This is a genomic window from Pseudoduganella rhizocola (assembly GCF_045984285.3).
GTDB lineage: Bacteria > Pseudomonadota > Gammaproteobacteria > Burkholderiales > Burkholderiaceae_D > Rugamonas.
In genome coordinates this window covers 561,403-617,112 of the sequence record NZ_JBJQIK030000003.1, presented here as the reverse complement: position 1 = coordinate 617,112, position 55,710 = coordinate 561,403, and the positions used below count along the sequence as shown (strand labels likewise).

Below are 55,710 nucleotides of genomic sequence, written 5' to 3'. Positions count from 1 at the left end.
GGCGAAGTGGCCGTGCTGGCGCCGCCCGTGGAAGAATACTATGGCGGGGTGCTGGCCTTCCTTGCCGATGGCGAGGCCTGGTCGAGCTCCTCGCTTGCCATCGCGCTGGACAGCAGCCCGCGCACGGTGCAGCGCGCGCTCGATGCGCTGGCGGAGGCAGGCAAGGTCCATTCCTTCGGCCGGGGACCGGCGCGGCGCTGGACCATACCGTCGCTGCCCGGATTCCCGTCAACTTTGTTACTCCCCGCTGCGCTGCCGGCAGCTTAGGATGAAGCCATGAAAACTTCCAAAGCCCAGATCCTCCGTGAATACGGACCTTTCCCCGGTGTCGAACAGGTTGGCGGCGTCACTTACGACGGCAACAACGTCTGGTTCGCATCCGGCGACAAAATCAACGCCATGGACCCGGCCGGGGGCGAACTCGTTCGCTCGCTGCCGGTCGCGGCCCACGCAGGGACGGCCTTCGATGGCCGCCACCTCTACCAGATTGCGGAAGACCGCATCCTCAAGCTCGATCCGCAAAGCGGGGCCGTGCTGTCTTCAATTCCGGCGCCCGGCAACGGCACGGACTCCGGCCTCGCCTGGGGCGAGGGAACGCTATGGGTTGGCCAGCACCGCGACCGCAAGATCCGCCAGATCGATCCCGAAACCGGCGCCGTGCTGCGCACGATCGAGTCCAACCGCTTCGTTACCGGCGTGAGCTGGGTGGACGGTGAGCTCTGGCACGGCACCTGGGAGGGCGACGACAGCGATGTGCGGCGCATCGATCCGCAAACCGGCGAGGTGATTCAGCGCCTCGAAATGCCGAAAGGTGTCGGCGTATCGGGGCTCGAATCCGACGGCGGCGACCGGTTCTTCTGCGGGAATGGCGGCAGCGGCAAGGTGTTCGCCATCAAGCGCGGCGCCTGAAGGCCGTACCAAGCAGCGCCAGGCCTGCCGCCAGAAGCGCCCAGCGCGATGGCTCAGGCACCGGCGCTGCCGAAAACGCCCTGAATGAACTGGACAGGTAGGCGTAGCCATAGCCCGCGGCAGCGCCATGATTTTCGTACCTGCCGGTCAGGGTGGCGCTGATGTCGATGGAAGGCCTGGCCCACGGCGTTGCTTCGATCGACTGCATGCCGCCCGCGACACTGTCCGGGTCATACGGCATGGAGCCGATGGCGAGATAGGCAGCGCCCTGAATCCATTCATTCGTGCCTGGGGGACTGCTGACACTCGCCTGTATCGTGCTGTCGCTGCTGAATTCGATCGCGGTATTGGCCGCCAGTTCGAAGTAGATATGGGACGACGACGCGTCGATGCTGGCTCCGCCCACATTCCCCGAATATGAGGTGCGCGCATCGATCGCCAGGGTTTCACTCCATGGCGATTCGCGGTGCGCGATGGTGACTTCCGCCGCGCTCTGCACACCGGCATCGCCCCTGATCGTCAGCGTTTCCTTGCCCTGGCCGGCCGCAGCGTAGTATTCCGACGCGCCGCCGCGCAACAGCATCATGTCGATGGCGCCTGCCGGATCCTGCAAATGGTCTGGCGGCACCGGCAGGGTGGGAAGAAAGGTGACGCCGGCAGCGATGCCATCTTCCGGCGTAAGGTCGATGATGCGGTAGCTCAGCGGGCCTTGCCGCACATGCAGCGCGGTGTCGGCCGTGGCGGGCAGGGCTGCCACAGTTGTCAGAACGGTCAGGAAGGTTGCAGCGAGGCGGGGCATCAGGAATCCATGGAAGAACGGGTATGCCTCATTCTTCGCGCCCTGGCAATGTGCGTCAAGCGTGCGCGTATGCTTGTGCAGGGAAGCGACAATGCAGCCGGTACTGCCGGGTCAGGCCGGACAGTGCCTACACGGCTGCTGCCGCAACGCCGATACGCAAGGCGGTGCGGGCGGCATAGCATGACACCTCCCAACGAAATCAACGTTCAGGAGGAATCAATATGGCAAGGCTACTTAAACTGGCGGCGCTCGCGATAGGCGGCGTCCTGATTGCGAAGAAACTCAAGCAGAACAAGGCTGGCGGCAAAAACTCATCTGTCAGCGAAAGCATCACGGTGAATGTGCCCGTGCGCACCGCCTACGACCAGTGGACCCAGTTCGAGGAATTCCCCTCCTTCATGGACAGCGTGCACGAAATCCGCCAGCTCGACGATAAGCGCCTGCACTGGAGAGCCGATGTCTTCGGCAAAACGGTGGAGTGGGACGCGGAAATCGTTGAGCAGATTCCCGACCGCCGCATCGCCTGGCGCAGCACGACCGGGAAACCCAACAGCGGGGCGGTGCGCTTCGAACCGCTGTCGGCTTCCCGCACCCGCATCGTGCTGGAGATGAGCTACACGCCGGAAGGCGCGATCGAGACCGTGGGCGACATGCTGGGCGCCGTCTGCATGGAAGCGCGCGGCAACCTGAAGCGCTTCAAGGAAATGATCGAAGCGCGCGGCCACGAAACGGGCGCGTGGCGCGGTTCGATCCAGGACAGCGGCAAGCCCGTTACGACGCACTGAGGGCGGCCAGCGCCACGGCATCGGCTCCTGCAGGCCAGCGCAGGCGGCCGGTGCCGTCGTTCGCCGCCTGCCATACCGTTTCCGCCACATCGGTTTCGCGCGTGAACGCGGGCATCTCCGACAGCGAGGCGAACATGCGCTGCGCCAGCGGCGCATAAGGCTCTGTCACCAGTCCTTCCAGGCGGTGCCCGGAATTGCTCGCGAAGCGAGTGGTCGGCCCGTAGCCCGGCTGTACCAGCTTCACGCGGATATTGAATGCTTCCAGCTCCAGCGCGAGGGAGGCCGTGTAGCCTTCGATTGCAGTCTTGCTGGCCGTGTAGGGCGCCACCAGCGGCATCGGCATGAGCACCGCGCTGGACGTCACGTTCACAATCAGGCCCGAGCCGCGCTCGCGGAATCCGGGCAGCACCGCCTGCGTCATGGCCATCACGCCGAAGGTGTTCGTTTCGAAGACTTCGCGGATGGTGGCCATCGGTGTGGCTTCGCTGGCGCCGAACAGGCCGATGCCCGCATTATTCACCAGTACGTCGATTGGCCCGGATTGGGCCAGCGCGGCCGCAATACTGCCGGCACTGGTCACGTCCAGCGCCACCACCTGCATGCGCGGCGACTCGGGCAGCACGTCCTTGCGCGGCGTGCGCATGGTGGCGATGACATGCCAGCCCTGTGCGTGGAAGTGGCGGGCGGTTTCGAGTCCATAGCCTGAGGATGCGCCGGTAATCAGTACGGTTTTCATTGCGGTGTTCCTTGTGGGGGTTGGGATGGACGCAACGATAGCGCCTACGGGCCGAACGTTCTACAATAGAACGTCCACATTTTATTTGCGATCGTCCGGCATGCAGGATCCTCTCTCGGAAGTCATCTCCTTGCTCCAGCCGCGCACCGTCCTGTCGAAAGGCATCAGCGGCGCCGGCCGCTGGAGCGTACGCTATAGCGATTTCGGCCAGCCCAGTTTCGGCGCGGTGCTGGAAGGAAGCTGCCTGTTCGCGCTGGACGGGCAGCCGGCCGTGCAACTGGAGGCGGGTGATTTCGTGCTGCTGCCTGCCACGCCGGGCTTCACCATGTGCGGCCATGAAGATGCGGCGCCCGTGCACATCGATGCGCAGCAGGCTGCCGGGCAAACCGGCGAGGTACGGCATGGCCGGCAGGGTGGAGCGCCGGATGTGCGGCTGCTCGGCGGCTGGTTCGAATTCGATTCGCCGGATGCCGCCCTGCTGGTGTCGCTGCTGCCCTCAATGATGCACATACGGGGCGCGCCGCGCCTCGCGACGCTGGTGCGGCTGGTGGCGGAGGAAGCGGATGCGGAAGCGCCGGGGCGCGACCTCGTGCTGGCAAGGCTGGTAGAGGTGCTGCTGATTGAAGCCCTGCGTGCCGGGAGCACAAACGGCGCGCCGCCGGGCATGCTGCGCGGCCTGTCCGATGCGCGGCTTGCCAGCGCCATGCGACAGATCCATGGCGATCCCGCGCGGCAGTGGACGGTGGAACAGCTGGCCAGGGAATCGGCGCTGTCGCGGTCCAGTTTCTTTGAACGCTTCACGCAGGCGGTAGGACTGCCGCCGATGGAATACCTGCTCGCGTGGCGCATGGCGCTGGCCAAGAAGCTGCTGCGCCAGCAGGGTCTTGCGCTGGCCGAGGTGGCTGAACGGGTGGGCTACAGCTCGTCCAGCACCTTCAGTACGGCTTTCAGCCGCTACGTCGGCCAGCCGCCGGGCCGCTACGCCCGGCATGGCGAAGCTTAGGGCTGCATCATCTCGTCGAGGCGCTTCTGCATCGCATCGGCCCACAGCTGGTAGCCGGCGGCGGTGGGGTGCAGCTGGTCCGGCATGATGGAGTAGGGGATTTTGCCGTCCTGGCCGAGGAAGACGTTACCGATGTTCAGGTAGCGCACGTTGCGGCCATCTTCCATCTGCATCAGTTCCTTGTTGACGGCGTCGATGACTTCCATGCGCTTGTTCGCTTCGGCTTCGGCTTTCGCGACCGGCACCTCCTGCGGAGGACGCGGGCCGCGCGGGAAAATGGCAAGCAGCAGCACCTTGGTATTGGGCAGCTTGGCACGGATCGCCGCCACGATCTTGCGGTTGGCGGCGGCAATGTCCGCTGCGCTGTCATCCAGGCTGTTGTTGGTGCCGATCATCAGCACCACCACCTTTGGCGCAATGCCATCCAGTTCCCCGTGCTGGATCTGCCACAGCACGTTCTGCGTGCGGTTGCCGCTGATGCCGAAGCTGGCGGCGTTGTACTTCGCATAGTAGGCGTCCCACACATGCGGCGCCCTGTGCCAGCCTTCGGTAATGGAGTCGCCCATGAAGAGCAGGCCAATCGGGCCGCTCTTGCCGCGCGCGAGATAGCGCTCGTGCTTGGGAATAAAGGTGGTGTCGGCATGCTTCGGCGCCGGCGTGCCCGGATCCTGTCTGGGCGTCTGTGCGAAGGCGGCCAGGCTGACGATACTCAGTGCCAGCAGCAGGCGGGTGATCAGTGCTTTCATTCTTGTCCTTTGGAAGATGGTTTAACCTGTTCTACCGTGCCGCCCAGCCAGAGTGAGATGAACACCAGCGGCACCAGCACGGCTCCGAGCACGAAGAAGGGCGTGTAGTCACCGCCCGCCGTCAGCACCGGCACCAGCTGCATGCAGATAATAACGCCCAGCACGGCCGATGTGCCGCTGATGCCGGCCAGAGAACCGACCGTTTTCCCCGAAAAGAAATCGCTGGGAAGGGTCTGGATATTCGTGATGGCGGCCTGGAAACCGAACAGGATCACGGCAATCGAGGTGACGGCCAGCAGCGGCGTGTGCGCAACGGCGGTGAACAGCAGCGCCGGGAACATCAGCACGAGGCCCAAAATAATCACCAACTTGCGCGCGCGGTTGACGGAAATACCACGCTGCAGCAGCTGTCCACACAGCCAGCCGCCGGAAAGTGCGCCCAGTCCGGCGCCCACATAGGGCACCCAGGCGAACATGCCGATCTGCTTCACGTCGAAATGGAACTTCTCGTTCAGGTAGAGCGGCAGCCAGCCCACGAACAGCCACCACACCGGGTCGATGAAGAAGCGTGCGGCAATCACGCCCCAGCTCTGGCGGTGGCGCAGCAGCTGGCCCCAGGTCGGCACATATTCCGGCCGGCCTGCTTCCGTACTGCGGCGCTGGCCGCTGAGGATGTAGTCGCGTTCTTCCTGCGTGATCCACGGGTGCTGGTCGGGACCGGCGAGGTAGACGATCATCCAGGGCACGATCCAGATGAAACCGAGCGCGCCGATCAGGATGAAAGTGGTTTTCCAGCCGACATATGCATACAGTACCGCGACCAGTGGCGGCGCGATGATGGAGCCGACCGATGCGCCCGCGCCGAATATGCCCTGGCCCAAAGCGCGCTCCCTGACCGGAAACCATTCGGCGATGGCCTTGGTGGCGCCGGGCCAGTTACCGGCCTCGCCGACGCCGAGCAGGGCGCGGAACAGGCTGAATGACAGGGCGGAGCGCGCCACGAAGTGCAGGGCGATTGCCACGGACCACAGCAGGATGGACAGGATAAACGCGACCCGCGTGCCCAGCGCATCGAACAGTTTGCCGAACAGGGACTGGCCGATGGCATAGCCGACCAGGAACACGGTAATGATGTTGGCATAGTCCTGCTTGTCCAGCCCCAGGTCTTCCGCAATGCCCGGCCACATCACGGCGAGCGCGGAGCGGTCGATGTAGTTGATGATGGTGGCGATGGCCACCAGTGTGATGACCAGCCATCGCAGGCCGCTGATCGTTTTCATTGTCGTCTCCGTTATTTTTGTCTGCGGGGCTGTCAGCCGCGCTCACCGGCCAATGCTTGTTCGAGCTGTGCGCGGTTGGGCAGTCCTTCGCAATCGCCGCGGAACTGCACCACGCGCGCACCGACGGCGTTGCCGCGCAATGCAGCGTCCTGCAGGCTGAGGCCTTCCAGGAGGGCGCTGATGACGCCGACCGCGAAGCCGTCGCCCGCGCCCACGGTATCGACCACGCGCGGCACCCTGAAGCCGGAAACCGTGCCGCTGCCTGCTTCGCTCGCGTAGTAAGCGCCTTGCGCGCCAAGCTTGATGACCACTTTGCGCGCACCACGTTCGAGGTAGAACCCGGCGATGGCGGCCGGCTCCTCACGGCCTGTGAGCAGGCGGCCTTCGGCGATGCCGGGCATGACCACATCCGCACGGCTGGCCAGGTCGTTGATGGTGTCGATCATGGCGTCCTGCGAAGGCCACAGGCGCGGCCTCAGGTTCGGATCGAAGGTGACGATGCGGCCCGCAGCGCGCGCCGCATCCGCCATGGCGAAGGCCAGCTCGCGGCAGCTGTGGGACAGCGCGGGCAGGATGCCGGTGATGTGCCACAGCCGCGCCGCGCCGAATGCGCCGCCCGGCATGTCGGCCAGCGACATATGGCTGGCAGCGGAACCGCGCCGGAAGTATTCCACTTCCGGATCGCTGCCGTCATCGGTGCTGGACTTGAGCATGAAACCGGTGGGATAGCGCGCGTCGATGCGCAACTGGCGCCGGTCTATGCCTTCGGCCTCCATGAATTCCGCCAGGTTGCGGCCAAGGCTGTCCGCACCGAGGCTGCTGATATAGCCAACGTTGAAGCCCAGGCGGCGCAGGCCGACGGCGACATTCAGTTCGGCGCCCGCCGTAGCGCGTTCGAATTCGCTCACGCGCGACAGGGCGCCCGGCTGGCGGGCGATCAGCAGGGCCATCGCTTCGCCCGCCGTGATGACGTCTGGTACTTGCAGCTGATCGTTCAATCCCGCCTCCTTCTAGAAACGCATGATGGTGGTCAGCACCGCCTGCTTTGCCGCAGGCAGGGACATGCGCAGGACGGTACCGCGCTGCTCCTTCGGTCCTTTGTCCACGTTGCCCGGCGGCCCGGCGGCGGTGACGATGCCGGGTTCGATGATAGCCTTTGCGCCCGCGCCGCTGGTGACTTGCAGCGCCGCCGGCTGGCCTTCAACAATGAAGCGCCGTTCTCCCACCTGTTTGATCGCATTGTCGCCATGCACCTGCGCCGTCATCACCACCGGTTTGCTTGCCCGCAGCGTATCCGTGGTGGTCCAGGCGCCGCGCGCCCAGGTGAAGCGGCGTTCCAGCTTCTCCACGCCCAGTTCGGGGCGGTAGGCGCCGGTGAGGTCGGCCACGATCTCGGCATGATCGCGGCCCAGCGTGACCTTGCTCATGCGGATGCGGTCCAGCCGCTCGTATGGATAGTCGGCGAAGGCGTCGTGGCCGCGGCCATCGAGGGCCTGTCCGGTGCCGTCGATCAGCAGCGTGTTGCTCAGGGTGCTGCTCGGCAGGCCGGCATAGCCCATCGGGCCGCTCAGGTAGCTGCCGCCGCCGAACAGGATGAAGCTGCCCGCATCCGGATGGGAGTGGCCCATGGAGAGGTGCCAGTCCGGCATTTTCGGAATCAGGGCCGTGATATGGTGGCCTTCCGGCGGACCTGCGCGGAAGGCGAAGGCCGTGGCTTTCGGCGTCCAGTCGCTGCGCCAGTAGACCGTGCCTAGGTCTTCGAAGTGATGGTAGGGTTTGATGGCCGCCATCGGTTTGGCCTGTACCTTCGGGTCATACCAGAAGATGTTCCAGAATTCCTCTGCGCAGATATGGCCCAGCGATGCCATCCACGCGGCTACGCCCTGTGCTTCCGCATCCTTGTAGCGCGAGGCGAAGCGGTACAGCAGGTTGTAGTTCGAGTGCAGCTTGCCGCCCGGATGGGTGCGCGCCGCATCATGGCCGTGGCGGGCGCGCGTCAGCGGGCCTTCGAATGCATCGCCGAAATCGAAGATGTCCTGGCCGTTCGGCGTGATGGAATGTGCCATGTAGAGATGGGCCTTGCGCAGGGCAGGGTGGTCGTACATATCGTCGCCTGCGGCGTGGGCGAAGGCATCCAGCGCGTGCACGATCCACGGCATGGAAAACACCCAGTATTCCACGCCTTCGTAGAAGTAGCCGTCCGGTGACGCCACTTCCAGTACGCGTGTGAAGATCGCGCGCGACAGAGCCGCCCAGTTGGCAGCTTCGGGCACTTCGTCCCACAGCGCATAGGCGGTGACCACCAGGCCGGAGATGGGGATGAAGCAGTGGTTCTGGCTGTAGGAGTAGGACTTGCCGGGTTTTGGCGAGAAGTGCGCCGCCAGGATGCGCGCCTGGCGCACCAGTTTGTCGCGGTAGCGCTTGCGCTCTTCTTCGCTCAGCACGTCGTACAGCAGGTCGTAACCGGCGCCGAGGCCGTACAGCAGGTGGCCTGCCGCGAGATCGATATCCGGCTTGCTGTAGGTGTAGCCCCAGACCGGGTAGCTGACAGCGGCATCCATATACTTCTTCGCTACTTCCAGGTAGCGCGCGTCGCCCTCGATCTTGTAGGCCAGTGCCGCAGCGACGATGCCGATGCCGGTAGCGTTCTGCGCGCGGCGCGTCTGCGCCGGCGATTCTGCAGGCTCGTTTTTCATGGCGGCCATATTGGCCAGCGCCGCCTGCCAGAGTTCGCGGTGGCTGCCGCGTGCACGTTCGCGCAGTTCATCCAGCCCCCTGGCCGTGGTGAACACCCTCGGGTGCACGCCCTGCAGTTCCTTGCGCAGCGGCGCCGGGTGCTGCTTCATGATGGTTGCGAGCGGATGTTCGCCTGCCGTGGCAGCGCCCTGTTTGGTGCCCAGCGCCTCGCGCGCATCCTGGCCGAGCGCCAGCGCAGGCAAAGCGAGTCCCGCGGCGCCGAGGAAACGGCGCCGTGTGAAGAATTGGTTCATGCAATGTCTCCGGAAGAGGGTCAGTAGAGGCCAAGGCCGCCGTTGACCTGGATGATCTCGCCGGCGAGGAAGGCGGCGCGCTCCGACGCGAGGAAGACCACGACGTTTGCCACGTCTTCCGGCTCGCCTTCGCGCTTGGCCGGGGTGCGGTCGGCAATCGCCTGGCGGTTGGCCGGGGTATTGAAGGTATCGTGGAAGCGGGTGGCGATCAGGCCCGGTGCGATGCCGTTGACGCGGATGCCCAGCGGTCCCACTTCCTTAGCCAGCGCGCGGGTGAAGGTGGCCACGGCTGCCTTGGCCGAGGCGTAGTGCGAAGAGCCCGGGCCGCCGCCGTCAAAGGCCGCCAGCGAGGACATGGTGATGATGGTGCCGCGCTTGCGCGCTTCCATGCGCTTGAGCGCCGCCTGGCACACGAGGAAGGTGCTGGTGAGGTTCAGGTTCATGCCTTGCTGCCACAGCTCGAGCGGCATATCCACCACGCGGCAGCGCTGGATCAGGCCGCCGGCGTTGGCGAACACGGTGTCGATGTCGCCGATGGCCTGTTCCGCTTCCGCGAACACCTGTTCGGCCACTGCGCTGTCCGTGAGGTCGGCCTTGATGGCCTGCGCCTTGCGGCCCATGGCGCGGATCTGCGCCACCACTTCTTCCGCTTCCGTGCTGCTGCTCCAGTAAGTCAGCACCACGTCCGCACCTTCCTTCGCAAGCGCCAGCGAGCTTGCCTTGCCGATGCCCGATGCGCCGCCCATCACCAGGGCGCGTTTTCCGATAAGTTCCATAAGCCTGCTGTCTCCAGAGTGAGAGTTGATTTATTTCGGCGGCGCCGCAGTGGACGCCCGCACCACCAGTTCCGGCGCGAACAGTTCATCGCCGGGTGCGGAGGCCGGCGCGAGAATGCGCTGGACTGCGGCATCGGCCATGGCCTGGATCGGCTGGCGCAGGGTGGTGAGCGGAGGGTCGTGCGCCGCCGAGAAGAAAATGTCGTCGATGCCGAGCAGGGAGCAATCGCGCGGGATCTGCCGGCCAAGCTGCTTCAGGCCCACGCCGATACCGATGGCCATCATGTCGTTGATGGCGATTGCCGCCGTCGGTTTGGTGCGCGCCTCGACGATGCGCGAGGCCGCGCTGCGGCCCAGTTCAAACAGGCGGGTGTCACCGTGCGGATCGCTCGGCGCATCCGTGGAATCGGCGATCACCAGTTCGCCGATGATGCCCGCCGCCGCCACTGCCTGCTGGAAGCCGCGCACACGTTCCTGCCGGTTCAGCGTGTAGGGCGGAGGCGTGACCAGCGCAAGGGACTTGTGGCCGAGCGAAACCAGGTGCTGTACCGCCATCGCCGTTGCGGCGGCATTGTCCACCGAGATGGTAGCGATGCGGTTGTGGCCTTCGTCAGTGCGCTTGATGTCGAACGCCACCACCGGGCAACGCGAGGTCATCGCCACCAGGTGGTCGGTATCGCTCAGGGCCGAACCGGTGATGATGCCCTTGACCCCATAGGCCAGCAGGTCGGCCATCACGGCCCGTTCGCGGTCCGGGTCGCGGAAGGTACTGAAGGTCATCACATGGCAGTGGTGCCTTGCCGCTGCCGCTTCCACCGCGCAGGCCAGCGACCCGAAGAACTGGTTCGCCAGCGAGGGAACGAGCAAGCCGACCATCGACGCCACCCCCGTTTTAAGCTGACGCGCCGCATTGTTCGGGCGGTAGCCGAGCTGCTCGATCGCCTGCTGGATCTTGAGCTGGGTGTCAGGGCGCATCTGTCCCGCCCTGTTGTTGAGGAAGTTGGAGATCGTGGACGTCGATACGCCTGCGAGGCGGGCGACGTCCTGGATTTTCGGCTCGCTCATGTGTTCCTTGATAGCGTCAGAAAGTTACGTCCAGACGGGCCGTGTAGTAACGGAAGGCATCGCGTGCTGGCTGCCATCCGTACGACTTGATGTCCGGTCCGGAAGTCTGTTTAAAGTTGAGGAAGGAGCCCACGTTGCCAACGGCGTAGTGCTTGTCGCCGACGTTTTTCACGCCGACCGTGAACTTGTACTTGCCCTTGTTGTCCTTGATGGAGGCGCCGAGATCGACGATACCATAGCCCGGACGGCGCAGGCTCGGGTCCTGGCTGATGGCGCCCATCACGCGCGACTGGGTGCGCGCCTGCGCCTGGATCGCGGCCGTGTAAGGGATGGCGCTCAGCGGGATCGTATATTCGCCGCCCACGCTGAATTTCCACTTCGGCGCATTCGGCATGGTGCCGCCGCTCGCATCACGCAGGAAGGCGCCCGGCACCAGCTGGTTCGGCACCTTGCAGTCGGTGGCGCCGCTGTAGCATGGGCCTTGCGTCCACTCGCGGATGGTGGCGCGGGTGAAGGCGAGGTTGGCGTTCAGCAGCAGGTTGCGCGTGACGAGCACGGCGCCATCGGCTTCGAAGCCGCGCGTCTGGATCGAAGGAATGCTGTACAAGACGCTGGCCTGGCTGCCGTCCGAGAAGCGCTCGGTAGCCGAGGTCTGGTAATCGGTGAAGCGCGTGTTGAATACGGCGGCGTTGAAGGTGGCGCGTCCACCCCACAGGTTCGCTTTCAGGCCGGCCTCGAAGCTGGTGGCTTCTTCCGATGCCAGCGGCAGGCGCTTGAACACGTTGACGTTATTGGCGCCGCTGGTCATGTCGTAGGCCACGCCTTTGTGGCCGGTGGAGGCGGTGCCGTACACCGTTACTTCTTCCGTCCAGTGGAAGGAGTAGCCAAGCTTGCCGGTCACGGAGTTCTCGTCGTGCTGCGGCGCCACGTACAGGTTCTCGCCGGTGTGCACATTGTTCGGGGCCGACGATGAGAGGCTGTCGATGGTGTGGAACATGTAGTCGTTCGACTCGCGGTTCGCGCGCATGCCCGCGGTCAGGGTGTGGCGCGGCGCGAAGTCCCAGCTGCCGTTGGCGTAGATCGAGCGGTTCAGTGCGGAGGAACTGGTTTCATAGTTCGTGTAGTTGGTCTCTTTCACGAACTGGTTGCCGCGCAGGTAGGTGCGGTCATGGCTGGTGCGGGCCAGCCACAGGCCGACCAGGTAGCGCACAGCGCCGGCATCGGGTGAAGTCAGGCGCAGCTCCTGGGTGGAGGTCTTGCTGTCCAGCGTGCCGTTGATCATGGGCGGCTCGGCGATGCCGGAAGGCTTGCCGCTGTGGTTCACCTGGTAGAAGGTGGAGATCAGGTCGATATTGTCGTTGTCGCGGAAGTCGTTCGACTTGTTCTTGTCCACCGAGGAGATGGAGGTCAGCGAGTGGCCCGCCAGTGCCGTATTGTCCGGGAACAGGTAGTTGATGCGCAGGCCCAGGCTGCGGTCCGTCGATTCCAGGCCGGTCGGCGAGTCGTTGCGGATGGTGCGGTTGAAGGGCGTGATGTTGATGCCGCGCAGGACGGCCGTGTTGGACAGGGCAGTGTAGTTCTTGTTGTACAGGTAGCCCACGCCCGGATCGATGGAGGTGATGGCGGCGGTATTCCCGGTAGACAGCGAATGGTCGTAGTGGCCGTTCAGCTGCACATCCAGGTCCGGCGTGACCTGCCACTGCACCTTGGCGTTGAAGGTGCGGCCGCCCGAGCCGTTCTGGCGCGAGTCGTTCGTCAGGTTATACAGCATGCCGGGGAAGTTGGTCTTCGATGCGAACACGCGCACGCCCACATCATCCGACACGCGGCCGCTGACGGCGGCGCTGGCGCGGTATTCCTGGTCGCTGGTGCGGAACAGGCTTACCTTGCCGCTCAATGGGCCGCTGCCGATCGGCTTGCTGGTGACGACCACTGCGCCTGCAATGGCGCTCTTGCCGAACATGGTGCTCTGCGGGCCTTTCAGCACTTCCACGCGCTGCACGTCGGCCAGGTCCTTGAAGGCCTGCTGCGGCTGGGAGTAGGGCAGGTCGTCCACGATGATGGCCACGTCGCCCTCGATGCCGATATTGTTCGAGGTGGTGCCGATGCCGCGCATATTGATGCTGTTGGTGCCGACCTGGGTGCCGACCGACACCGACAGGGCGGGGGCGAGGTTCACAATATCGACGAACTCGCGCACATTATTGCGGTTCAGCGTTTCCTCGGTCAGCACCGAGATGGACATCGGCACATCTTCCAGCTTCTCGATGCGCCGGTTGGCGGACACCACCACGGCTTCCAGTTTCAGCGGCTCATCGGCCGCGGGCTGCACCGGGGCCGCCTGCTGCGCCTGGGCGCTGCCGCCAAACATTGCCACCGCCAGGGCGGCGGCAATCGGGGTAAGTCGAAGCGGCGCGGGGCCGGGCCTTCCGTAAACAACTGCCATATCTGTCTCCATTATTTTTTATCTGTAGAGCTGGCTTTATGCTGTAACGATTTACTGTAACGTTACAGTAAAAGTGCGAAAAAAGTAAAGCAACATCAGTGATCCAGAACCGGGAAATGCGAGCAGGCGCCGCCCCGGAAAGTACAGAAAGGGCGGTCTTGTCATCCGAACACGTCACTGTAACGATTTAGTGTATCGGTTTAGTGAAGGATATAGCAATTTTTCGCGATGTCAACCAATTTCTACACCAGCCGCCGCACGATTGAAAAATCATTGCCGTACGGCAATTATGCGTTATGATGGGTGCTCAATATTCAGACGGAGGCGTCATGGAGTTGATCAAGAAAGCAGCACAACTACGTTGCGAGGAGCGTTACAGCGAAGCGATCAGCCTGATCGAAGAGCACGCGGACAGCCTCGCCATTCCCGAGCGCATTCCCGCCTTGCTGCAGGCCCTGTACGCGGCCGAGGAAGCGAAGCAGGAAGTGCACGCCGAACAGTTCGCCGCCCGCCTGTTCGCCCTCGAACCGACCCTGCGCTCCATCCAGCGCTACAGCCACGGCTGAGCTCCTGTCCACCCTGGGGTCAGGCACCAAAGTGGACACAAGCTCATCGCTATCTCGCGCTCTACGCGTGGGGCCGTGTCCACCTTGGTGCCTGACCCCAAGGTGGACGGGACGGCCATCCGGCGGGCTGGGCAGTAGGTCAGATGGCCTGGCCGCCGGAGACTTCGATGCGCTGGGCGTTGATCCAGCGGTTGCTGTCGGAGAGCAGGCTGGCGATCATGGGGCCGATGTCGTCGGGGACGCCGACGCGGCCCAATGCCGTCATGGCGGCGAAAGCACGGTTCAGGTCCGGGTTGTCGCGTACGGCGCCGCCGCCGAAGTCCGTTTCGATGGCGCCCGGCGCAACGGTGTTGACCGCAATGCCGCGCGCGCCCAGCTCCTTCGCCATGTACACCGACAGCACTTCCACCGCCGCCTTCGCCGCCGCGTAGGCGCCATAGCCGGGATACGATACCCGCGTCAGCCCACTCGATATGTTCACGATGCGGCCGCCGTCCGCCAGCAGCGGCAGCAGCGCCTGCGTGAGGAAGTACACGCCCTTGAAGTGCACATTCACCAGGCTATCGAACTGCGCTTCCGTGGTGTCCTCGATCAGCGCGTAGTCGCCATGCCCGGCATTGTTGACCAGGTGGTCGAAGCTGGCGCGCTGCCAGTGCTGCTGCAGCAGGCCTTTCAGCTCAGCCGCGAAGGGCTTGAAAGCCGCGGTGTCGCCGGTGTCGAGCTGCAGGGCCGCCGCCTTGCGCCCCATCGCGGCAATCTCCGCGACCACGGCTTCCGCTTCCTCGCGGCGGCTGTGGTAGGTGACGATGACGTCGCCGCCCGCGCGGGCGATGTTCAGTGCCGTGTTTTTACCGAGGCCGCGGCTGCCGCCGGTGACGATTGCGATCTTGCTCATGTTGAACTCCTGTGTGGTTATCTGGAGTTGTCATGGTAGGTTTTCAGGCCTGTCCAGGTCTTGCCGGAACTGCCCCTTTTCTTGCCTGATCTGCCAAATCGACTTCCCGGCATGGCCGCCAATGCGGTAGGATGCGGCCATGCTCAATCCTTTGCTCACTGCCGTCAGCCGCTACCTGGACCAGCATGCCGGGCAGGCCGGCATCGCGCAGACGCCCGTGCCCGGCCTTACCACCATTCGCTCACTGGCTCCCAGCGGGCTGCAGCACGCCATCTCGCGCCCCCTGGTCTGCCTTGTGCTGCAGGGGACCAAGGAAGTCACCATCGGCACCGAAACGCTGGAATTCAACGCCGGCGATTCCTTGCTCATTACGGCAGACGTGCCGACCGTGAGCCAGATCACGCGCGCCAGCAGGACGGCGCCATACCTGTCGCTGGTGCTGGACCTGGATCTCGCCATCGTCTCCGAACTGGCGCTGCAGATGGGCGAGGGCAGCGGCGCCGATGGCCTGCCGGTGCGCTCGGCGCCCACCGATGCCGAAGTGGCCGATGCCGCGCTGCGCCTCATGCGGCTGCTGGACCGCCCGGAAGCGGTGCCCGTGCTGCACACGCAGCTGGTGCGCGAACTGCATTACTGGCTGCTGGCCGGGCGCCATGGCGCGGCAATCCGGCGCCTCGGCTGGCCGGACGGGCATGCCGAGCGTGTAACGCGCGCCGTGGCGGCGATCCGGGAGGGCTATGCAGGCCCGTTGCGGGTGGATGAACTGGCGTCGATTGCAGGCATGAGTTCTTCCTCCTTCCGCCATTACTTCCGCGAGGTCACATCCCTGTCGCCGCTGCAGTTCCAGAAGCAGCTGCGCCTGATCGAAGCGCGGCGCATGATGATGTCGGAAGGCGCCACGGCCAGCACGGCCGCCTTTGCGGTCGGCTACGAAAGCGTGTCGCAGTTCACCCGCGAGTATGGCCGCATGTTCGGCCAGCCGCCCGCACGGGATTCGCGTGCTCTCAAGGCCCGTGCGGGAGAACCGGCATGACCGCGGAACTGCGTGCAGGCGCCCTGCAATGCCTGCTGGAGACCAGCCCCGAAGCAAAGACGCGGGCCGTGGCGGCGCTGGCGGAGGCCTGCGCCGCCGGCCGCTGCGCCGTGGACTGCGATGTCCTGATCGCGGAGCCGGATGGGGTGCCGGGCCGCCCCGCGCGCCCGGAACTGGTGGCGCCAAAGCTGGTGGGGCGCCGTTCCATGGTGACGGTAGAGGGCCGCGCCATGCTGGTTCACGCACTGGCGCATATCGAATTCAATGCCGTGAACCTGGCGCTCGATGCGGTCTGGCGCTTTCCCGGCATGCCGCTTGCGTACTACACGGACTGGCTGCGCGTGGCAAAAGAGGAGGCCTATCACTTCGGCATGCTGGCCGCGCACCTGCAAACGCTGGGCTACGAGTATGGCGCCTTCCCGGCGCATAACAGCCTGTGGGAGATGGTGGAGAAAACCCGCGCCGATATCACGGCGCGCATGGCGTTGGTGCCGCGCACGCTGGAGGCGCGCGGCCTGGATGCGATTCCGCCGCTGCGCGCCAAGATCGCTCAGGCCGGCGACGAGGCGGCAGCCGCCATTCTCGATATCATCCTGCGCGACGAGATCGGCCATGTGGAAATCGGCAACCGCTGGTATGGCTATATGTGCGCCCAGCTCGGCCTCGATCCGGAAAGCACTTACGACGAACTGGCCGCGCGCTATGAAGCGCCGCCGCTGCGCGGCCCCTTCAATGTGGAAGCGCGCCGCAAGGCGGGCTTCAGCGAGCCGGAACTCAGGCGATTCGCCTGAGCGCCGCCACCAGCTTGTCCAGGTCCGCAGGCCGCGTGAACAATGCGGGGGTAACGCGCACGCAGCTGCCGCCAACCGGTCCATGGCGCACGACCGTAAAGATGCCGAATTCGTCGATCAGGCGCTGCGCCAATGCCGCATTCCCGGCGGGCGTGGCCTGGCCCTTGACGCGGAAGGAGGTCACAGCGCCGCTGGCATCGTCCGGGGCGAGTATCTCGATGCGGTCGTGCCCGCGCAGCTGGCTTACCCAATGGTCGCGCAGGTAGCGCAGGCGCGCGCCCTTTGCTGATGCGCCGATCTGTTCATGCAGCTGCAGCGCCGCCGGAATCGTCATCAGCGCGGCGGCGTTCACGGTGCCCGTGTAGACGCGTGAGCGCACATCGGTCGCCGGATAAAGCCCATTGCCCATATGGACGCGGATATCGGCCAGCCGCGCCTTGCGGATGTAGAGGAAGCCGATGCCCAGCGGCGCGCCGATCCACTTGTGCAGGTTGCCGCCGATGAAATCGGCCTGCATGCCGTCCAGCCGGAAATCGATCTGGCCCCAGGACTGCGCCACGTCGAGAATCACGTCCACACCGCGCTGCTTTGCCATGCGCGTCAGTTCTTCCACAGGCATCAGCAGGCCGGTGCGGTGGCTGATGTGCGTGAGCAGCAGCAGGCGCAGGCCGGGATTGGCGCGCATGGCCTTGTCGTAGGTGTCGAGCACTGCTTCCTTCGTTGCCGGTTCGGGAATCCGCAGCACTACCACGCGCGCATCGCTGCGCTGCGCCAGGTCTTCCATCGCGAACTGCATCGCGTCGTAGTCGAGGTCTGCGTACATGATGGTGTCGCCCTTGCGCAGCCGAGAGTAGTTCACGATCAGGTTCTGCAGCGATTCGGTGGCGGAGCGCGTCAGCGCGATTTCGTCTTCCGCCGCGCCCAGGTGGCGCGCCAGCTGGCTGCGGATGGCATCCATGCCGTCGCGGTCGAATTCGCGCCGCAGGAAGCGGGAGCTGTCGCGGTTCAGCTTGTCGATATTGCGCTTGAAATCGGCCATCACCGGCTTGGCCATGATGCCGTAATAGGCGTTTTCCAGATTGACGTAGTCCGGGCTGACCTCGTACTGCGCCGCCAGCGCCGCCCAGTATTCTTCGTCGCTGCTGCGTGGCGCCGCGGGGGCGGGCAGGGAAGCGATGGTGGCGACAGCGCCGCCGAGGAAGGTGCGGCGGGAGAAAGCGTTCGGCATGGCGGCTCCGTTGATTGGCGATGCATCCATTGTAAGCATGGATGGCGCGCGTGCTTGCGGCGCCGCTTTTCAAGCTATAAACTTAACTTATATGCTACGCGAAATCGAAATCTTCCGGGCAGTGATGACGGCCGGCTCGGCCAGCAAGGCGGCACGCCTGCTGAATATCTCCCAGCCCGCCGTCAGCCTCTCGCTGCGCAAGCTGGAAACGCATGCGGGCCTTGCGCTGTTCGAACGCGTGCGGGGAAAGCTGGTACCCACCCAGGAGGCGCAAGCCTTGCTGTCGGAAGTGCACCGGGCCTTTGTGGGGATGGATGCGATCGAGCACCGGCTGCGCAGCCTGCGCCAGTTCGGTGTGAACCGCCTGCGCATCGCCAGCCTGCCGGGACTGGGCGCCGGTTTCCTGCCGCGGGTGCTGGGCGAAATGAATCTTGGCGCGCGCAAGGTGACGGTGTCGCTGCAGATCATGTCCTCGCGCGAAGTGCGCAGCCGCCTGCTGGCTGGCGAAGCGGACATCGGCCTGATGGCGGACGAAATCAGCCTTGATGGACTGGAGCATTCGGTGTTTGCGCGCTATGAAGGCATTGTGGCGTTGCCGGAAGGGCATGCGCTGGCGCGCAAGAAGGTCCTCAGGCCGAAAGACCTGGCGCGCTATCCCTTCCTTGCATTGAATCCGGAGGATGCCGCCAGCGTGCGCCTGGATGCGATTTTCCGGGAGCACGGCGTGGCGCCGCAGACGGTGGTGGAAACACCCTATACGATCAGCTTATGTGAGCTGGTGCGCAATGGCGTCGGGGTGGCGGTGGTCAATCCCGTGACGGCGATGGATTATGCGGGGCGCGGCCTGGTATTGCGCCGCTTCAGCGAAAAGCTGGAGTACTGCTGTATTCTCGCAATGCCGAGTGGGCGGCCATTGACGGCCTTCACCCAGCAGATGCTGTCCATCATGCGCACCCGGCTCGCTGCCGAGCTGGATGGCCTGATGGCGTCCCTCGACGCTTAGCTCAGCAAGGAGGGAAGAGGCCTTTGACGTAGGGCTCGCCCCAGTGCTCGAAGATGCGGCGCAGGTGGGCGCGCAGGACGCGGGTCCAGCGGCGGACATCGGCAGGCGAAGGGCCGGTGGTTGCGTGGCCGATACCGTATGGCGTGTGCGAAGAGTAGTTCATGGTGTGCCCCTCATGCAGGATTAATCTCGATGGAGACATCATATGACTGCACGAGATATAAATCCAATTGCGATTTCCCATGCCGGACATGCGTTACGTGAATAGTTGAATGAATGAAACTATCACCGGGAAGATAGCAGTTATGCGCCTTGCTTATGACATCAGGCACTGGTATCAATGGTCGAACCTTTGCGCTCGCCCGAGTGCTGCAGCAGTTCCTTCGTCAGTTCCGCGATTTTTGCCTCGGCAGCCTGGCGCTCTTCCGGCGACATGGCGGCCAGTTCCTCTTCGGTCATGCCGAGCTTCTTGAGCAGGTCGGCGCGCATGCGCTGCTCGGGCGTCATCTTCACGTACTCATCGAGTTCCTGGGCCGCGGTCTTCGGTTTGAGCGTGGTTTCGGAGAGGGTGTAGTTGCGCGCGGATGCGGCAGCGCTGAGCGGGGAAATGGACATGGTGCCTCCTTGGCCAGATTGTCGATAAATTCACTCAGCCGGGGGAGAGGGAAACGTTTTACACTACTGCGATGAAAAAAACGATCCTTGCAAGCCTTGTGCTTCCCTTTGCGGCCCACGCCGCGCCCTGCCTCCCGCCCGCCGCGCTGATCGAACGCGACTCCCAATATGAAGAAGCGATGCGCACCGGCGACGTGGCTTTCCTCCAGAACCTGCTGGCCGATGACTACGTGTGGGTGCATACGCTGGCGTCGGCCATCGACACCAAGCCTGTTGTGCTGGAACGCCTGAAGAAGCAGAAAACCGCGCCGAAAGCGCGCGTCACCAGCGACGTCAAAGTCCAGGTGCTGGGCGATACTGCCGTGCTGCGCGGCCTGAGCACCGTGGACCAGTGGAATGCCGATGGCAAGACCTGGCGCAGCAACCGCTACCAGTTCATGCGCACCTATGTGAACGTGGATGGCCAGTGCAAGCTGCTGGCGGTGCAGACCATGAAGGTGTGGTCCAGCGAGGCGAAGTAACATTCTCTTACCGCTGAAACGTCCCCGTCCCAAGCCGGCGGCGGACGTCCCGTATCCTGGGGCTATCGATACGGGGTGAAACATGAACATGAATTTCGAGGGCGAGCGCCGCACCGACGGCGGCAGGGCGGAGCTGGTGGATACAGCCCTGCGCCTCTGCAGCCTGCACGGCATCGACCCGGCCATCCGCATGCTGGAAGACGCAGGCTTCGACCGCAGGCTGATTCTGCGCGTGCTTGCCGCGCCCGGTTTTCACCGCAAGCTGTGCAGTTATAAGGGGCTGGCGAAGACCTGAGTCCAGTAGAGGCGTCCGGTGCTGCTGAGCGCAAAGGCGGAGCCCATTTCCGTGTGGGTGGCCTGCATGATGTTGGCGCAGTGGCCGGGACTTTCCAGCCAGTCCCGCACGGCTTCGGCCGGCGTGTCCTGGCCCGATGCGATATTCTCGCCGACGCGCTGGAAGCGGTAGCCCGCGCGCAGGGCGCGGTCGGTCACGGTGCTGCCGTTCTTCTCCACATGGCTGAAATAGCGCAGCTCGGCCATATTGCGGCTGTGCGCCAGCGCTGCACTGCCGAGCGCCGGGTTCCAGGCCACCGGGCCCGCCGGCGGAAACTGCCGGTCGCCGCAGGTACGCGGCTCGGCGCGCGCAGCATTCACGGCCGCCAGCACGGCTTGCCCGGCTTCGTCCAGTTCCGGCAATACGCGGGGCGGCGCCGGCTGCACGAACAGGATGGTCCATTCATCGCCGTTGCGCTGCACGCCGACGGCGGAAAAATCGGCGCTGCGCAGGTGGCGGCAGTAGCGCTCGCGCATCACCGCCATCACACTGTCCGCATCCACCGCATCGGTGACGGTGAGAACATCGGCCCGCGCTGCGGGATAGCCTGCACGCTCCAGCGCCAGGTCGACAAAGGTTCCGGCCCCGATGCGCACGGCATCTAGCTGCGCCGGCGAGGCGAAGGGCGCCTGCGCCGTGAAGCTGCCGCCGCCGCAGTTGCCCGGGGCGGTGCGATAGCTATTGATCATCTTTACCAGCTGCGCCGCGCCGGAGGCGTGGGCTGCCGGCGCGGCGAGGCCGATGGCAATCAGGCAAAGTAGGCGAGGCGTCAACAAGGCAGGCTTCCGGCGGAAAACGGTGTGCCTGAATTATAGGCACATCCGCCGCTTTCAAGTAGAAGCCGCCCTCGTTTTTGCTCAGGCCCGCGCGAGGCGCAGGTGGCGCTGCGGCGGCTCGTCCCCGCGCTGGGCGCGGCTGCGTGGCTGCAGCGTGGAGACGGTGGCTACGCCTTCGCGCAGCGTGAACGCGCTGACGGCGCTTACCAGGTCGGCGGCACGGTCCTGCAGCGATTCGGCCGCCGCCGCCGCTTCTTCCACCAGCGCGGCATTCTGCTGCGTGACCTGGTCCATCTCGGCAATCGCCTGGTTCACCTGCTCGATGCCGGCGCTCTGTTCCTCGCTTGCGCTGGCGATCTCGCTCATGATGTCCGTCACGCGCCGGATGCTGGTGACGATTTCCTCCATCGTGGCCCCGGCCTGGTCCACCAGGGCGCTGCCTGCATTCACCTTGTCCACGGAGTCGCCGATCAGGCTCTTGATTTCCTTGGCCGCCGCCGCGCTGCGCTGCGCGAGGTTGCGCACTTCGCTGGCCACCACGGCGAAGCCGCGGCCCTGTTCACCGGCGCGCGCTGCCTCCACCGCGGCATTCAGCGCCAGGATATTGGTCTGGAAGGCGATGCCGTCGATGACGCCGATAATGTCCACAATCTTGCGCGCGGAATCGTTGATCGAACCCATGGTGTTCACCACTTCAGACACCACGGCGCCGCCTTTCACGGCCACGTCCGATGCGGCGTGCGCAAGGCCGTTGGCCTGGCGTGCATTGTCCGTATTCTGTTTCACGGCCGCTGTCAGTTCTTCCAGGCTCGATGCGGTTTCCTCCAGCGACGAGGCCTGCTGTTCGGTGCGCGAGGACAGGTCGCTGTTGCCGGCCGCGATCTGCTTCGCTGCCACGCTGACCGAGTCGGCCGACATGCGCACGGTGCCGATCACTTCAACCATGCGCTCCAGCAGCTTGTTGAAGGCGGTGGCGGTATGGCCCACTTCGTCCATGCGCTGCACCGGCATGGTCCGCGACAGGTCGAGCGATGCGCTCACGGTCTCCAGCGTGCCCTGGATCTTGCCAAGGCCGCCGCTGATGGTGCGGTAGATGTGCCAGGCCAGCACGGACGTCAGCAGCACCACGGCCGCCAGCACGGCCAGCATGCTGCGCAGCGCGAAGGCATAGGCGGCGTCGCTTTCGGCTTTCACGTTTTCCACCAGCTTGCTGTTGTAGGCAATGTGGTCGTCCAGGCTTTTCTTGACGCCGGCCGCGGTCAGCGCAAGCGGCGTGCCCGCGAGCAGGGTGGCGCGCACGCCGTCCATATCGCCTGCGTGCGAGGCGGCGAGGAAGGGCTTCAGCGCCGCGCGGTAGGCTTCCATGGCGGCCTTGTCGGCTTCCAGCATCTTGCGGTCGGTGTCATCGTACACGCGTTCGCGGGCGTATTGATCGACCACTTCATTGAACTTTTCGTTGGCGGTGGCGATGGCCTTGTCGAGGGCGCTCTTGTCGTCCAGGTTGGAGAACACGGAGAGGCGGTAGCCCGCAAGGCGCGCGTCGGCCAGGTAGCCCTTGGCCGCGTTCAGGCCCTGGATGCTGGGGATGATGCGGCTTTGCACCGTGTCGAAGCGCTCCTGCGCGCGGTTCAGCTGCCAGGCGCCGCCGGCGCCGAGGCCTGTCAGCGCCATCAGGGCGATGCCGAGTGTGAGGATGAGTTGCCTGGTGATGTTCATGATGGGGCTCTTCAGGATGATGTTGATATTACGCGGCGAGCGAGGTTGCCTCGCTGCGCCGCAGCTGGTCGCCGTGCTGGCGGCAGAAGCGCGTGGCGGCCTTGTAGCCCACGTCGAACAGCAATTGCATATTGGAGCTGGACCAGTCCATGGTGAAGGGCCAGTGCTGCTCCGGAATCGCGCCGAGCAGGTCGAGCTTGAGCAGCTTGCGGCGGCCGCCGGCGTTGTGTTCCAGCTCGAACAGGCGCTGTTCGGCCTTCGAGATCTTGACCAGCGGCGTAATGATGGAGCCTACCCAGGCGTCGTACAGGTTGCGCGGCTTCCGGATCAGGCGTTCGTCGCCGAGGATGTCGAGAATAACCAGGGTATCCGCATCTGCGTGCTCGCCTTTGCCTTCGATAAAAGGATCGAAATTCAGCGTATCCAGGGCGGCGCCCTCGATATAATCGTCGCCGTTTATTTCGGTGGGCGCGTATAGAAAAGGGAAGGATAATGCCGCGCGTACCTGCTCCGGTCCGATTTCATGCTTATTCCAGATATGCATGCGCTTTTTATTTATATTGTATGCATTAATATAAAAATCCGGTTTAATGCCGGATATTGCGCCGAAATCGATGGCCTGTTCCAGGTAGGGATGGTGGGCGCACAGTCCCAGGCTTTTCATGGACAGGTTCGAGGGCGACATGGCCGACATCGCCAGCTTCATCCAGTCGCCCCACGGCCCGGGCGGGTTCGCGAAGGAGAATACGTCGCGGAAGCTGTCCGCCTGCTGGCCGGGTTTCTGGAAGATCTTGTAGTTCACCGGCAGCAGCTTGTAGATGCTGTCGCTCACGCCGGCCTCGGCCCAGCGCCGCAGGGCGTCGCGCGGGGCGCTGTCGCGGGGCGCCGCATAAAGCAGGCCCATCAGCACCCCTGCGCCGGAGGCTGAAATGACGTCGAATTCAATTTCCTGGTCCAGGAATGCGGCAAGCGCGCCCGCAATCAATGGCGAGTTGGGTGCGCCGCCGCCAAGCACCAGTCCGGATTTCCGCGCGGGATAATGTTTGCCCATATTTCCTCCTGTTCCGGTAAGGAGTTGAAGTATTTAAAACTTAGCACGCGAAATTGCTGCATGGAAATTTTATTCAACCATATCGGATATTCAGGATTAATATGAGCCTGCAAATATGCGGGAATAAAAAACGGCGCTCCCGCTTTTGCGGGAAGCGCCGTTGCGCCGGCTGGCGGTGGCTTTAATATTTGAAGTTGGCGGCCAGCGTTGCGCTGCGGCCTGCGCCCACGCCCGCGTAGTGCGGCGAGGACACCTTGTCGAAGTACAGTTTGTCGCCCAGGTTCTGCACATTGAGCTGCAGGCTGATGCTCTTGCTCAGCTCATAGCTGGCCATGGCGTCGAAACGCGTGTAGCCCGGCGCGTACTTGTTGTTATTGATGTTGGCGTACACCTTGGACACATAGCTCATGCCGCCGCCGATGCTGAGGGCCGGCAGCAGCTTGTAGGAGGTCCACAACGAGGCGCTGTTCTTCGGCGTGCTCGGGAACACATTGCCGTTGAATGGAGACGGCGTCCATACAGGCTTGGCGGTGGTGCCGGTGTTGGTGAAGCCGTTGTCGGCGATCACGCCATCCAGCCAGGTATATCCGCCGAACACCTGCCAGTTCGTGGTGATGCTGCCGCTCACGCCGAACTCCACGCCTTTCACCGTCTTGCGGCCCACGTTCTGCGTGGTGCCGTCCGGCGCCGTCACGCGCGCGTTGTTCATCTCGCTGCGGAACAGGGCGGCGCTCAGGGACAGGCGGCGTGCCAGCACTTCCCACTTGGTGCCGAGCTCGAAGTTCTTGCTGTCCTGCGGCTTCAGGTTCTGCACGGTAGCGCTCAGCGCATCGAGGCCGTCGCCCCCGTCATTGCCCGGCGGGGTGGACGAGGTGCCGTAGGAGACATACACGCTGCTGTTGGCGGAAGGCTTGTACACCAGGCCGGCCTGGTAGTTGGTGAAGTCGGTGTTGACTTCCGCGTGCTGCGCCGCGGTGGCGGTGCCGTTCAGCGTATAGGCCGGCACATCGAGGCGGGTGCGGAAATCATCCCAGCGCAGGCCCACATTCAGCAGCCATTGCGGCGTGAACTCGATGGTGTCGAAGGCGTAGGCGGAACGGGTATTGGTGCGCACGCTGGTGCGGGCCGGCGACAGGCTGCGGCTGTAGACCCATGGATCGTTCGCGTTCGGATTGAGCAGGGTGGTGCAGTTGTACAGCGTCGCGGCGCCCGCGCTTGGGCAGGTGAAGGTGCCGGTCAGCGGATTGTTGGTGCCGGGAGTGAACAGGTAGCTGCCGCGGTCCGTATCTTCGCGGCTGATTTCCACGCCGGTGGTGAAGCTGTGCTTCACGGCGCCGGTGCTGAAGCTGCCGGTCAGGCTGCTGGCATTGGCCAGGGAATCGGTCTGCACCACGCGCGTATTCGTGCGGCGCCACACGGTGCCGTACAGGACCACATTGCCTTTCGAATCGTCGGGCTGGGTCCACACATAATCCTGGCTGGTGCTGCCGTAGCGCGTGACGTTGCGGAAGGCGAGGCCGTTCGCGAATACGTGCTTGATGTCGATGGTGCCGATATCGGCTTCGGTATCGCGGAAATCGCGGTTCGCCAGGCCGTAGAAGGTCTCGCGCGGTACATTGACCGGCGTGCCGTTGCCGTTCTTGCTGACATTGGCGCCCGTGGTGATCGGGTTGTTGAAGGGCAGGCCGGTATCCGGAATCTCGTTCGATTCCAGGTGGTAGTAGCCCAGCGTAACGGTGGTTGGCGAGGCGAGGCCGAAGGTAACAGTCGGCGCCACGCCCCAGCGGTGGCCGCCCACCACGTCGCGGCCTGCGACATCGGCGTCGTGGCCCATGAGGTTCAGGCGCACGGCGGCATTGTCGCCAACGGTGCGGTTGATGTCGGCGGTCACGCGCTTGTATTTGGCGGACCCCAGGCCCACGGAGGCGTTGCTGAAGTTGTCGGCCTTGGCGGTTTTGCTGACGAGGTTCACACCGCCGCCGGCGGAGGAGCGGCCGCCGTAGGCGGAATTCGGTCCTTTGACGACTTCGATCTGTTCCAGCGCGAAGATCTCGCGCGACTGCGAACCGGAATCGCGGATGCCGTCGATATAGGTGTCGGTCTGGGCGTTGTAGCCGCGGATGAAGAGATTGTCGCCCACCGGATTGCCGCCTTCCGCGGCGCCGATGGTAATGCCCGGCACGGTGCGCAGCGCATCCGTCAGGGACACGGCGCCGGTCTGCGAAATCACTTCGGCGGAAACGACGGTAACAGCCTTCGGCGTGTCCAGCAGCGGCATGGTGAACTTGTCGCTGGCCGATTTCTTGACGAGGAAGTCGCTGCTGGCCTGGCCGGTGATCGTCACCTCGGGCATCTTCACTTCGGTGCTCTGGGCATGCACGGCCATCGGCATGGCCAGGGTGGCGAGGGCGGCGGCGACGGCCGGGCGGGAATTCAGGGGATGTTTACTGCTCTTGATAGGCGAACTGCTGGCTTTCATTCTTTTCCTTGCGTGCGATGGTCGGCTGGCTGGGTAAGCCGCACTATGCGCTAAGTGATAGCGATAATGCGAATCATTCTTATTATTATCGCACGAGCAAGAAAAATTGGGAACCTGTTCAGAACAGCGTGCCCTGGCGGCTGGTAAGCATGCTGAAGCTGTCCCCCACAAAGGGCAGGATGGCGTCGGCGATCGGCTGCAGCTGTTTGGCCAGGTAATGTTCGTAGTCGATCGGCGAGCGGCGCGTCTCCAGCGGTTCCGGGCCGGCCGTCGTCATCAGGTAGCGTATCCAGCCGCCGCTCTGGTATTGCAGCGGGCGGCCCTGGCGTTCGTTGAATTCATCGGCCAGGCGCGCGGCGCGCACATGGGGCGGCACATTGCGCTCGTAGTCGTCCAGCGTGCGGCGCAGGCGCTTGCGGTAGACCAGCAGCTCGTCCATTTCGCCGCGCAGCATGCGGATCGCGTAGTCGCGCACATAGTCCTTGTAGGGTTCACCCTTGAACACGCGCCGGTACAGCTCCTGCTGGAACTCCTGGGCCAGCGGCGTCCAGTCGGTGCGCACCGTCTCAAGCCCCTTGAACACCATGTTTTCCGCGCCGTCCGCCGCCACCACCATGCCGGCGTAGCGCTTCTTGCTGCCTTCTTCCGAACCGCGGATGGTGGGCATCAGGAAGCGGCGGTAGTGGGTTTCGTACTGCAGTTCCAGCGCGCTGGCCAGCTCGTATTCGTCCTGCAGATGTTCGCGCCACCATGCGTTGACACGGGCGACAAGATCGCGGCCGATGCGGTCCGCTTCTTCCGGCGCATGCGGGCGCTTGAGCCAGACGAAGGTGGAATCGGTATCGCCGTAAATCACGGCATAGCCCTGTTCCTCGATCAGTTCACGCGTGCGGTGCATGATTTCGTGGCCGCGCATGGTGATGGAGGAGGCCAGGCGCGGATCGAAGAAACGGCAGCCGCTGGAGCCCAGCACGCCGTAGAAGGCGTTCATGATGATCTTCAGCGCCTGCGACAGCGGCTTGTTCGCGTCGCGCTTGGCCGCCTCGCGGCCCTGCCAGACCTGCTCCACGATGCCGGGCAGGCAGTGGCGCTCGCGCGAGAAGCGCGCGCCGCGGAAACCGGGAACGGTGTCTTGATCAGGGTTGCGCAGTCCCTCCACCAGGCCGACCGGGTCGATCAGGAAAGTGCGGATGATGGACGGGTACAGGCTTTTATAGTCCAGCACGAGCACCGAGTCGTAGAGGCCGGAGCGCGAGTCCATCACAAAGCCGCCGGGGCTGTTCTCGCCCGCGATATCGCCCAGGTTCGGCGCCACGAAGCCGCGCCGGTGCATCAGCGGCATATAGAGATGTTCGAAGGCGGCCACCGAACCGCCGCTGCGGTCGGCCGCCAGGCCGGTCACGCTGGCGCGCTCCAGCAGGAAGTCCAGCAGCTGGGTCTTCTCGAAGATGCGCGTCACCAGCTCGCAGTCCTTGAGGTTGTAGCGCGCCAGCGCGGGCTTGTCCTCGGCGAACAGGCGGTCGATTTCCGCCATGCGGTCGTAGGGATTGTCAATGGACTTGCCCTCGCCGAGCAGGGCCTGCGACACGGATTCGAGGCTGAAGGAAGGGAAGCTCCAGGTGGCCGAGCGCAGGGCCTCGATGCCGTCGATGACCAGGCGGCCCGCGATCGCGGCAAAGAAGTGCTGCTGCCTGCCGCCGTGTTCACGCCATTCCATGGTGCTGCCGTCGCGGCCGAAGCGCAGCGGCACCTTGTAGCGTTCCGAATGGCGCTGCAACATATGCAGGTCGAACTGCACCAGGTTCCAGCCGATGATGGCGTCCGGATCGTGCCGCGCCATCCACTCGTTGAGGCGTTCCAGCATCTGCGGGCGCGATTCCACGTAGTCGAGCGCGAAGTCCACGGCGCTGCCGTCGGCATTCGGCTCGCCCAGCATATACACCTGGCGCTGGCCGCAGCCTTCGATGGCGATGGAATACAGCTCGCCATGCGAGGTGGTTTCGATGTCGATGGAGGCCAGGCGCAAGCGAGGGCGGTAGCTGGCCGCAGGCTTCAGCGGGCTGTCCGGCAAGGACGGGTCGAAGCTGACCGGGGCGGTGATGAAGCGCTCCATCAGGTAGCGTTCCGGCGGCCGCACGTCGGCTTCGTAGATATCGAGGCCGTGCTGTTTGAACTTCTTTTCCAGCTTGAGCAGGTGGCGGTAATTCCTGCAATAGAGGCCGAGCACGGGACGGTGCTGGAAGTCGGTGAGGGCCAGTTCGCGCAGTTCCGCGCCGCGCTCGCCCTGCAGCAGGGCATCGGCCGCCGCGCGCTGTTCCGCGGGCACGAATGCCACCGAGGGCTGCGCCATCTGGCGCACCTGGCGCGGGCCGGCGTCCGTCGCCAGCCAGAATTCAATCTCCGTGCCTTCACTGGTATCGCGCCAGTGCCGCGTCAGGAGAAATCCCTGTTCCTGTTGAGTCAAAGCCTGCCTCTGCATCCTTCAATACCGGCATAATACTCGACAGGAGGTGAACCATGGGGATACGGATCGTGAAGCTGGGCAGCCCGCGTGCGGCGGATGAGGGCGTGCGCATCGGCACCGTGCGGCGCCCGCCGCGCGGCGTGCCGAAGGAGGAGTTCTCGACACGCGATTACTACGATACCTGGCTGCCCAACCTGGCGCCCAGCGCGGAACTGATGACGCAGGGCCGCACGGCGCAAACCGATGCCGAATGGCGCAAGTTCGTGCAGGGCTACCGCAAGGAGATGCAGCAGCCGGAAGCCAGCCATGTGCTGGACCTGCTGGCCAGGCTGTCGCATGGCAGCAATTTCTCGGTCGGCTGCTACTGTGAAGAGGAAGCCCGCTGCCATCGCAGCATCCTGCGCGAGCTGCTGGTTGCGCGCGGGGCTGCGATGGTGGGCTGAAGGCCTAGCCGTTCACGCTGATGCCGCGCACGGCGTGCAGGCCGCGCCAGGCCGCCAGTAGCGCCAGCAGCGCCAGCCCGCCGATGGCGAGGCCCGGCAGCTGCGGCGATGGCGCAGCGGGCCGGTAGGCCGGCGTGGCGGCGAATTCCGCTGCCCCGAACTTCTGCTCATTGAAGATATAGGGGTAGTAGAACTTGCGCAGCTGCGTGTGGAAGGCAGCGATACGGTCCTGGTAGGCCAGCTGCGCATCCAGGTCGGTGCCCGCGAGCCGGTGCAGCAGCACCTGCAGGTTGACGGGCGCCAGCAGCACGCCTGCGCGCTCGGTCCACATGGCGCGCGCCAGCTGCTCGCTGCGCAGCACCCGGGCTGCCGGCGCCACCGCGTCGTCGCCTGCCTGGTGCATGGCGAAATACCATTTCCAGTGGAAGCGGCCCGTTACCGGCGGCGTGCCACGCCATTCCGGGTGGCTGCGGAAGAACTTCGCAAAGGTTTCCTCCTTCGGCAAGTCCCAGCCCTGGTGCACCTCCTGCCGCTGGGCCAGCGCGAGCTGGGCGCCTTTTGCGGTTGGAATCTGGCGCACGATGGCCGCGTTCAGCAGGGCGGGCAGCACAAGCGTCAGCAGCACATAGCAGGCCAGCAGGGCGGCGGCGCCGGCGGCGCTGCTGCGCACCTTGGCCGCAATCCAGGTGCTGAGGCCAAACCAGAAGGCGAGGTAGAGCGCCACGCCGGCCAGCAGCAAGGCGATGCCTGCCGCGCTGCCACGCGCAAAGAGCGCGAAGCCCCCGAGCGGAAGCAGGGTTGCGGCCAGCAGCAGGCCGAAACGCAGTCCGAGCCGCAGCCGCCATGGCGCGGCCGGCGCCAGCGGCAGCGCGGCCAGCAGGCGCAGGCGGCCCGACTCGCGCTCCGCCGTTACCAGGTCGTGGGTGAGCATGATGATGAACAAGGGAGCGAGATAGACCAGTACGAAGGCGGCATCGAAGCGCCCGGCAGCGGCCAGCTGCGGGTTGATGTTTTCCGACTCGTAGAGCTGCGAGTGCAGGCCGAGCAGGCGTATGCGCAGCGCAAAGGGCTGCACGTCGCGCTGGCCGATGGCCGCGAAGGCGAGCGGGCCGGCAGGATTGCCGGTCAGGTGCGGCGTCTGGTAGGCGGCATAGCCGGCATCGCCGCCATCCCGGTAGTGTTCCGCGACGGCGGCGGCTTCCGTCGCATGCACCGAGGCGATGCGCTGCATGGCGCTTTCCTCCGCCGCGATAGCCTGCAGGCCGTTGAGTGACGCGAGGACGACCAGCAGTGCCAGCAGCGCCAGCGCCGCCAGCGCGAGGCGCGATTGCAGCGCCAGGCGGAGTTCAAACAGAACCATTTTCATTGTACTTTCCTTTCAAGGCGGTGGGCGGTCCAGGCGGCTGCGGCGCCCAGCACGGCCAGCCACAGGGCAAAGATGCCGAAGGCGGGCAGGGCATGGGTGGCGACGCTCTGGTCCAGCGGCTGCGCCGGCGCGCTGAAGCGGGGCAGGGCACGCCAGTTGCTCGCGTCGATGCGCTGGTCGCGGTCGTCCTGGTAGCGCACCTTCTCTGCATGCAGGCGGTTCAGCGCCTGTACAAAGCGGTAGCGGTAGGCCTCGCCGTCCAGCAGGAAACGCTCATGGCTGGCACGGTCGGTGCCCGCCATGGCGGCGGACAGCTCCTGCAGCGCGATCAGCGGGCTGGCCAGCGCGGCGCCGCGCAGCAGCTCCGCCTGCCGTGCCTGGATGGCGTAGTCGGCGCGCATATGGCGCTGGAACAGCTCACTGGTGAGGCGTTCTCCTTCGGCGATCACCAGGCCGCCGTAGTTCACCGGCAGGTCTTCCACGCGGCTCACGCCATATGCCGCCAGCGTGCGTTCGCGGAACTTGCGGAAGTGCGGGTCGTCCGGGTTATGGCTGTCGCCGAGGTTTTTCAGTTCCGCGGCGATGGCGGCTTCGGACTCGATGCGTGTTTCGCGGGGCAGCGTGCGGCCGGCGAATTCCGGCACCGCGCGCGGCAGCACTACGGCGGCGAACATCCACAGCGCAATCAGCGCCACCAGCGCGTCGCGTGCGCGCGCCAGGCTGGCCGATACCAGGACGGCGGCGCCGCTCCAGACCAGCAGATAAGCAAGGTAGCCCGCCAGCATCCACAGCGCCTGCCAGCGCGCGTCCGGATACGCCGCCGCCACAATGCACAGTGCAGCGAGCGCGGGACTGGCCAATGCGGCGGCAGCGGCGGCATGGCCGAGCAGTTTGCCCGCCAGCAGCGTGCCGCCACTCACGCCCTGTGCCATCACCAGCCGCAGCTGGCCCCGTTCGCGCTCCCTCGCAATGCTGCCGAAGGCGAGGAAGACCAGCAGCAGCGGCGCGACGGTCTGCAGCACGAAGGCCGGCGTGAGCTGGCCGAAGCGCAGCAGCACCGAAGACTGCCCGGCATCGCTGAAGTTGGCGCTGTTCTGGCGGTGGCCTTCGAGGAAGAGGGCGTGCCCGGTAAACGGCGTGACGCCAAGATCGAAGAACGCCAGCGGCGACAGCGAGCGGAAGATGTAGTGGCCGTAGTGCACCACCCGGTGCGGATGGCGGTCCGGCTGGCTGTTCCACTGCTCATCGGCCTCGTGCTGTAGCGCCGCGCGTTCGCGGCTGACGGCATTGACGTGCTCGTAGCTGACCAGGCTTGCCGTGAAGGTAAGTACCAGCAGCAGCAGGCCGGCGACGAGGGCCACGCGGCTGCGCGCCATGGCGCGCCACTCCTCCCGCGCAATACGCCATACCTGTGCGGGGCGGGAGGCCATCATGCCGCCCTCCGCGTGCCGACATAGCGCTGGTACAGGGCCTGGACGTCGAAGCGTTCCGGCCCATGGGCGCTGAGCTGGTGCGCGATGTGGCCGTGCTCCAGGAAGCCGATATGGTCGGCCACTTCGGCAGCGCCCATCAGGTCGTGCGTCACCATCAGCACCGTGACCTGGCCGCGCAAGCCTGCGATCAGGCTATTGAATTCCACCGTGGCCTGCGGATCGAGGCCGCTGGTGGGTTCGTCGAGCAGCAGCAGCGGGACGGCGCGCGCCAGCGCCAGTGCGATGGCCGCTTTCTGGCGCATGCCCTTCGAATAGCCGCCCAGTTTGCGGTGCCAGGCCTCGTGCGCGAGGCCGACCTTGGCGAGCGCCCGTGCGATGGTGGGCTCGCTGTGGTCGCTGCCTGCCAGGTGCAGCAGGTAGCTCAGGTTTTCCCATGCGCTGAGGTGTTCGTACAGCGCCACGTTCTCCGGGACATAGGCAAGGCGGGCGCGCGCCGCGAGCGGATCATCCGCCACGCTGATGCCGGCCACGGTGACGCTGCCCGCGTCGGGGCGGATGAAACCCAGCAGGGCATTGATGGTGGTGGATTTTCCGGCGCCGTTGCCGCCGAGGAGGGCGTAGATTTCGCCCGCGCGCACATTCAGCGTGAGGCCGTGCAGTACCTGGGCCGGGCCGTAGCTGACGTCCAGGCCGCGGATGTCGATAATGGATGTCATGTTGGTTTCCTTTCAGAGCCGGGTTTGAAGGCCGACCGAAACGCTGCGGGCCGCGCCCGGGCTGACCCAGGTGCGCTGCCAGGAGCTGGCGTAATAATTGCGGTCGAAGAGGTTGTCGATATCGAGCGAGAGCCGCAGGCGCGGGCTGATATGCCAGGCGGCAGTCAGCCTTGCCACGGTGTAGGCGGGCAGGCTGAATTCGGGCAGCCCGGCTTTCACCTGCGCCGCCGTGCGCGCTTCGCCAGGACGGCTGGCGCTGTAGCTGATGCCGCCACCCAGCGATGCGCGGCCCAGGGTGCCGCTGAAGCCTTCGTACATCAACAGCAGGCTGCCGTTCAGGCGCGGCACGTTGAGCAGGCGGGAGCCTGCGGCGAGCGTGTTGTCGGCCCTGACCTCGGCATCGATATGGGACAAGCTGGCATTGGCGCGCCAGTGCTGTGCTATGCGGCCCGTAAAGTCCGCATCGAGGCCCCGGCTGCGCACTTCACCCGCAGCGATGGAAAAGCCGGGATTCGCCGGATCGGCCGTCAGCGCATTGGTCTTGCGGATATCGTAGACAGCCAGCGTGGCCCCGCTGTCGCGCGACAGCGCTTCCCACTTTGCTCCCAGCTCCGCCGCCCGGCCGCGTTCCGGCGCGAAGCTGCGCGATTGCGCGTCGGCGCCCGCGTTCGGTCGGAAGGAGCGGCCGCCGTTGGCGAACAGCGTCCATTGCGGCGACAGCAGGTAGCTGATGCCGAGCCGTGGCGAGGCGCTGTGCGGCGACTGCCGTGTAACGGCGCCGGAGCGGCGGTTGAACATGGACTGTTCGAAGCGGTCGACACGCAGGCCCGCCAGCAGGCGCCAGCGCTCGCCCCAGCGCACCGAATCCTGCAGGTAGAAAGCCCGGTTCTCCTGGTCTTCCTGCGTGTCCGTGTTCGGCAGCGGAACGGGCTGCGGCTGGCCGTAGACGGGCGCCAGCACGTCGATGGCGTAAGGCACCGCGCCGTTGGGATTGGCGCGCAGCATGCGCTGGTCGAAATCGAAGCGGTAGGCTTCCACGCCTGCCAGCAGCTCGTGCTGCAGCGGCCCCGTGACGAACTGGCCGTTCAGCTCCGCCTGCAGCGCGGCATCGTCCGAGCGGTAGTCGCGGTAGCGGCGCTGGCGCTGCATCGTGCGCTGGTCCGCCTGCAGCGCCGGCTGGGCTTCGGTGGAGAATCCCCGCATGGTGCCGTGCTTGCCCGCAAATGCCAGGCGGGCCGACCACCCGGCGTTCAGCTCATGCAGCAGTTCCAGCTGGTGGTCCTGGTTGCGCACCTCGATGTCGCCATCTGCCGGTTCGCCGAGGAAGCGTTCGCGCGGCACGGCGCCCAGGCTGGCCCCGATGGCCAGGACACCCCGGTCCATCGGCGCGCTGTGGTGCACGATCTCGCCGCGGTAGTGCAACTGGGTGCCGTCGCCGATGCGCCAGCTCAGCGCAGGCGCCAGCAGCTGCCTTTCGGTGCTGATGAAATCGCGGAAGCTGCCGCGATGTTCCAGCGCCGCATTGAGCCGGTAGGCCAGTGTGCTGCCCAGCGGCCCGGTGCTGTCGAGCGCCACGCGGCGGAACTGGTCTGTGCCGCCGTAGGCTTCCAGCGCGTGCGCCGCCCGCCATAGCGGCTGCTTGGTGACGATATTGATGGTGCCTCCGGGCTCGCTGGCGCCATACAGCGCGGCGGCCGGCCCCTTGAGGAATTCGATGCGTTCAATGTTGGCGGTATCGCGCGGCGCGTTGAAGCCACGGTTGGAGGAGAAGCCGTTGCGCAGCAGGGCCATGCCGTTGTTCATGTCCCCGGCCAGGCCGCGGATGGCGATGTTGTCCCACAGCCCGCCGAAGCTGTTCTGGCGCGACACGCCGCCGGCAAAATCCAGCACATCGTCAAGGCGCAGCGCGCCCAGGTCGTCGATGGACTGGCGCGACATGACGCGCACCGCCATCGGCAGTTCGCGCAGGGCGAGGCCGGACTTGGCGCCGGCGGCTTCGCTGGTGTGGTAGGAGCCGGCGCTGTTGCGGCCGACGACTTCAATGGCCGGAACGGCGTCCGCCGTCTGGGCGTGCAGCGGCGCGCCGGCCAGTGCCAGCAGGGCTGAGGTAATGGAATACTGTGTAATGTTCATGGTGTTTGTCCTGAATTGGTCGGTTGCGTTGCGGGCGGCGCGCGGCAGGCGGCGCGCGCGGCGAATAGCGGCGCGTGAACGGCGCGAACCAGGACAGGGGCAGCAGGAAAACGCCCGGACGCAGCCGTTCCGGCCGGGCGTGGCAAAGCCGCGGCGCAGCGGGCAGCTGGTCGGCAAGCGTTGCGGCATCGAAGGCCGCGCAGGAATGGGCGTACTTCGCCGCGGCGAAGGGATGCCCGGGCTGGTGGGCGATGCGGTGCTGCCAGCCGATATGGGAGGCGAACAGCAGCGCGCACGCCAGCAGCCCCGCGTGCAATGCACGCAGGCGTGTTGGTGATGGCATCAGCAGGACAATGCGTAGCGGCGGCGCATGCCGCGAGGGCAGGCGCCGCTGGTAACAGTGGCGCTACCTGCGGCGAGGCAGGCGGCTTAGTGGCTGAAGAAGAGGTGGCGCGGCGGCGCCTGGCGCGGTGGAATCAGGTAGCTCGGGGCGGCGAAGAAGGGCGCTGCAGTGAAGTGCTGGACTGCATGGCTGAGCTGCAGCAGCGGCGCCGGCAGTGCGGGCAAAGCCGGCGGCACGCCGGTGTGCAGCTGCGCGCTGAGATGGCAGCTGACGCAATCGTGCAAGCGTTCGGCAATGTCATGGCGGTGCGTGGCTGCAGCCAGCAGCTGGATGGCAAACGCGATCGTGCATAGCCAGAGCAGGGCGCGAAGCGCGGGGCTTCGGGTCCTGGCATTCAGGCGGAGCTGGTTGATCGACAGTTGCATGGGTGGCGAGTATAGCATCGCCCACTGCAAAGGCGCAGCCCCTGCTGCGCCGTACAGCTCAATGCTGCGCGCGTTGCGTCTGGATCTGCGCCTGGAGCTGGTCCGGCGGCAACTGCGTGTAGTCCTTGTTCAGCTCGAACACTATGGCCTGCTGCAGCTGCTGGCTGAGCTGCTTGCGCAACACGCCGAGGAATTCAGGCGAGGCGCTCAGCACCAGTTCCTTGAAACCTTGAAACGCTGCTGGTTATAAGCCTGCTGCAGCTCCATGCAGACTTCGCGCGCGAAGATCTCCGTTTCATGCTGGACCGGCGTTTTGGCGGGCTGGTAGGTGCTGCCGGGCAGGGCGCCGCCGGTATTGTTGATGCTGCCGGATGCGGCTTTGGGATCGACCGGCTGGTCGGTCTGGGTTTCCATGGCGCGCATACGCACACGGTCGTCCACCATGTCCTTCACTTCCTGCAGGCGGCCGCCGCCATTTTCCGAAAAGATTCGGACACGGCTGGCGTTGGCGGTAATGATCCACGTGGTATCCATACTCCCTCCTTCTCGATCCTTGGCTGATGGAGCCAGTATACCCAGCGGCGGAAATCAGCGACGCCCGGCTGGAAGCCTTACGCCTGCTGAGCTGCCTTGCTTCACGCTGTCGAGAATGGACTGCAGCGTGACCTTGCCGAAATCCTTGAGCAGCCGCGCCTGCGCGTCGCTCAGCGATTGCGCCAGCTGCTGGTTGACTGCACGTTCAACCAGGCAGTTGTCGTGGTCCTCGCCCCAGCCGAAGGCGAAGATGGCCGGCTGCTCCAGCGCGTTGTAGACGTCGAGCAGGGTGATGCGGCTGAGCGGCTGGGCCAGCGTCCAGCCGCCTCCGTGGCCTTTCAGCGACGTCACGTAGCCGTGGTCGCGCAGCCCGGCCATGGTGCGGCGCACGACCACGGGATTGGTCTGCAGCACCTCGGCAATCGCTTCGGACGTCATCGGGTCGCTGGTCTGCTGCATATGGATCAGCACATGCAGCATGCGGGAAAGGCGGTTGTCGGCGCGCATGGTCTCTCTCTCTCTGGCACAGGTTTGTCACATTATAAGTTGCATGAGTTGGTTTGTGGGCTTATCATGTAACTTCAAATGTGTCTTGTGCGGGAGGGAATATGTTCGATGTGATTGTGATCGGCGGCAGTTTTGCCGGTGTGTCGGCGGCGCTGCAGCTGGGGAGGGCGCGCCGCAAGGTGCTGCTGGTGGACAGCGCGGCCACGCGCAACCGCTTTGCGCAGTCGGCGCACGGCTTTTTCGGCCATGACGGCAAGGCGCCGCAGCAGCTGCAGCAGGAAGGACTGGCCCAGCTGGCGCAGTATCCGACGGTAAGCATCGTGAATGCACTGGCGCTGGCTGCGGAGCAGGTAGAGGGCGGCTTCAGCGTCACCATCGGCGACGGCCGGATCGAGCGCGGCGCGCGCCTGATTCTCGCCACCGGCATCCGCGACGAGCTGCAATGCCTGCCGGGCCTGCGCGAGCGCTGGGGCAGGTCGGTGGTGCATTGCCCCTATTGCCACGGTTATGAGCTGGCGCCGGGACCGTTCGGCGTGCTGGCCAGCACACCCGCTTCCGCGCACCAGGCCATGATGGTGCCGGACTGGGGCCCCACGACCTACTTCACGCAGGGCGAATTCGAGCCGGATGCGGCGCAGCTGGAGCAGTTCGCGGCGCGCGGCGTGCAGGTTGAACGTTCGCCGGTAATAGAGCTGCTGGGCGCAGCGCCTGCGCTGGAGGGCGTGCGGCTGGCGGATGGCCGCGTGATTGCGCTGGCCGGCCTGTTCGTCGCACCGCAGCTGCGCATGACGACGCCGATCGTGAGCCAGCTGGGCTGCGCGATGGAGGAAGGGCCGCTGGGGGCCGTGATCAAGGTGGACGAGATGAAGCAGACTTCCGTGCCAGGCGTATTCGCGGCAGGCGATGCGGCCACGCTGTTCGGCAATGCGGTGTTTGCGGCGGCGGCAGGCGCCATGGCGGGTGTGGCGGCGCACCGCTCACTGGTATTCGGGCTCTGAACGAGGGAGGGAGGCGCCGGGCCGGCCAAGGGGGAGGGGGGAAGGCCGGTCCGGCAGTCCGGACTCGCGTCCGGACAGGTACTACAGGGAACTTAGAACTTGTACTTCAGGTTCAGGTAGTACTGGCGGCCGCTGACGTCCAGTTTCTGCTGCTCTTCCTCGCTGTAGCGATAGTAGGCGCGCTTGACGTTGGTCAGGTTGGTCGCATCGAAGGACAGAATCAGGTTTGCGGTCAGGTTGTAGCTGGCGTTGAAGGCCAGCGTCGTGACCGGAGCGGCCATCGTCGGTGCAACCGGCATGGTCACGCCGTTGATGACTGCCTTGCCCTGGCTCGCTGCGTTCGGCGTTGGCGCGGTGGTGGCGTTCACGTACTCGCTGCGGTAGTTCGCCACCAGGCGGGCCGACAGCTTGTCGTTTTCGAAGTAGCCACCCAGGTTGCCCGCCCATTCGGAGGCGCCCGTCATCGGCAGGCCGTCATCCACCTTGGTCTTGGCGCGGCTCACGTTGGAAGTGAAGCCGAAGCCAGTGGTGCCGAACGGCTGCTCATACGACAGCTCGATACCGCTGACACGTGCGCCTTGCTGCGATGCGGTCAGCACCGAGAAGTTCTTCAGCTGGTTGTCGCGCGGGTCGATGTACTCGATCGTTGCGGCGCCTGCGATACCAGTCTTCGGATAACCCTTGATCTTCGAGTAGTACACGTTCACGCCGACTTGCGAGCGCGGTGCGAAGTACCAGTTCCAGGCCAGGTCCACATTGTTCGCCGTCTGCGGCGCCATGTTCGGGTTCGGGCCGATGATGGTGCAGCCGGCTTCGCCGCAGGTTGCACCGCTGTAGCCGACCGCGAACAGGTTGTAGTTCTGGCGGCCCATGGTGCGGCTCAGGCCGAGGCGGGTGATCATGTCCGGCTGCAGCTCGTAGCGCAGGTTCAGGCTAGGCAGCACATTGGTGTAGGAATGCTTGTTCTCCTTCTTGTAGAAGAAGCTGCCGGCTTTCGGATTGAACACTACGTCCTGGAAGGAACCTGTACCTTCGCCCACCCAGGTGATGGCGTCCGGGAAGCCGGGGCATGGAACGATAGGTTCGCCGGGGCGCGAGCGGGTGCACAGGCCGGCTGGAATCGGGTAGGGAATCATGGCATCGACCTGGGTGCGCACGAAGCGCAGGCCTACGTTGCCCGACAGGCGGTCCGCTTCCAGGTTGGCCATGACGTAGCCGGCGCTCTGGCGCTCGCGCATGTCGATTTCCAGGCCGGCGCGGCGTTCCCAGTCCGAGCTGGTTTCCACGCGGTTGGCGGCGAAATACGCTTTCAGCGCTTCCGGGGTCATGGTCCAGCTCTGGTTATCCCAGCCCGCCGGGCCGTCCAGGCCATCGCCGAAGTCCGATGGATAGGGCATGAAGCCGCTGGTCGGCGCATTGGGCGCCAAGGCTGCATAGCGCAGCTGCGGGAAACGGCGCACCATCGAGCGCTTGTGTTCCGAGAAGCGCACGCCGCTTTCCAGGGACTGGAAGATGCCGTTGTCAAGGCGGTATTCGGCGTCCAGATTCAGGCTGCTTTCGCGGTCCAGGGTGCGCACGCTGGAGGCATTGCGGCCGGTCAGCACGAAGCCGGTGCCGTCCGCGCCCTGCGGCTTGTACACGTTGGGGCCGGTGCCATAGTACTTGACCATCGGCGCGTCGCGCACGTCGCCCAGTGCGTACGATACGCCGGTGCCGAAGCGGGTATAGGTGAGGCCCTGGTCAAGCCCGGTCTTGCCTTCGCCGCGCGTGGTCGACAGCAGGGCCTTGACGGTCAGGTCCTGGTTGACGCGGTATTTGGTGTCCAGGTCGAGGAAAGAGCTCTTGGCCAACGCGCCGTCGCGGTAGGCGCCTTCGGTTTCGCCGATGTACTGGGGCGGGGTGCCGTCCGGGTACACGATATCGGCGCTCTTCAGCACGCGCAGCGTGTCGCCGAACAGGGTTTTTTCGGTGACGATGACCGGGTTCTTAATCTGCGCAAACACCTGCTTGCCGTTGACCGAGGTCGGGGCGCCTGCATACGGGCCCTGGCCGCTCTGCTTACCCTGCAGCATGCTGATGATGGCGCCCGCATTCAGGCGGCCGTAGTTCGGCGCCTTCATGGTGGAGTGGAAGCCGGTCACGGTCATGTCGAGGTCGCTGTTCGGCTTGAACTGGGCCGAGAACATGCCGCCCTTGCGGTCACGCTCGCCCTGCACGTATTCCATGCTCATGGAGCCGGGAATACGCACGCCGTTCAGGTCGGACGCCTTCAGGCCGGTGCCGGCCAGCGACTCGTCGGTGATGCCCTTCATGGTCGCGGTATTGATCACGTCCCAGCCGCTGTTCGGCGGGTAGGCGAAGCGCGATACGGAATCGCGGCGCACCATGCGCTTCTCGGCAAAGGCCTGCATGATGATGCCGAAGGTATTGGCTTCGTTCTTCCAGTTGACGGAGGCGTTGACGTCATGGGTGGCCTTGCCCGGCAGGTCGGCATAGACCGTGCCCAGGTTGACCACGCCCGACAGGCGCTCTTTTTGCGCCAGCGGCTTGCGCGTGGTGACGTTGATGGTGCCGGCCAGGCCGCCATCGGAAATATTGGCCTGCGAGGTCTTGTACACGATAGCCTGGTTCAGCACGCTCGATGGCATGAGGGACAGGCTGGTGGAGCGGCTGCTCGACAGCTGGTCGGAGAGGTACCAGTCGCCGCCGGAGACGCTGTGGCCGTTGAAGGTGATCAGGGTGTGGTCCGGATTGGTACCACGCAGCGCGACCTTTTCGGCCTCGTCGTAGTCGGTACGCACCGCCACACCAGCCAGGCGCTGCAGCGAGTCGGCCAGGTTCTTGTCCGGCATCTTGCCCACGTCTTCGGCCGTGATGACCTCGACGTTAGCCGAACTGTTACGCTTGACGTTCAGCGACTTGGCCATGGAGGCGCGGATACCCGTCACTTCCACCACCTGCGTTGCTGCGTCAGCTTCTGCCGGGGCCTGCTGGGCCAGGGCGTTCTGCGCTGCCAGCGACATCATCGCCAGCGAGACCGCTATCACCAGCGGCTTCTTCTCGTACATGCTCATTTGCTCTCCACGGTGTTATTTTGCAAGACCGATTTAATACCGGTTGAAAAAGTATTGGCGAGAAATTCACGCCTGCATAATGACTAATATTTGCGTCCTCATAACTGCCCGGAATAGGAAACTTAAAGTTATGGGATGATAAAAAAGAATCATTCGCCGATTGCGCGAAAACGCGCTAGCTTAAGTGTTTCCCCTCTATGAGAGAGCTCTGCAATGCGCCTGCTGCCTGTCCTGTTTTCTGTCCTGATCGCCGGCTGCGCGAGCGTGCCGCCTCCCGCGCCCCAGCCCCTCACCATTGAGCAGATCCTGCAGAAGCCGCTCTACCAGATGACGCCGCAGGAAGCAGGCCGGTATATAAACCACATGCAGACCAATGAGCCGGACCTGCGCAAGCGCATTGCCGCCATCGGCCGCAAGAACATCGGCCAGCCTTATGTGCTGAACCTGCTCGGCGAATTCCCCTTCCAGATCCACGACGAGCTGCCCATGTTCAGCCTGACGCACAGCGATTGTGTTGTATTTTCGGAACATACTTATGCGATGGCACTGTCGCGCAACTGGGAAGAATTTTTCTGGATGTTGCAGCGAATTCGCTACAAAGACGGCGTGATCGGCGTGGCGACGCGCAATCACTACACGGAACAGGACTGGAATATCAATAACCGCTGGCTGGTAACGGACATCAGCGCGCAGCTGGCGGGCGCGAACGTGGCGAGCTATCCGCTGACGGTGGACCGCAGCCGCTTCCTGCGCACGCGCCACCATACCGAAGCCAGCTTCCCGGTAACGAAGAGCGATGAAGCCTATGTGCCGAAGGAGCATGTGAAGGAAGTGCTGGCCCAGCTGAACGACGGCGATTTCGTGAACGTGATCTCGACCCGCAACGGCGAATACTGGGCCTCGCATGTGGGCCTGGTGGTGACGGCGCCGGACGGCAGCCGCAACTTCCTGAACTCGGCCGCGCCGCAGGTGCGCGAGGAAACCTTCGACGCCTTCATGGCGCGGGTGGCCGCGCGCGAAGCGCAGCAGGCGGCGGAAGGCAAGCCGGTGCAGCAGCTGGCCGGCTTCAAGTTCCTGCGCCTGAACGACAATATCGTGGTGCCGCCGGCGCTGCCGCAGCCTCGCCCTTAGCAGGCGGGGGCCAACCTTGTAGAATGCGCTGTCATTCAAACAAGGGGAAAACGTGGGCAAAGGACGGATTGAAGCATTCAGCGATGGCGTGATCGCCATCATTATCACCATCATGGTGCTGGAATTGAAGGTGCCGCACGGGACGACGCTGGACGCGCTGCTGCCGCTGGCGCCGGTGTTCATCAGCTATGTGCTGAGCTTCATCTATGTCGGCATCTACTGGAACAATCACCATCACCTGTTCCACGCTGCGCGGGAGGTATCCGGCCGCGTGCTGTGGGCCAACCTGCACCTGCTGTTCTGGCTGTCGCTGATTCCCTTTGTTACCGGATGGATGGGCGAGAACCACTTTGCGACGCTGCCGGTGTGCGCCTACGGCGTGAACCTCTTCATGTGCGCGGTGGCCTTCCACCTCCTGGTGAGTTCCCTGGTGAAGCATCGCCATGGCAACGAGGCGCTGGCCGAAGCGGTCGGGCGCGACCGCAAGGGATGGATGTCGCTGGGCCTGTATGCGGTGGGCGTGGCGCTGTCCATCGTGCATGCCTGGGCGGGTTTCGCCATGTATGTGATCGTGGCGCTGGTCTGGCTGATCCCGGACCGCCGTATCGAGCGGAAGACCATGTAATGCCGCCGAAACCAGCCTAAACCTTGCGTAACGGTACGAGAATATCGTGTGCTTTAGACTTTCGGTCCTGAAATTTGGATCCGATTAGATTTGCGGCCGCGAATTCTGGAACGTTTTAGATTTCTGCCTGCCCATTTCAGAGCGTTTTAGTATCAAGTAGCGGCGATTAGACCGAATTAGTACGGGGGCTGAAAATACCGCCCCCACCACGAGGTGCTCAGCTCCAGGCCCAGGAGCTGGTGGCCAGTTCGGCTGCCAGGGCGCTGGACTTTGCCGGGCTGCGGCGGGCTGTTTCCTGGGCGACGAAGGGGCGCATCAGGTAGTGGCGCACGATGGCGCAGCCGCCGATGGCGATGGCGTTGAGGCCGAAGTGCGGGGTGCGGATGGCGGGGGCGGGCAGCAGGGTGGCGCTGGCGTAGTCGTCCAGCACGCGGCGCGCCGGTTCGATCAGGCGCCCGCCCAGCCGCAGCGCGGCGCCGCCCAGCACGATGCACATAGGGTCGAAAGCGACCCACAGATTATTGAGCAGCACGCCCAGGTTGCGGCCCGCGGCTTCCACCGCCCTGGCGGCAGTGGCCTCGCCGGCGGCCGATTGTTCGAACAGGCGGTCGGCCTGCGCCGGGCTCACGCCGGCCTTGCCATACACTTCATCCACCAGGGCCTGCAGGCCGATCAGCGCGTCGGCGCAGCCGCGCCGGCCGCAGGAGCAGGGCGGGCCGCCCTGTTGCAGGATGGTGTGGCCCACCTCGCCGGCGAAGCCGAACTGCCCGGTCATCAGGCGGCCGTTGACGATAATGCCGGCGCCCACGCCATAGCCTATGCTCAGGTAGATCAGCGGGTCGGCGCCGGACTGGCCGGCGAATTCGAGTTCGGCCAGCGCCGCCACATTGGCTTCGTTCTGGATAAACAGCGGCAGGCCGGCCAGCGGCGTGCCGTCGAACTGGGCGCGCAGCTGGCTGCCCACGTCCACATTGCGCCAGCCCAGGTGGGGCGCGTAGTGCAGCACGCCGGTCGCGTCGTCCACCACGCCGTGCAGGCCGATGCCGGCGCCCAGCATGGTGCGGCCCGCCAGCGCGCCGCCGGCGCGGCTCAGCTCAACCAGCACCTCGCCTACGGCGGCGATGCAGGCGGTGGCGTCCGCACCATCCTGGTAGGGCAGCACGCGTTCTTCCAGCACTTCGCCAAGCAGGTTGGTGGCGACGATGCGCGCCGTGTCGATGCCGAGGTCGGCGCCCAGCAGCGCCAGGCGGCTGCCGTCCAGCTGCAGCGGGGTGGCGCGCCGGCCCAGGGCGCCGGTGGCGCGCAGTTCGGTCTCGGTGAGCCAGCCTTCATCCATCAGCTCGCGCACCAGCAGGCTGACCGTGGATTTGGTCAGGCCCACGGTTTCGGCCAGCGCCGCCCGCGACAGTCCCGGCTCGCTGCACAGCTGGCGCACCAGGGCCATGCGGTTGATTTGCTTGAGCAGCTGCTGGTCGCCAGCGACGATCATGAGGGCCTTTCCTCTGAAATAAGAGTATGCGCGATCATACACGAAGCCATTCTGGTGCGTCTGATCACCATTTTGACTCTTTCTCGCAACACTGCGCGAAGATGGTGCAACAGAGTTTGTTCGATCGATTGACGAATGGGGGAAATATCTTTTATTCTGAGCTTGCCTTATGAATTTGTCATTTGGTTGCACTAATTCGTATCAGCTTCCGGGCGGCGCACCATGCCGTGGCGGAAGTGCAGTATCTCGGCGTTACCACGCCGCAGCCGTCCCAGCACCGCTCCAGCAGTAAGCACCAATTGTTGTCGTACCTCCGCTCACTCACGAAGCGGATTAGTCCAGATATAACAAGGAGACAATGTGTCACATCTATCTATGAAAACCTTTTCACGCCGTCCCATGGTCCGGCCGAAGCTGATCAGCCTGGCCGTGGCCAGCGCTTGCGCCACCTTCGTTCCGGCCCATGCGCAGGATGCGGCGATGACGGCGGCAGGGGAAGAACCGGCCAAAGTGGTGGTGACGGGTATCCGCGCCAGTATGCAGTCGACGCTGAACCTGAAACGCAACTCGGACGGTATCGTCGACGGCATCGTGGCCGACGACATCGGCAAGTTCCCCGATACCAACCTGGCCGAGTCGATCCAGCGTATCTCCGGCGTGTCGATCGACCGCACCAACGGCGAGGGCGCCAAAGTCACCGTGCGCGGCGTCGGCCCCGACCTGAACATGATCCTGCTGAACGGCCGCCAGATGCCGACCTCGGGGCACGGCGATTTCAACGGCCGCGCCTTCGACTTCGCCAACCTGGCCTCGGACGCCATCTCGCAGATCCAGGTGTACAAGAGCAGCCGCGCCGACACGCCGCCGGGCGGTATCGGCGCCACCGTCAACATCATGACGGGCCGGCCGTTCGACAATCCGGGCCTGCATGCGAGCGTGGGCGTGAAAGCGGTGTACGACACCTCGAACAAGCACCTGCCCGATGAGGACAAGGCTTCCAGCTCGGTGACGCCGGAAATCTCCGGCATCTACAGCAATACCTTCGGCGACGGCAAGTTCGGCATCTCGATCAGCGCCAGCCACCAGCGCCGCAACCTGGGCGTGAATACGGCCAGCATCACCAACGGCTGGCGCGGCCCGTTCCGCGCGGATGAAAACAACTGGGGCAGCATTCCGCAGGCAGGCCAGCCGGGTTACAGCGACATCACCAACCGTCCGAGCGGCACCGACATCTATGCGGTGCCGCAGAACATCTCCTACTATATGCGCGGTTCGCAGCGCCAGCGCACCAACGGCCAGCTGACGCTGCAGTTCAAGCCCAGCAAGGAGCTGATCACCACGCTGGACTACACCTACTCCGAGAACAAGATCCAGACCAAGTCGCACGAACTGAGCGCCTGGTTCAATATGGGTCCGTCGGTGAGCTCCTGGACCAAGGGGCCGGTAGCCTCGCCGATCTTCTACCAGGAGAACGTGACCGCGCAGGATATCGCGATCAACGGCGGCGACTACGCCACCAAGTCGGCCAACAACTCGGTGGGCTTCAACACCGTGTGGAAGCCCAGCCCGGCGCTGAAACTGACTTTCGACGCGCACCATTCCACTGCCGAATCCAAGTCGGACAGCCCGTTCGGTACCGTCAACAACCTGGCCACCGTGAGCTTCAGCCGCGGCAACACGCGCGTCAACTTCGAGCATGAGATGCCGGTGCTGAGCATCCAGGGCGCGGACTTCATCAATGCGCCGATGCAGGTATCCGGCTCCTGGTTCCAGGACGGTATCCAGAAGATGGAGATCGACCAGGTGCAGGTGGGCGCCAGCTGGAAGGCGATGGAACGTTCGAACCTGAACTTCGGCCTGTCGCTCACCAATGTGAAGAACCGCTCGGTCTACCAGCAGGTGCAGAGCGATACCTGGGGCGGCGCTTCCAAGGCCTCGGACTATCCGCAATCGCTGTTCCATGCGGATGACCTGCGCAAGTACTTCGGCAAGATGGACGGCGTGGACGATCCGGCCCTGTTCAACCAGATCCACATCTTCAACTTCGCGGCAATGCGCCAGGTGGCTTCCGATGCAACGGGCAAGCCGGCGCTCTACATGCCCAGCCTGGCGAATCCGGAATACGACCGCCGGACCAAGGAAAAATCCAAGTCGGCGTATGTGCAGCTGACAACGGAATGGGAGACCGCGATCCCGATGCACACCGGTATCGGCCTGCGCTTCGAGAAGACCGATGTGCTGTCCACCGCCCTGGCTGCAACGCCGACCGAGATCCGCTGGGTATCGCAGAACGAACTGCCAGTGACCTTCGGCGACCGTGCCTTCACCTCGCTGCCGGGTTCCTATACCCATGTGCTGCCGAGTATCGACTGGGATGCCGACCTGCGTTCGGACTTCAAGGTGCGCGCCAGCTATGGCGAAACCATCGGCCGTCCGCGCTATGACCAGATCCAGGGCGGCCGCACCGTGGGCCCAACCGCTACGGTCAACGGCGATACGGCATCCATGGGCAACCCGGACCTGAAACCGGTCAAGTCCAAGAACCTGGACCTGTCGGCCGAATGGTATTACAACCAGCGCAGCGTGGTCTCGCTCGGCCTGTTCCACAAGAAGCTGAGCAACTTCGCAGGGCAGTCGGTCACGAGCATTCCGGAACCGGGCCTGCACACGCCGGTGGGCGGCAAGTACTGGAATGCGGCACTGGCTGCAGGCTGTATCGTTACCGACACCGCCTGTATCCGTAACTACATCTTCAAGAACTTCAATGGCCAGCCTGGCGTGGTGCGCGGACCGGACAATGAAAAAGGCGAGATCACGGGTGTGATCACGGGCCAGTCCTTCGACCCGGTGATCAACTTCCAGACCACCAGCTACGTCAATGCGAAATCCGACAAGCTGCACGGCGCGGAACTGAACTGGCAGCATATGTTCGGCGATAGCGGCTTTGGCCTGAATGCCAACTACACCTGGGTGAAGTCCGGCCTGAACTTCAACAACACCAGCACCGCCAACCAGTTCGCGCTGGTCGGTTTGGGCAACTCGGCCAACCTGGTGGGTATCTTCGAGAACGACAAGTGGAGCATTCGCGCAGCTTACAACTGGCGCGACAAGTTCCTCGCCGATACCACCGACCTGGCCGGCCCGAACCCGCAGTATGTTGAAGCGTATGGCCAGCTGGACCTGAGCATTGGCTATGCCTGGGACAAGAACCTGAGTTTCCAGCTGGAGGCGATCAACCTCACCGACCAGCTGAAGCGGGTTCACGGACGCACCGAGCAGATGGTGCTCAGCATCGCGCAGTCCGGCCCCCGCTACATGCTGTCGGCACGCTACAAGTTCTGACCCTCTCCGTGTCCGGGAAGGCAGGGGGTGCCGACCCGGCACTTTGGCAGGTCCGCCGCCTGGCGGCCTGCTTTTTTCAATGCCGGAACCAGCAATGCAAGCACTGCAACACATCGTCATCGCCGGCGGCGGTTCTGCCGGCTGGCTGACGGCCGGCGTTATTGCGGCCGAACACGCGGCGGGGGCTGGCGCCCGCGTGCGCGTGACCCTGCTCGAATCGCCCGATGTGGCGCCGATCGGCGTGGGCGAGGGCACCTGGCCCAGCATGCGCGAAACGCTGGCCCGCATCGGCGTATCCGAAACCGATTTTGTGCGCGAATGCGACGCCTCTTTCAAACAGGGGTCGCGCTTCAACCGATGGGTCGACGGCAGCGCCGGCGACCATTATTTTCATCCCTTTGTGCTGCCCCAGGGCTACGGCGAGACCAACCTGGCCGCGCGCTGGCGGCAGCTGCGGCCGGAGCAGCCTTTTGCCCAGCTCGTGAGTTTCCAGCCGGAGCTGTGCCTGCACGGCCGCGCACCCAAGCAGTTCGCAACGCCCGAATACGCGGCCGTCTCGAACTACGGCTACCACCTGGACGCGGGCAAGTTCGGCGCCTTCCTGCGCCGGCATTGCACGGACCATCTCGGCGTACGCCACATCAGCGACCACATCACGGCCGTAAGCTCCCATGAAAATGGCGACATCGCGGCGCTGCAGACGCGCCAGCATGGCGCCATCGAGGCCGGCCTGTTCATCGACTGCACCGGTTCGCAGTCGCTGCTGCTGGGCCAGCACTACGGCGTGCCGCTGCTGCCGCAGAAGCATATCCTGTTCAACGACAGCGCGATGGCGCTGCAGCTGGCCTATCCGGAACAGGGCAGCCCAATCGCCTCGTGCACCCTGTCCACCGCGCAGGCGCACGGCTGGATCTGGGATATCGGCCTGCCGACCCGGCGCGGCATCGGCTATGTGTATTCCAGCGCGCATGGCAGCGACGCGCAGGCCGAGCAGGCGCTGCACGCCTATGCGCGCGCCACCGGCGGCCCGCAGGACCTGCCCAGCCCGCGCAAGCTGAGCTTCCAGCCTGGCTACCGTGAGCGTTTCTGGCACCGCAACTGCGTGGCGGTGGGGCAGGCGGCGGGTTTCCTGGAACCGCTGGAGGCATCGGCGCTGGCCATGGTGGAGCTGTCGGCGGCCATGCTGGCCGACACGCTGCCTGCCGGCCGCGCCACGATGGATACCGTGGCCGGGCGCTTCAACGAGGCTTTCCGCTATCGCTGGGAGCGCGTGGTGGACTTCCTGAAGCTGCACTATGTGCTGAGCCGGCGCAGCGACGGCGCCTACTGGCAGGACAACCGCGGCGCCGCCACCATTCCCGCGCGGCTGCAGGAATTGCTGGCGCTGTGGCGCCACCAGCCGCCATCGCGCCATGATTTTCCGCGCATCGAAGAGGTGTTCCCATCGGCCAGCTACCAGTACGTCCTGTACGGCATGGGCTTCGAAACCGATTACGGCGAGGGCCGCCGCCGCTCCGACCGGCCGGCGCTGGCCGATGCCAGCTTCGCCGAGGCGCAGGAACTGACGCGGAAAATGCTCGCGGGCTTGCCAGCCAACCGCGATCTGATCGAACATATCAAACATCGTGGCCTGGTGCGGCGCTGACGCTGCCCGGCTTCCTTAAAACCTTCCATCGGGCCCCACATGACCAATATCGTAATGCTCAACAATGTCGATCACCAGGCGCTGCGCGTCGTCACCACGCGCGCCGCGCGCTACGGCGACAATGTGATGACCTGCGCCACCTATCCGGCCGAATTCCGCGACATCCAGGCGCATTACCCCATCGTGTTCCACAAGCTTGCCGACAGCAACTACGAGCCGGTGGCGCTGCTCGGCTTCCAGGAAGGGGAGAACCTGTTCCTCGGGCCGCAGGGCTGGGAGGTGAACTATGTGCCGCTGGCCATCGAGCGCCTGCCTTTCCTGATCGGCCGCAACGGCGAAGAGCTGAATGTCCACATCGACCTCGATAACCCGCGCCTGAGCCGCGACGAGGGCGAGGCGCTGTTCCTGGCCTACGGCGGCGTGACGCCTTACATGGAGCGCGTGACTTCCATGCTGAAGTCCATCCATGAAGGCCTGCAGGACGTGCCGGACTTCATCGCGGCACTGCGCGAGCACGATCTGCTGGAGTCCTTCGTGGCCGATATCGAGCTGGAAGACGGATCGCAGAACCGCCTGTACGGCTTCCACACCATCAATGAGGACAAACTGTACAAGCTGCCCGGCGCCGCGCTGGAAAGCCTGAACCGCGAAGGCCACCTGCTGTCGATCTATATGGTGCTGGCCTCGATGTCGAACTTCCGCGATCTCATCGACCGCAAGCAGCGCGCCGTCAACGCCAATGGCTGAACCCATCCGCCAACTGGCCGGCCTTGCGCCCGGCGACCTGGATGACGCGCTGCTCACGTCCAACGAGCCGGTGGTGCTGCGCGGCCTGGCCGCGCGCTGGCCGCTGGTGAAAGCCGGCCTGGCCTCGCAGCGCTGCGCCAGCGATTACCTGCGCCGCTACTACCGCGGCGATCAGGTGATTGCGCTGCTGGGGCGGCCGGAGATTGGCGGGCGCTTCTTCTACAACGAAGACCTGAGCGGTTTCAATTTCGATTCGGTGCGCACCAGCCTCGCCAGCGTGCTGGAAGAACTGGACGCACGCCGCGCCGACGCGCAGCCGCCCGCAATCTATGTGGGCTCAACCGAGATCGACGCCTGCCTGCCCGGCCTGCGCAGCGAGAACGACCTGGGCCTGGGGGCGCGGCAACCCTATGTGAGCATCTGGCTGGGCAACCGCACGCGCATCGCACCCCATTACGACCTGCCGGACAATATTGCGGTGGTGGCGGCAGGGCGCCGCCGCTTCACGCTGTTCCCGCCGAACCAGCTCGACAATCTGTATATCGGCCCGCTTGACTTCACGCCGGCCGGACAGCCCATCAGCATGGTCGACCTGCACAAGCCGGACCTGCAGCGCTTCCCGCGCTTTGCCGAAGCGCAGAAGCATGCGCTGACGGCGGAACTGGGGCCGGGCGACGCCATCTTCATCCCCAGCATGTGGTGGCACCATGTGGAGGCGCTCGATCCCTTCAACATCCTGGTTAACTACTGGTGGCGGCAGTCGCCGTCGTATATGGACACGCCGACCAATGCGCTGATGCTGGCGCTGCTGACGGTGCGCGACCTGCCGCCCGCGCAGCGCGCCGCCTGGCGCGACATCTTCCTGCACTATGTGTTCGACGCCGACGGCAGCGAGGCAGCCCATATGCCGGCGGCCGCGCGCCGTGTGCTGGCGCCGCTGGACGACACCATGGCGCGCACCCTGCGCAGCCAGATCCTCAACCGCATCAACCGCTAAGGAAAAGCCCATGCAAGCAAACCAGGCTCCGGTACGCCGCGTCGTGATCGCAGGCGGCGGCACGGCCGGCTGGATGGCCGCCGCGGCCCTGTCGAAAACGATGGGCAGGATTCTCGATATCACGCTGGTGGAGTCCGAGGAGATCGGCACCGTGGGCGTGGGCGAGGCCACCATTCCCAGCATGCTCACCTTCCACAAGCTGCTGGAGCTGAACGAGGCCGAGTTCATGGCCGCCACCAGCGCCACCTTCAAGCTCGGCATCAGCTTCGAGAACTGGCGCAATGTGGGCGAACATTACATCCATTCCTTCGGCAGCACCGGCACCGACCACTGGACGGCGGGCTTCCAGCACTTCTGGCTCAAGGGCAGGGCGCGCGGACTGGCCGCCGACTATGGCGACTATTGCCGTGAGCTGAAGGCGGCGCAGCTGGACCGCTTTGCGCACCTGCCGGACGACGGCATGAACTACGCCTATCACCTGGACGCGGGCCGCTATGCTCGCTACCTGCGCAAGTTCAGCGAGGCGCTGGGCGTAAAGCGGATCGAGGGCAAGATCGTTGACGTGGCCGCGGCCGGCGGGCAGATCATGGCGCTCACGCTGGATCATGGCGCCCGCATCGAAGGCGACCTGTTCATCGACTGTTCCGGCTTCCGCAGCCTGCTGCTGGGGCAAACGCTGGGCGTGGAGTACGAGGACTGGTCGCACTGGCTGTTCTGCGACAGCGCGCTGGCGGTGCAGACCGAATCCACCGGCGCCGTGCCGCCCTATACGCGCGCGATTGCGCACCATGGCGGCTGGCAGTGGCGCATTCCGCTGCAAAGCCGCGTAGGCAATGGGCTGGTGTATTCCAGCCGCTATATGGACGACGAGGAAGCGCAGCGCACGCTGATGTCCAACCTGGCGGGCGAACCGCTGATGCAGCCGCGCCCGATCCGCTTCAAGCCCGGCCAGCGGCGCCAGAGCTGGCGCGGCAACTGCGTCGCCATCGGCCTGTCCAGCGGCTTCCTGGAGCCGATCGAATCGACCAGCATCCACCTTATCCAGCGCAACCTGATCCGCCTGCTGCAGATGTTTCCCAGCCAGGGCATCTGCCAGACCGATATCGACGAATACAACCAGCAGGCCTCGCAGGAGATCGCGCATATCCGCGACTTCATCATCCTGCACTACAACGTGACGAACCGGCGCGACAGCCAGTTCTGGCGCGACGCCAGCGCGCTGGAGCTGCCTGCTTCGCTGCGCCACCGCATCCAGCACTTCCGCGAAACGGCGCGCGTGTTCCGCGTGCCGAACGAGCTGTTTGTGGAGAATTCATGGATCCAGGTGATGCTGGGGCAGGGCATTGTGCCCGAGCGCTACCACCAGATCGCCGACCTGATGGGCGACGCCGAACTGCGCCACTTCCTCGACAGCATCCGCCACGGCGTGGAATCGCTGGCCCGCCGGCTGCCGCAGCACAAGGACTACATCAGCCGCTACTGCCGCGCCGTTTCATAAGGCGCAGGACATTTTTTGCAGTTCGATGTCCGGATTGCTGTCGAGCGGATAGCGTTCGGGCAGCCAGCTAAAGCCCTGGCGCCGGTAAAAGGCTGCCGCGCGCGCATTCGCCGGAGCGACGGCGAGGACCACCCGCCGGTGGCCGGCGGCGCTGGCATAGCGCTTGATGGCGTCGACCAGGCGTGCCGCGGCGCTTGTGCCGCGGCAGGCGGGATCGACCCACATGCCGATCAGTTCATATTCGCCGCCGGCCCCCGCGAGGCCGCCGGCCATGCCCACCACTTGCGTGCCATCGAAGGCCAGCGCGTATTCGGCGCGGCGGCAGGCGGCGCGTTCGCGCCAGTCGGCTTCGGTCCAGGCGGCAGCGGTGGCGTAGCTCAGGCCGAAAGCGTCCGGCGCGTCGCGCAGGGCGGCGAGGCGGACTGCTTTCAGCGAGGCCCAGTCTTCTTCGGTGGTGCGGCGGATGGTCAGCATGCTGCGAGTGTAGCAGACGCTTTCTCAGGCCGGACGGCTGGCGGCCCACAGGAAAACCAGTTGCGCCAGCGGCAGCAGGATGCACCAGAAGCCGAACCACATATAGCCGAAGGCGCCCGCCGTGCAGCCCAGCGCAAAGGCGGCCAGGGGCCACAGGAACTTGGTGCAGCGGGTGCGCGTTTCGGCGTCGGCGTGGCCGAGCAGGATGTCGGTGGAATCGAGTGCGAACTGGGTCACATTCCCCGTCATCATGGAAGTGGGCGCGAGCTGCGGCAGCAGGAGCTTGCTGGCGGCGCTGTGCGCGCCCATGGCGGCGGTGCCGAGCAGGCCGGCCGCCATCGCCATGCCGCTGACGCTGTCGCCGACCGGCGTGGCGAGCACGCCGCAGACCATGAAGCCCGCCATCAGCAGCGCTTCCAGCGCCAGCGCCAGGCGCAGGGCGCCGCCTTCGGGCAGCCTGGTTTTGAGGATGGCGATCCGCAGCAGCACGATGCCCGCGATGAAGGCCGGGAAGGCGAGGAATTTGAGCAGCACCGGCGCGCGCGAAAAGTCGGACAGGGTGGCGCCGATCAGCACGAAGTTGCCCGTCACGTGGGCCGTGAACAGGCCGAACAGGGCAATGAAGCCCACAGTGTCGATAAAGCCTGCGATGAAGGCGAGGTTGCCGCCAAAGAGTTGGGGCCGGGGTGCTGGCGGCATACTGGTAGCTTCCTGTTGTGTTGAAAAACCGATGGTGGCGCCGCCGCTGCGATGCTGCTACCCCACAAATGGGGGAGCGTGGGCGGCGCTCTTGCGCAGCACCTGGGCCACGGTTTGCAGCAGCAGGGCGGGCGTTACCGGTTTGACGAGGTAGTCGGTAAAGCCGTTTTCCAGCGCGCGGCTGCGGTCTTCGCGGCGGGCGAAGGCGGAGAGGGCGATCGCGGGCGTGCCGCGCACGCCGCCTTCCAGTGCACGCACGCGGCGAATCAGTTCGAAGCCGTCCATGTCCGGCATGCCGATGTCGGAGATCAGCAGCTGCGGCCCGCGCTGCCGCAGCAGTTCCAGCGCCTCCAGCGGTTTGTGGGCCGTGATGACGGTAGCGCCGGTCTGGGCCATGATCTCGCGCACCAGCTCCAGCGAATCGATTTCGTCATCCAGCACGAGGATGGTGGCGCCGGCCAGGTTCACTACCTGCATGGCTTCCTGCCGCGCTTCCTGCGGCATGCCGCGGTTCACGTTCCAGTCGGGCAGCGGCGCCTGTTCCGGCAGCACAATGCTGAAAGTGGTGCCGCGGCCTTCGCCCGCGCTGTCCACGGCGATGGCGCCTGCCTGCAGCTCCACCAGCTGGCGCGCAATCGCCAGCCCGAGGCCAAGGCCGCCGTGGCGGCGCGTGGTGGATGCGTCGGCCTGGCGGAAACGTTCGAACACATGGGGCAGGAAGTCGGTCTTGATGCCGATGCCGGTATCGCGCACCGCAATGCGCACGCCGCGCTGCGCATGCTCCAGCTGCACGGCGACCGTACCGCCCGGCTCCGTGAACTTGACGGCGTTCGACAGCAGGTTCCACATCACCTGCTGCATGCGGCTGGCGTCGCACAGCACCGGTCCCGCATGCGTATCGAGCTGGATGTCGAGGTGGATGCGTTTGGCCATGGCGGCCGGACGCACGGTTTCGATGGCGGCGGCGATGAAATCGCCAGGCCAGCAGGGCTTCATGGTCAGCCGTACCTTGCCCGAGATAATCTTGCTCATGTCGAGCAGGTCGTCGATCAGCTGCGCCTGCGCGCGCGCATTGCGTTCGATGGTGAGCACGGCCTTGCGCAGCGTCTCGCGGTCCTGGCCCGACTGGTGCAGCAGCAGCTGGGACCAGCCGAGGATGGCGTTCAGGGGCGTGCGCAGTTCGTGCGACACGGTGGCCAGGAACTCATCCTTCAGGTGGCTCAGGCGTTCCGCCTCCACCCGCGCTTCCAGCTCGTGCAGATACTGGGCCCGGCGTTCCTCGGCCGTGGCAATGGACGCTTCCAGCACGCGGCCGCGCGCTTCGAGCCGCGCGTCGTAGACCGACACCAGCAGCGCCACGGTGAGCACGGCCACCGTGGCCAACGTCACCAGCATGGCGAGGCTGTGCCGGCTCATGCCCGCTTTCGCCGCCAGGCAGATGCTGCCGTCCGGGAAGCTGGCCGCCGCCATGCCGGTGTAATGCATGCCGACGATGGCAAAGCCCATCAGCACGGCGGCTGCGCCTTGCGCCAGCGCGGCATGCGGCGTGGTTTCGCGCAGGCGGTAGCCGATCCAGATGGCGCCGGCCGAAGCGGCAATGGCGATCAGGATGGAGGCGGCAAACAGCAGCGGATCGTACTGGATCGCGGGCGACATCTGCATGGCCGCCATGCCGGTGTAATGCATGGTGGCGATGCCCACGCCCATCAGCACCGAAGCGGAAGCGAAGCGTTTCAGCTCCAGGCGCGGGCTCTGCATCTGCTGCAGGGCGAGGCCGGAAACAATGATGGGGAGCAGCAGGGACAGCAGGGTAATCGTGAGGTCATAGCCCAGCGGTATGGGCAGGCGGAAGGCCAGCATGCCGATGAAGTGCATGGCCCAGATGCCGCTGCCCATGGCGGCGGCGCCGCCAATCGTCCATGCCCAGGAGGACATGCCGTGGGATTGCTTGACGCGGCCAGCCAGGCTGAGCGCCGTGTAGGAAGCGAAGATCGCGACAGCGATCGAGATGAAAACCAGCGAGGGTTCGTAGCGCCCGGTTAGCATAAGCGACAGTGCCTGTCATACCGTTGTCAGGCCAGACG

51 protein-coding genes (1 of these 51 only partly in view) are annotated in these 55,710 nt (G+C 65.0%); 19 read left to right on the top strand and 32 right to left on the bottom strand.

The window, feature by feature from the left end:
• Together ACJRPG_RS10060 and ACJRPG_RS10055 are read left to right on the top strand one after the other, a co-directional pair.
• Positions 1–267, top strand: partial view of an ATP-binding protein gene (locus tag ACJRPG_RS10060; protein WP_407999928.1) — the final stretch only. Its footprint begins 954 nt before the window's first position; only the last 267 of its 1,221 coding nucleotides appear in the window; its start codon lies off the left edge, out of view; the stop codon is at positions 265–267.
• Between the two features lie 9 nt (positions 268–276).
• Positions 277–909, top strand: coding sequence for a Vgb family protein (locus tag ACJRPG_RS10055; protein WP_407999927.1), 633 nt, complete (start codon positions 277–279; stop codon positions 907–909).
• On the opposite strand, the gene ACJRPG_RS10050 is transcribed toward ACJRPG_RS10055, so the two are convergent.
• Positions 893–1,708 (bottom strand): PEP-CTERM sorting domain-containing protein, encoded by an 816-nt coding sequence (locus ACJRPG_RS10050; protein WP_407999926.1) that lies wholly within the window; start codon positions 1,706–1,708, stop codon positions 893–895. The genes ACJRPG_RS10055 and ACJRPG_RS10050 overlap by 17 nt on opposite strands.
• 221 nt (positions 1,709–1,929) lie before the next feature.
• On the opposite strand from ACJRPG_RS10050, the gene ACJRPG_RS10045 reads away from it, so the two are divergent.
• Positions 1,930–2,493 carry an SRPBCC family protein gene (locus ACJRPG_RS10045; protein ID WP_407999925.1) on the top strand — a complete coding sequence of 188 codons (564 nt, stop codon included), beginning with the start codon at positions 1,930–1,932 and terminating at the stop codon, positions 2,491–2,493.
• On the opposite strand, the gene ACJRPG_RS10040 is transcribed toward ACJRPG_RS10045, so the two are convergent.
• The gene (locus tag ACJRPG_RS10040) at positions 2,480–3,229 is read right to left on the bottom strand and encodes an SDR family oxidoreductase (RefSeq protein WP_407999924.1); all 750 of its coding nucleotides are present in this window, start codon (positions 3,227–3,229) and stop codon (positions 2,480–2,482) included. The two genes, ACJRPG_RS10045 and ACJRPG_RS10040, sit on opposite strands and share 14 nt — an antisense overlap.
• 100 nt (positions 3,230–3,329) lie before the next feature.
• Between ACJRPG_RS10040 and ACJRPG_RS10035 the strand changes: the two genes are divergently transcribed.
• Positions 3,330–4,232 carry an AraC family transcriptional regulator gene (locus ACJRPG_RS10035; RefSeq protein WP_407999923.1) on the top strand — a complete coding sequence of 301 codons (903 nt, stop codon included), beginning with the start codon at positions 3,330–3,332 and terminating at the stop codon, positions 4,230–4,232.
• Here the strand turns inward: ACJRPG_RS10035 and ACJRPG_RS10030 are convergent.
• From ACJRPG_RS10030 to ACJRPG_RS10000, 7 genes are read right to left on the bottom strand one after another with little or no spacing between them, the layout of a single operon-like run.
• A complete protein-coding gene (locus ACJRPG_RS10030; RefSeq protein ID WP_407999922.1) occupies positions 4,229–4,978 on the bottom strand; it encodes a GDSL-type esterase/lipase family protein in 750 nt (249 codons plus the stop codon). The genes ACJRPG_RS10035 and ACJRPG_RS10030 overlap by 4 nt on opposite strands.
• Positions 4,975–6,258, bottom strand: coding sequence for an MFS transporter (locus ACJRPG_RS10025; RefSeq protein WP_407999921.1), 1,284 nt, complete (start codon positions 6,256–6,258; stop codon positions 4,975–4,977). The genes ACJRPG_RS10030 and ACJRPG_RS10025 overlap by 4 nt, the downstream gene beginning before the upstream one ends.
• Positions 6,259–6,290: 32 nt before the next feature.
• Positions 6,291–7,256 (bottom strand): sugar kinase, encoded by a 966-nt coding sequence (locus tag ACJRPG_RS10020; RefSeq protein ID WP_407999920.1) that lies wholly within the window; start codon positions 7,254–7,256, stop codon positions 6,291–6,293.
• Positions 7,257–7,268: 12 nt separating this feature from the next.
• Positions 7,269–9,248: a DUF4962 domain-containing protein gene (locus tag ACJRPG_RS10015; RefSeq protein WP_407999919.1), complete on the bottom strand. Its 1,980-nt coding sequence runs from the start codon at positions 9,246–9,248 to the stop codon at positions 7,269–7,271.
• A 20-nt stretch (positions 9,249–9,268) separates the two neighbouring features.
• Complete coding sequence (locus ACJRPG_RS10010; RefSeq protein WP_407999918.1) at positions 9,269–10,024, bottom strand: SDR family NAD(P)-dependent oxidoreductase; 756 nt, start codon at positions 10,022–10,024, stop codon at positions 9,269–9,271.
• Between the two features lie 30 nt (positions 10,025–10,054).
• The gene (locus ACJRPG_RS10005) at positions 10,055–11,089 is read right to left on the bottom strand and encodes a LacI family DNA-binding transcriptional regulator (RefSeq protein ID WP_407999917.1); all 1,035 of its coding nucleotides are present in this window, start codon (positions 11,087–11,089) and stop codon (positions 10,055–10,057) included.
• A gap of 16 nt (positions 11,090–11,105) precedes the next feature.
• Complete coding sequence (locus ACJRPG_RS10000; RefSeq protein ID WP_407999916.1) at positions 11,106–13,535, bottom strand: TonB-dependent receptor; 2,430 nt, start codon at positions 13,533–13,535, stop codon at positions 11,106–11,108.
• 329 nt (positions 13,536–13,864) lie between these two features.
• On the opposite strand from ACJRPG_RS10000, the gene ACJRPG_RS09995 reads away from it, so the two are divergent.
• On the top strand, positions 13,865–14,101 hold the full coding sequence (locus ACJRPG_RS09995; protein ID WP_407999915.1) for a hypothetical protein: 237 nt from the start codon (positions 13,865–13,867) through the stop codon (positions 14,099–14,101).
• A 139-nt stretch (positions 14,102–14,240) separates the two neighbouring features.
• Here the strand turns inward: ACJRPG_RS09995 and ACJRPG_RS09990 are convergent, their stop codons facing one another.
• Complete coding sequence (locus tag ACJRPG_RS09990; protein ID WP_407999914.1) at positions 14,241–14,996, bottom strand: SDR family NAD(P)-dependent oxidoreductase; 756 nt, start codon at positions 14,994–14,996, stop codon at positions 14,241–14,243.
• A 139-nt stretch (positions 14,997–15,135) separates the two neighbouring features.
• Between ACJRPG_RS09990 and ACJRPG_RS09985 the strand changes: the two genes are divergently transcribed.
• Both ACJRPG_RS09985 and ACJRPG_RS09980 read left to right on the top strand, forming a co-directional pair.
• Positions 15,136–16,029, top strand: a complete 894-nt coding sequence (locus ACJRPG_RS09985) for an AraC family transcriptional regulator (RefSeq protein WP_407999913.1) — start codon at positions 15,136–15,138, stop codon at positions 16,027–16,029.
• On the top strand, positions 16,026–16,820 hold the full coding sequence (locus tag ACJRPG_RS09980) for a ferritin-like domain-containing protein (RefSeq protein ID WP_407999912.1): 795 nt from the start codon (positions 16,026–16,028) through the stop codon (positions 16,818–16,820). Before ACJRPG_RS09985 ends, ACJRPG_RS09980 begins: the two co-directional genes overlap by 4 nt.
• Here the strand turns inward: ACJRPG_RS09980 and ACJRPG_RS09975 are convergent.
• A complete protein-coding gene (locus ACJRPG_RS09975; RefSeq protein WP_407999911.1) occupies positions 16,804–18,048 on the bottom strand; it encodes an aminotransferase class V-fold PLP-dependent enzyme in 1,245 nt (414 codons plus the stop codon). The genes ACJRPG_RS09980 and ACJRPG_RS09975 overlap by 17 nt on opposite strands.
• 91 nt (positions 18,049–18,139) lie before the next feature.
• On the opposite strand from ACJRPG_RS09975, the gene ACJRPG_RS09970 reads away from it, so the two are divergent.
• The gene (locus ACJRPG_RS09970; protein ID WP_407999910.1) at positions 18,140–19,051 is read left to right on the top strand and encodes a LysR substrate-binding domain-containing protein; all 912 of its coding nucleotides are present in this window, start codon (positions 18,140–18,142) and stop codon (positions 19,049–19,051) included.
• Position 19,052: 1 nt separating this feature from the next.
• Here the strand turns inward: ACJRPG_RS09970 and ACJRPG_RS09965 are convergent, their stop codons facing one another.
• Complete coding sequence (locus ACJRPG_RS09965) at positions 19,053–19,214, bottom strand: hypothetical protein (RefSeq protein ID WP_407999909.1); 162 nt, start codon at positions 19,212–19,214, stop codon at positions 19,053–19,055.
• A 161-nt stretch (positions 19,215–19,375) separates the two neighbouring features.
• Entirely contained in the window at positions 19,376–19,666 is a 291-nt protein-coding gene (locus ACJRPG_RS09960; RefSeq protein WP_407999908.1) for a hypothetical protein, read from the bottom strand.
• A 71-nt stretch (positions 19,667–19,737) separates the two neighbouring features.
• Between ACJRPG_RS09960 and ACJRPG_RS09955 the strand changes: the two genes are divergently transcribed.
• Together ACJRPG_RS09955 and ACJRPG_RS09950 are read left to right on the top strand one after the other, a co-directional pair.
• Entirely contained in the window at positions 19,738–20,187 is a 450-nt protein-coding gene (locus tag ACJRPG_RS09955) for a nuclear transport factor 2 family protein (protein WP_407999907.1), read from the top strand.
• Between the two features lie 82 nt (positions 20,188–20,269).
• Entirely contained in the window at positions 20,270–20,482 is a 213-nt protein-coding gene (locus ACJRPG_RS09950; protein ID WP_407999906.1) for a hypothetical protein, read from the top strand.
• Here ACJRPG_RS09950 and ACJRPG_RS09945 read toward each other — a convergent pair.
• The 5 genes from ACJRPG_RS09945 to ACJRPG_RS09925 all read right to left on the bottom strand — a co-directional run bounded on the left by ACJRPG_RS09945 (position 20,458) and on the right by ACJRPG_RS09925 (position 29,022).
• Positions 20,458–21,297, bottom strand: coding sequence for a CAP domain-containing protein (locus ACJRPG_RS09945; RefSeq protein ID WP_407999905.1), 840 nt, complete (start codon positions 21,295–21,297; stop codon positions 20,458–20,460). The genes ACJRPG_RS09950 and ACJRPG_RS09945 overlap by 25 nt on opposite strands.
• Positions 21,298–21,378: 81 nt before the next feature.
• On the bottom strand, positions 21,379–23,013 hold the full coding sequence (locus tag ACJRPG_RS09940) for a methyl-accepting chemotaxis protein (RefSeq protein ID WP_407999904.1): 1,635 nt from the start codon (positions 23,011–23,013) through the stop codon (positions 21,379–21,381).
• Positions 23,014–23,041: 28 nt separating this feature from the next.
• A complete protein-coding gene (locus ACJRPG_RS09935) occupies positions 23,042–24,064 on the bottom strand; it encodes a patatin-like phospholipase family protein (RefSeq protein ID WP_407999903.1) in 1,023 nt (340 codons plus the stop codon).
• A 181-nt stretch (positions 24,065–24,245) separates the two neighbouring features.
• Complete coding sequence (locus ACJRPG_RS09930) at positions 24,246–26,543, bottom strand: TonB-dependent receptor (RefSeq protein WP_407999902.1); 2,298 nt, start codon at positions 26,541–26,543, stop codon at positions 24,246–24,248.
• 118 nt (positions 26,544–26,661) lie between these two features.
• Positions 26,662–29,022 carry a DNA polymerase II gene (locus ACJRPG_RS09925; protein WP_407999901.1) on the bottom strand — a complete coding sequence of 787 codons (2,361 nt, stop codon included), beginning with the start codon at positions 29,020–29,022 and terminating at the stop codon, positions 26,662–26,664.
• 38 nt (positions 29,023–29,060) lie between these two features.
• On the opposite strand from ACJRPG_RS09925, the gene ACJRPG_RS09920 reads away from it, so the two are divergent.
• A complete protein-coding gene (locus ACJRPG_RS09920) occupies positions 29,061–29,450 on the top strand; it encodes a DUF488 domain-containing protein (RefSeq protein WP_407999900.1) in 390 nt (129 codons plus the stop codon).
• A 4-nt stretch (positions 29,451–29,454) separates the two neighbouring features.
• Here ACJRPG_RS09920 and ACJRPG_RS09915 read toward each other — a convergent pair whose 3' ends face one another.
• The 9 genes from ACJRPG_RS09915 to ACJRPG_RS09875 all read right to left on the bottom strand — a co-directional run bounded on the left by ACJRPG_RS09915 (position 29,455) and on the right by ACJRPG_RS09875 (position 36,907).
• Positions 29,455–30,816, bottom strand: coding sequence for a DUF3526 domain-containing protein (locus ACJRPG_RS09915; protein WP_407999899.1), 1,362 nt, complete (start codon positions 30,814–30,816; stop codon positions 29,455–29,457).
• Entirely contained in the window at positions 30,813–32,249 is a 1,437-nt protein-coding gene (locus ACJRPG_RS09910) for an ABC transporter permease (protein WP_407999898.1), read from the bottom strand. The genes ACJRPG_RS09915 and ACJRPG_RS09910 overlap by 4 nt, the downstream gene beginning before the upstream one ends.
• Positions 32,246–32,965 carry an ABC transporter ATP-binding protein gene (locus ACJRPG_RS09905; protein WP_407999897.1) on the bottom strand — a complete coding sequence of 240 codons (720 nt, stop codon included), beginning with the start codon at positions 32,963–32,965 and terminating at the stop codon, positions 32,246–32,248. The genes ACJRPG_RS09910 and ACJRPG_RS09905 overlap by 4 nt, the downstream gene beginning before the upstream one ends.
• A gap of 12 nt (positions 32,966–32,977) precedes the next feature.
• Positions 32,978–35,098 (bottom strand): TonB-dependent siderophore receptor, encoded by a 2,121-nt coding sequence (locus ACJRPG_RS09900; RefSeq protein WP_407999896.1) that lies wholly within the window; start codon positions 35,096–35,098, stop codon positions 32,978–32,980.
• Positions 35,004–35,441 carry a hypothetical protein gene (locus tag ACJRPG_RS09895; protein WP_407999895.1) on the bottom strand — a complete coding sequence of 146 codons (438 nt, stop codon included), beginning with the start codon at positions 35,439–35,441 and terminating at the stop codon, positions 35,004–35,006. The genes ACJRPG_RS09900 and ACJRPG_RS09895 overlap by 95 nt, the downstream gene beginning before the upstream one ends.
• 86 nt (positions 35,442–35,527) lie before the next feature.
• Positions 35,528–35,884: a hypothetical protein gene (locus tag ACJRPG_RS09890; RefSeq protein WP_407999894.1), complete on the bottom strand. Its 357-nt coding sequence runs from the start codon at positions 35,882–35,884 to the stop codon at positions 35,528–35,530.
• Positions 35,885–35,924: 40 nt separating this feature from the next.
• A complete protein-coding gene (locus tag ACJRPG_RS09885; protein ID WP_407999893.1) occupies positions 35,925–36,080 on the bottom strand; it encodes a host attachment protein in 156 nt (51 codons plus the stop codon).
• Positions 36,074–36,400 (bottom strand): host attachment protein, encoded by a 327-nt coding sequence (locus ACJRPG_RS09880; RefSeq protein WP_407999892.1) that lies wholly within the window; start codon positions 36,398–36,400, stop codon positions 36,074–36,076. The genes ACJRPG_RS09885 and ACJRPG_RS09880 overlap by 7 nt, the downstream gene beginning before the upstream one ends.
• Before the next feature lie 54 nt (positions 36,401–36,454).
• Positions 36,455–36,907: an RrF2 family transcriptional regulator gene (locus ACJRPG_RS09875; protein ID WP_407999891.1), complete on the bottom strand. Its 453-nt coding sequence runs from the start codon at positions 36,905–36,907 to the stop codon at positions 36,455–36,457.
• A gap of 101 nt (positions 36,908–37,008) precedes the next feature.
• Between ACJRPG_RS09875 and ACJRPG_RS09870 the strand changes: the two genes are divergently transcribed.
• Entirely contained in the window at positions 37,009–37,905 is an 897-nt protein-coding gene (locus tag ACJRPG_RS09870) for an NAD(P)/FAD-dependent oxidoreductase (RefSeq protein WP_407999890.1), read from the top strand.
• Between the two features lie 92 nt (positions 37,906–37,997).
• On the opposite strand, the gene ACJRPG_RS09865 is transcribed toward ACJRPG_RS09870, so the two are convergent.
• Positions 37,998–40,979 (bottom strand): TonB-dependent receptor, encoded by a 2,982-nt coding sequence (locus ACJRPG_RS09865; protein ID WP_407999889.1) that lies wholly within the window; start codon positions 40,977–40,979, stop codon positions 37,998–38,000.
• A 213-nt stretch (positions 40,980–41,192) separates the two neighbouring features.
• On the opposite strand from ACJRPG_RS09865, the gene ACJRPG_RS09860 reads away from it, so the two are divergent.
• On the top strand, positions 41,193–42,110 hold the full coding sequence (locus ACJRPG_RS09860; protein WP_407999888.1) for an N-acetylmuramoyl-L-alanine amidase-like domain-containing protein: 918 nt from the start codon (positions 41,193–41,195) through the stop codon (positions 42,108–42,110).
• 52 nt (positions 42,111–42,162) lie between these two features.
• Positions 42,163–42,735: a TMEM175 family protein gene (locus ACJRPG_RS09855; RefSeq protein WP_407999887.1), complete on the top strand. Its 573-nt coding sequence runs from the start codon at positions 42,163–42,165 to the stop codon at positions 42,733–42,735.
• Between the two features lie 217 nt (positions 42,736–42,952).
• On the opposite strand, the gene ACJRPG_RS09850 is transcribed toward ACJRPG_RS09855, so the two are convergent.
• Positions 42,953–44,224, bottom strand: a complete 1,272-nt coding sequence (locus ACJRPG_RS09850; RefSeq protein WP_407999886.1) for an ROK family transcriptional regulator — start codon at positions 44,222–44,224, stop codon at positions 42,953–42,955.
• 375 nt (positions 44,225–44,599) lie between these two features.
• Between ACJRPG_RS09850 and ACJRPG_RS09845 the strand changes: the two genes are divergently transcribed.
• From ACJRPG_RS09845 to ACJRPG_RS09825, 5 genes are all read left to right on the top strand, one after another.
• Entirely contained in the window at positions 44,600–47,566 is a 2,967-nt protein-coding gene (locus tag ACJRPG_RS09845; RefSeq protein WP_407999885.1) for a TonB-dependent receptor, read from the top strand.
• 94 nt (positions 47,567–47,660) lie between these two features.
• Positions 47,661–49,211 carry a tryptophan halogenase family protein gene (locus tag ACJRPG_RS09840; RefSeq protein WP_407999884.1) on the top strand — a complete coding sequence of 517 codons (1,551 nt, stop codon included), beginning with the start codon at positions 47,661–47,663 and terminating at the stop codon, positions 49,209–49,211.
• Between the two features lie 39 nt (positions 49,212–49,250).
• Positions 49,251–49,958 carry a SapC family protein gene (locus tag ACJRPG_RS09835; RefSeq protein ID WP_407999883.1) on the top strand — a complete coding sequence of 236 codons (708 nt, stop codon included), beginning with the start codon at positions 49,251–49,253 and terminating at the stop codon, positions 49,956–49,958.
• Complete coding sequence (locus tag ACJRPG_RS09830; protein ID WP_407999882.1) at positions 49,951–50,955, top strand: cupin-like domain-containing protein; 1,005 nt, start codon at positions 49,951–49,953, stop codon at positions 50,953–50,955. Before ACJRPG_RS09835 ends, ACJRPG_RS09830 begins: the two co-directional genes overlap by 8 nt.
• A gap of 10 nt (positions 50,956–50,965) precedes the next feature.
• A complete protein-coding gene (locus ACJRPG_RS09825; protein WP_407999881.1) occupies positions 50,966–52,453 on the top strand; it encodes a tryptophan halogenase family protein in 1,488 nt (495 codons plus the stop codon).
• Here the strand turns inward: ACJRPG_RS09825 and ACJRPG_RS09820 are convergent.
• From ACJRPG_RS09820 to ACJRPG_RS09810, 3 genes are read right to left on the bottom strand one after another with little or no spacing between them, the layout of a single operon-like run.
• Positions 52,448–52,927, bottom strand: coding sequence for a GNAT family N-acetyltransferase (locus tag ACJRPG_RS09820; protein ID WP_407999880.1), 480 nt, complete (start codon positions 52,925–52,927; stop codon positions 52,448–52,450). The two genes, ACJRPG_RS09825 and ACJRPG_RS09820, sit on opposite strands and share 6 nt — an antisense overlap.
• A gap of 24 nt (positions 52,928–52,951) precedes the next feature.
• Positions 52,952–53,626 (bottom strand): YoaK family protein, encoded by a 675-nt coding sequence (locus ACJRPG_RS09815; RefSeq protein ID WP_407999879.1) that lies wholly within the window; start codon positions 53,624–53,626, stop codon positions 52,952–52,954.
• A 57-nt stretch (positions 53,627–53,683) separates the two neighbouring features.
• Complete coding sequence (locus ACJRPG_RS09810; RefSeq protein WP_407999878.1) at positions 53,684–55,672, bottom strand: MHYT domain-containing protein; 1,989 nt, start codon at positions 55,670–55,672, stop codon at positions 53,684–53,686.
• Between the last annotated feature and the right edge of the window lie 38 nt (positions 55,673–55,710).

Bases quoted from the DNA above. Each gene is read 5' to 3' on its own strand.
- ACJRPG_RS10055 (WP_407999927.1), top strand. From the start codon at position 277: ATGAAAACTTCCAAAGCCCAGATCCTCCGTGAATACGGACCTTTCCCC.
- ACJRPG_RS10050 (WP_407999926.1), bottom strand. From the start codon at position 1,708: ATGCCCCGCCTCGCTGCAACCTTCCTGACCGTTCTGACAACTGTGGCA.
- ACJRPG_RS10045 (WP_407999925.1), top strand. From the start codon at position 1,930: ATGGCAAGGCTACTTAAACTGGCGGCGCTCGCGATAGGCGGCGTCCTG.
- ACJRPG_RS10040 (WP_407999924.1), bottom strand. From the start codon at position 3,229: ATGAAAACCGTACTGATTACCGGCGCATCCTCAGGCTATGGACTCGAA.
- ACJRPG_RS10035 (WP_407999923.1), top strand. From the start codon at position 3,330: ATGCAGGATCCTCTCTCGGAAGTCATCTCCTTGCTCCAGCCGCGCACC.
- ACJRPG_RS10030 (WP_407999922.1), bottom strand. From the start codon at position 4,978: ATGAAAGCACTGATCACCCGCCTGCTGCTGGCACTGAGTATCGTCAGC.
- ACJRPG_RS10025 (WP_407999921.1), bottom strand. From the start codon at position 6,258: ATGAAAACGATCAGCGGCCTGCGATGGCTGGTCATCACACTGGTGGCC.
- ACJRPG_RS10015 (WP_407999919.1), bottom strand. From the start codon at position 9,248: ATGAACCAATTCTTCACACGGCGCCGTTTCCTCGGCGCCGCGGGACTC.
- ACJRPG_RS10010 (WP_407999918.1), bottom strand. From the start codon at position 10,024: ATGGAACTTATCGGAAAACGCGCCCTGGTGATGGGCGGCGCATCGGGC.
- ACJRPG_RS10005 (WP_407999917.1), bottom strand. From the start codon at position 11,089: ATGAGCGAGCCGAAAATCCAGGACGTCGCCCGCCTCGCAGGCGTATCG.
- ACJRPG_RS10000 (WP_407999916.1), bottom strand. From the start codon at position 13,535: ATGGCAGTTGTTTACGGAAGGCCCGGCCCCGCGCCGCTTCGACTTACC.
- ACJRPG_RS09995 (WP_407999915.1), top strand. From the start codon at position 13,865: ATGGAGTTGATCAAGAAAGCAGCACAACTACGTTGCGAGGAGCGTTAC.
- ACJRPG_RS09990 (WP_407999914.1), bottom strand. From the start codon at position 14,996: ATGAGCAAGATCGCAATCGTCACCGGCGGCAGCCGCGGCCTCGGTAAA.
- ACJRPG_RS09985 (WP_407999913.1), top strand. From the start codon at position 15,136: ATGCTCAATCCTTTGCTCACTGCCGTCAGCCGCTACCTGGACCAGCAT.
- ACJRPG_RS09980 (WP_407999912.1), top strand. From the start codon at position 16,026: ATGACCGCGGAACTGCGTGCAGGCGCCCTGCAATGCCTGCTGGAGACC.
- ACJRPG_RS09975 (WP_407999911.1), bottom strand. From the start codon at position 18,048: ATGCCGAACGCTTTCTCCCGCCGCACCTTCCTCGGCGGCGCTGTCGCC.
- ACJRPG_RS09970 (WP_407999910.1), top strand. From the start codon at position 18,140: ATGCTACGCGAAATCGAAATCTTCCGGGCAGTGATGACGGCCGGCTCG.
- ACJRPG_RS09965 (WP_407999909.1), bottom strand. From the start codon at position 19,214: ATGAACTACTCTTCGCACACGCCATACGGTATCGGCCACGCAACCACC.
- ACJRPG_RS09960 (WP_407999908.1), bottom strand. From the start codon at position 19,666: ATGTCCATTTCCCCGCTCAGCGCTGCCGCATCCGCGCGCAACTACACC.
- ACJRPG_RS09955 (WP_407999907.1), top strand. From the start codon at position 19,738: ATGAAAAAAACGATCCTTGCAAGCCTTGTGCTTCCCTTTGCGGCCCAC.
- ACJRPG_RS09950 (WP_407999906.1), top strand. From the start codon at position 20,270: ATGAACATGAATTTCGAGGGCGAGCGCCGCACCGACGGCGGCAGGGCG.
- ACJRPG_RS09940 (WP_407999904.1), bottom strand. From the start codon at position 23,013: ATGAACATCACCAGGCAACTCATCCTCACACTCGGCATCGCCCTGATG.
- ACJRPG_RS09935 (WP_407999903.1), bottom strand. From the start codon at position 24,064: ATGGGCAAACATTATCCCGCGCGGAAATCCGGACTGGTGCTTGGCGGC.
- ACJRPG_RS09930 (WP_407999902.1), bottom strand. From the start codon at position 26,543: ATGAAAGCCAGCAGTTCGCCTATCAAGAGCAGTAAACATCCCCTGAAT.
- ACJRPG_RS09925 (WP_407999901.1), bottom strand. From the start codon at position 29,022: ATGCAGAGGCAGGCTTTGACTCAACAGGAACAGGGATTTCTCCTGACG.
- ACJRPG_RS09920 (WP_407999900.1), top strand. From the start codon at position 29,061: ATGGGGATACGGATCGTGAAGCTGGGCAGCCCGCGTGCGGCGGATGAG.
- ACJRPG_RS09915 (WP_407999899.1), bottom strand. From the start codon at position 30,816: ATGAAAATGGTTCTGTTTGAACTCCGCCTGGCGCTGCAATCGCGCCTC.
- ACJRPG_RS09910 (WP_407999898.1), bottom strand. From the start codon at position 32,249: ATGATGGCCTCCCGCCCCGCACAGGTATGGCGTATTGCGCGGGAGGAG.
- ACJRPG_RS09905 (WP_407999897.1), bottom strand. From the start codon at position 32,965: ATGACATCCATTATCGACATCCGCGGCCTGGACGTCAGCTACGGCCCG.
- ACJRPG_RS09900 (WP_407999896.1), bottom strand. From the start codon at position 35,098: ATGAACATTACACAGTATTCCATTACCTCAGCCCTGCTGGCACTGGCC.
- ACJRPG_RS09895 (WP_407999895.1), bottom strand. From the start codon at position 35,441: ATGCCATCACCAACACGCCTGCGTGCATTGCACGCGGGGCTGCTGGCG.
- ACJRPG_RS09890 (WP_407999894.1), bottom strand. From the start codon at position 35,884: ATGCTATACTCGCCACCCATGCAACTGTCGATCAACCAGCTCCGCCTG.
- ACJRPG_RS09880 (WP_407999892.1), bottom strand. From the start codon at position 36,400: ATGGATACCACGTGGATCATTACCGCCAACGCCAGCCGTGTCCGAATC.
- ACJRPG_RS09875 (WP_407999891.1), bottom strand. From the start codon at position 36,907: ATGCGCGCCGACAACCGCCTTTCCCGCATGCTGCATGTGCTGATCCAT.
- ACJRPG_RS09870 (WP_407999890.1), top strand. From the start codon at position 37,009: ATGTTCGATGTGATTGTGATCGGCGGCAGTTTTGCCGGTGTGTCGGCG.
- ACJRPG_RS09865 (WP_407999889.1), bottom strand. From the start codon at position 40,979: ATGAGCATGTACGAGAAGAAGCCGCTGGTGATAGCGGTCTCGCTGGCG.
- ACJRPG_RS09860 (WP_407999888.1), top strand. From the start codon at position 41,193: ATGCGCCTGCTGCCTGTCCTGTTTTCTGTCCTGATCGCCGGCTGCGCG.
- ACJRPG_RS09850 (WP_407999886.1), bottom strand. From the start codon at position 44,224: ATGATCGTCGCTGGCGACCAGCAGCTGCTCAAGCAAATCAACCGCATG.
- ACJRPG_RS09845 (WP_407999885.1), top strand. From the start codon at position 44,600: ATGAAAACCTTTTCACGCCGTCCCATGGTCCGGCCGAAGCTGATCAGC.
- ACJRPG_RS09840 (WP_407999884.1), top strand. From the start codon at position 47,661: ATGCAAGCACTGCAACACATCGTCATCGCCGGCGGCGGTTCTGCCGGC.
- ACJRPG_RS09835 (WP_407999883.1), top strand. From the start codon at position 49,251: ATGACCAATATCGTAATGCTCAACAATGTCGATCACCAGGCGCTGCGC.
- ACJRPG_RS09830 (WP_407999882.1), top strand. From the start codon at position 49,951: ATGGCTGAACCCATCCGCCAACTGGCCGGCCTTGCGCCCGGCGACCTG.
- ACJRPG_RS09825 (WP_407999881.1), top strand. From the start codon at position 50,966: ATGCAAGCAAACCAGGCTCCGGTACGCCGCGTCGTGATCGCAGGCGGC.
- ACJRPG_RS09820 (WP_407999880.1), bottom strand. From the start codon at position 52,927: ATGCTGACCATCCGCCGCACCACCGAAGAAGACTGGGCCTCGCTGAAA.
- ACJRPG_RS09815 (WP_407999879.1), bottom strand. From the start codon at position 53,626: ATGCCGCCAGCACCCCGGCCCCAACTCTTTGGCGGCAACCTCGCCTTC.
- ACJRPG_RS09810 (WP_407999878.1), bottom strand. From the start codon at position 55,672: ATGCTAACCGGGCGCTACGAACCCTCGCTGGTTTTCATCTCGATCGCT.